Annotated in this window: 53 protein-coding genes and 9 pseudogenes; 14 read left to right on the top strand and 48 right to left on the bottom strand. The window is 69.7% G+C overall.

Features of this window, described 5'->3' with window-relative positions; genetic code table 11:
- Window positions 1-165: 165 nt before the first annotated feature.
- The gene (locus KBB57_RS12430; protein ID WP_290750590.1) at window positions 166-540 is read right to left on the bottom strand and encodes a hypothetical protein; all 375 of its coding nucleotides are present in this window, start codon (window positions 538-540) and stop codon (window positions 166-168) included.
- Between KBB57_RS12430 and KBB57_RS12425 the strand changes: the two are divergent.
- A pseudogene (locus KBB57_RS12425) lies at window positions 451-660 on the top strand (integrase core domain-containing protein); the annotation flags it as partial. The gene KBB57_RS12430 and the pseudogene KBB57_RS12425 overlap by 90 nt on opposite strands.
- A 408-nt stretch (window positions 661-1,068) precedes the next feature.
- Window positions 1,069-1,539 carry a MucR family transcriptional regulator gene (locus tag KBB57_RS12420; protein ID WP_290750539.1) on the top strand — a complete coding sequence of 157 codons (471 nt, stop codon included), beginning with the start codon at window positions 1,069-1,071 and terminating at the stop codon, window positions 1,537-1,539.
- Window positions 1,540-1,834: 295 nt separating this feature from the next.
- Here KBB57_RS12420 and istB (KBB57_RS12415) read toward each other — a convergent pair whose 3' ends face one another.
- The 5 genes from istB (KBB57_RS12415) to KBB57_RS12395 all read right to left on the bottom strand — a co-directional run bounded on the left by istB (KBB57_RS12415) (window position 1,835) and on the right by KBB57_RS12395 (window position 8,027).
- Window positions 1,835-2,668 carry an IS21-like element helper ATPase IstB gene (gene istB, locus KBB57_RS12415; RefSeq protein WP_290750536.1) on the bottom strand — a complete coding sequence of 278 codons (834 nt, stop codon included), beginning with the start codon at window positions 2,666-2,668 and terminating at the stop codon, window positions 1,835-1,837.
- The gene (istA, locus tag KBB57_RS12410) at window positions 2,665-4,161 is read right to left on the bottom strand and encodes an IS21 family transposase (RefSeq protein ID WP_290750585.1); all 1,497 of its coding nucleotides are present in this window, start codon (window positions 4,159-4,161) and stop codon (window positions 2,665-2,667) included. Before istA (KBB57_RS12410) ends, istB (KBB57_RS12415) begins: the two co-directional genes overlap by 4 nt.
- A 614-nt stretch (window positions 4,162-4,775) precedes the next feature.
- Window positions 4,776-5,156, bottom strand: coding sequence for a hypothetical protein (locus KBB57_RS12405; protein WP_290750534.1), 381 nt, complete (start codon window positions 5,154-5,156; stop codon window positions 4,776-4,778).
- Between the two features lie 115 nt (window positions 5,157-5,271).
- On the bottom strand, window positions 5,272-6,738 hold the full coding sequence (locus KBB57_RS12400; protein WP_290750531.1) for a hypothetical protein: 1,467 nt from the start codon (window positions 6,736-6,738) through the stop codon (window positions 5,272-5,274).
- Window positions 6,735-8,027 carry a hypothetical protein gene (locus KBB57_RS12395; protein ID WP_290750528.1) on the bottom strand — a complete coding sequence of 431 codons (1,293 nt, stop codon included), beginning with the start codon at window positions 8,025-8,027 and terminating at the stop codon, window positions 6,735-6,737. Before KBB57_RS12395 ends, KBB57_RS12400 begins: the two co-directional genes overlap by 4 nt.
- A gap of 440 nt (window positions 8,028-8,467) precedes the next feature.
- Here KBB57_RS12395 and KBB57_RS20125 point away from each other — a divergent pair.
- The 3 genes and pseudogenes from KBB57_RS20125 to KBB57_RS12385 form a co-directional block, all read left to right on the top strand.
- Window positions 8,468-8,962 (top strand): annotated as a pseudogene (locus KBB57_RS20125) (helix-turn-helix domain-containing protein); the annotation flags it as partial.
- A complete protein-coding gene (locus tag KBB57_RS12390) occupies window positions 8,875-9,147 on the top strand; it encodes a transposase (protein ID WP_290750525.1) in 273 nt (90 codons plus the stop codon). The pseudogene KBB57_RS20125 and the gene KBB57_RS12390, both read left to right, overlap by 88 nt.
- Before the next feature lie 11 nt (window positions 9,148-9,158).
- Window positions 9,159-10,025, top strand: a pseudogene (locus tag KBB57_RS12385) (IS3 family transposase); the annotation flags it as partial.
- Window positions 10,026-10,099: 74 nt separating this feature from the next.
- Here KBB57_RS12385 and KBB57_RS12380 read toward each other — a convergent pair.
- The 5 genes and pseudogenes from KBB57_RS12380 to KBB57_RS12360 all read right to left on the bottom strand — a co-directional run bounded on the left by KBB57_RS12380 (window position 10,100) and on the right by KBB57_RS12360 (window position 14,858).
- A pseudogene (locus tag KBB57_RS12380) lies at window positions 10,100-10,632 on the bottom strand (ATP-binding protein).
- 63 nt (window positions 10,633-10,695) lie between these two features.
- Window positions 10,696-11,493 carry an IS21-like element helper ATPase IstB gene (gene istB, locus KBB57_RS12375; RefSeq protein ID WP_290750523.1) on the bottom strand — a complete coding sequence of 266 codons (798 nt, stop codon included), beginning with the start codon at window positions 11,491-11,493 and terminating at the stop codon, window positions 10,696-10,698.
- Window positions 11,493-12,727: pseudogene (istA, locus tag KBB57_RS12370) on the bottom strand (IS21 family transposase). Before istA (KBB57_RS12370) ends, istB (KBB57_RS12375) begins: the two are co-directional and overlap by 1 nt.
- 95 nt (window positions 12,728-12,822) lie before the next feature.
- Entirely contained in the window at window positions 12,823-13,296 is a 474-nt protein-coding gene (locus KBB57_RS12365; RefSeq protein ID WP_290750522.1) for a transposase, read from the bottom strand.
- Window positions 13,290-14,858 (bottom strand): ATP-binding protein, encoded by a 1,569-nt coding sequence (locus KBB57_RS12360; RefSeq protein ID WP_290750520.1) that lies wholly within the window; start codon window positions 14,856-14,858, stop codon window positions 13,290-13,292. The genes KBB57_RS12365 and KBB57_RS12360 overlap by 7 nt, the downstream gene beginning before the upstream one ends.
- Window positions 14,859-14,957: 99 nt before the next feature.
- Between KBB57_RS12360 and KBB57_RS12355 the strand changes: the two are divergent.
- Window positions 14,958-15,041, top strand: a pseudogene (locus KBB57_RS12355) (ATP-binding protein); the annotation flags it as partial.
- Between the two features lie 132 nt (window positions 15,042-15,173).
- Here KBB57_RS12355 and KBB57_RS12350 read toward each other — a convergent pair.
- From KBB57_RS12350 to KBB57_RS12270, 17 genes are all read right to left on the bottom strand, one after another.
- Complete coding sequence (locus tag KBB57_RS12350) at window positions 15,174-16,730, bottom strand: ISL3 family transposase (protein ID WP_290750519.1); 1,557 nt, start codon at window positions 16,728-16,730, stop codon at window positions 15,174-15,176.
- 117 nt (window positions 16,731-16,847) lie between these two features.
- Window positions 16,848-18,404, bottom strand: a complete 1,557-nt coding sequence (locus KBB57_RS12345; RefSeq protein WP_290750516.1) for an ISL3 family transposase — start codon at window positions 18,402-18,404, stop codon at window positions 16,848-16,850.
- 304 nt (window positions 18,405-18,708) lie between these two features.
- Window positions 18,709-19,110, bottom strand: coding sequence for a hypothetical protein (locus tag KBB57_RS12340; RefSeq protein WP_290750515.1), 402 nt, complete (start codon window positions 19,108-19,110; stop codon window positions 18,709-18,711).
- Between the two features lie 107 nt (window positions 19,111-19,217).
- On the bottom strand, window positions 19,218-21,815 hold the full coding sequence (locus tag KBB57_RS12335) for a hypothetical protein (protein WP_290750513.1): 2,598 nt from the start codon (window positions 21,813-21,815) through the stop codon (window positions 19,218-19,220).
- The gene (locus KBB57_RS12330; RefSeq protein ID WP_290750511.1) at window positions 21,808-22,437 is read right to left on the bottom strand and encodes a MauE/DoxX family redox-associated membrane protein; all 630 of its coding nucleotides are present in this window, start codon (window positions 22,435-22,437) and stop codon (window positions 21,808-21,810) included. Before KBB57_RS12330 ends, KBB57_RS12335 begins: the two co-directional genes overlap by 8 nt.
- The gene (locus KBB57_RS12325; RefSeq protein ID WP_290750508.1) at window positions 22,434-24,500 is read right to left on the bottom strand and encodes a hypothetical protein; all 2,067 of its coding nucleotides are present in this window, start codon (window positions 24,498-24,500) and stop codon (window positions 22,434-22,436) included. Before KBB57_RS12325 ends, KBB57_RS12330 begins: the two co-directional genes overlap by 4 nt.
- Window positions 24,501-24,938: 438 nt before the next feature.
- Entirely contained in the window at window positions 24,939-25,691 is a 753-nt protein-coding gene (locus tag KBB57_RS12320) for a hypothetical protein (protein ID WP_290750506.1), read from the bottom strand.
- The gene (locus tag KBB57_RS12315; protein ID WP_290750503.1) at window positions 25,688-26,122 is read right to left on the bottom strand and encodes a hypothetical protein; all 435 of its coding nucleotides are present in this window, start codon (window positions 26,120-26,122) and stop codon (window positions 25,688-25,690) included. The genes KBB57_RS12320 and KBB57_RS12315 overlap by 4 nt, the downstream gene beginning before the upstream one ends.
- Window positions 26,122-27,177: a hypothetical protein gene (locus tag KBB57_RS12310; protein ID WP_290750500.1), complete on the bottom strand. Its 1,056-nt coding sequence runs from the start codon at window positions 27,175-27,177 to the stop codon at window positions 26,122-26,124. Before KBB57_RS12310 ends, KBB57_RS12315 begins: the two co-directional genes overlap by 1 nt.
- A gap of 269 nt (window positions 27,178-27,446) precedes the next feature.
- Entirely contained in the window at window positions 27,447-28,100 is a 654-nt protein-coding gene (locus tag KBB57_RS12305) for a hypothetical protein (RefSeq protein ID WP_290750496.1), read from the bottom strand.
- Window positions 28,101-28,196: 96 nt separating this feature from the next.
- Window positions 28,197-28,430 (bottom strand): hypothetical protein, encoded by a 234-nt coding sequence (locus tag KBB57_RS12300; RefSeq protein ID WP_290750494.1) that lies wholly within the window; start codon window positions 28,428-28,430, stop codon window positions 28,197-28,199.
- Between the two features lie 25 nt (window positions 28,431-28,455).
- On the bottom strand, window positions 28,456-29,139 hold the full coding sequence (locus KBB57_RS12295; protein ID WP_290750492.1) for a recombinase family protein: 684 nt from the start codon (window positions 29,137-29,139) through the stop codon (window positions 28,456-28,458).
- 152 nt (window positions 29,140-29,291) lie between these two features.
- Window positions 29,292-29,558 carry a P27 family phage terminase small subunit gene (locus KBB57_RS12290; protein ID WP_367272685.1) on the bottom strand — a complete coding sequence of 89 codons (267 nt, stop codon included), beginning with the start codon at window positions 29,556-29,558 and terminating at the stop codon, window positions 29,292-29,294.
- A 195-nt stretch (window positions 29,559-29,753) separates the two neighbouring features.
- Entirely contained in the window at window positions 29,754-30,026 is a 273-nt protein-coding gene (locus KBB57_RS12285) for a P27 family phage terminase small subunit (RefSeq protein ID WP_290750582.1), read from the bottom strand.
- A 152-nt stretch (window positions 30,027-30,178) separates the two neighbouring features.
- The gene (locus tag KBB57_RS12280) at window positions 30,179-30,475 is read right to left on the bottom strand and encodes a hypothetical protein (RefSeq protein ID WP_290750588.1); all 297 of its coding nucleotides are present in this window, start codon (window positions 30,473-30,475) and stop codon (window positions 30,179-30,181) included.
- The gene (locus KBB57_RS12275) at window positions 30,472-30,855 is read right to left on the bottom strand and encodes a hypothetical protein (RefSeq protein ID WP_290750489.1); all 384 of its coding nucleotides are present in this window, start codon (window positions 30,853-30,855) and stop codon (window positions 30,472-30,474) included. The genes KBB57_RS12280 and KBB57_RS12275 overlap by 4 nt, the downstream gene beginning before the upstream one ends.
- The gene (locus tag KBB57_RS12270) at window positions 30,842-31,405 is read right to left on the bottom strand and encodes a hypothetical protein (RefSeq protein ID WP_290750486.1); all 564 of its coding nucleotides are present in this window, start codon (window positions 31,403-31,405) and stop codon (window positions 30,842-30,844) included. Before KBB57_RS12270 ends, KBB57_RS12275 begins: the two co-directional genes overlap by 14 nt.
- 338 nt (window positions 31,406-31,743) lie before the next feature.
- Between KBB57_RS12270 and KBB57_RS12265 the strand changes: the two genes are divergently transcribed.
- From KBB57_RS12265 to KBB57_RS12255, 3 genes and pseudogenes are all read left to right on the top strand, one after another.
- Window positions 31,744-32,190 carry a DUF2924 domain-containing protein gene (locus KBB57_RS12265; RefSeq protein ID WP_290750483.1) on the top strand — a complete coding sequence of 149 codons (447 nt, stop codon included), beginning with the start codon at window positions 31,744-31,746 and terminating at the stop codon, window positions 32,188-32,190.
- Window positions 32,187-32,819 (top strand): annotated as a pseudogene (locus KBB57_RS12260) (recombinase family protein); the annotation flags it as partial. The gene KBB57_RS12265 and the pseudogene KBB57_RS12260, both read left to right, overlap by 4 nt.
- Window positions 32,762-33,859 (top strand): DNA cytosine methyltransferase, encoded by a 1,098-nt coding sequence (locus tag KBB57_RS12255; RefSeq protein WP_367272690.1) that lies wholly within the window; start codon window positions 32,762-32,764, stop codon window positions 33,857-33,859. The pseudogene KBB57_RS12260 and the gene KBB57_RS12255, both read left to right, overlap by 58 nt.
- Window positions 33,860-33,916: 57 nt before the next feature.
- On the opposite strand, the pseudogene KBB57_RS12250 reads toward KBB57_RS12255, so the two are convergent.
- The 14 genes and pseudogenes from KBB57_RS12250 to KBB57_RS12185 form a co-directional block, all read right to left on the bottom strand.
- Window positions 33,917-34,255, bottom strand: a pseudogene (locus tag KBB57_RS12250) (transglutaminase family protein); the annotation flags it as partial.
- A 15-nt stretch (window positions 34,256-34,270) separates the two neighbouring features.
- Window positions 34,271-35,221, bottom strand: a pseudogene (gene istA, locus KBB57_RS12245) (IS21 family transposase); the annotation flags it as partial.
- A 348-nt stretch (window positions 35,222-35,569) separates the two neighbouring features.
- Complete coding sequence (locus tag KBB57_RS12240; RefSeq protein WP_290750480.1) at window positions 35,570-35,872, bottom strand: hypothetical protein; 303 nt, start codon at window positions 35,870-35,872, stop codon at window positions 35,570-35,572.
- 201 nt (window positions 35,873-36,073) lie between these two features.
- On the bottom strand, window positions 36,074-37,087 hold the full coding sequence (locus KBB57_RS12235) for a hypothetical protein (RefSeq protein WP_290750478.1): 1,014 nt from the start codon (window positions 37,085-37,087) through the stop codon (window positions 36,074-36,076).
- Window positions 37,084-37,314: a hypothetical protein gene (locus KBB57_RS12230; RefSeq protein WP_290750476.1), complete on the bottom strand. Its 231-nt coding sequence runs from the start codon at window positions 37,312-37,314 to the stop codon at window positions 37,084-37,086. Before KBB57_RS12230 ends, KBB57_RS12235 begins: the two co-directional genes overlap by 4 nt.
- Before the next feature lie 213 nt (window positions 37,315-37,527).
- Entirely contained in the window at window positions 37,528-37,785 is a 258-nt protein-coding gene (locus KBB57_RS12225) for a hypothetical protein (protein ID WP_290750473.1), read from the bottom strand.
- 382 nt (window positions 37,786-38,167) lie between these two features.
- Window positions 38,168-41,209, bottom strand: a complete 3,042-nt coding sequence (locus KBB57_RS12220; RefSeq protein ID WP_290750469.1) for a primase-helicase family protein — start codon at window positions 41,207-41,209, stop codon at window positions 38,168-38,170.
- Between the two features lie 601 nt (window positions 41,210-41,810).
- Complete coding sequence (locus tag KBB57_RS12215) at window positions 41,811-42,077, bottom strand: hypothetical protein (protein ID WP_290750466.1); 267 nt, start codon at window positions 42,075-42,077, stop codon at window positions 41,811-41,813.
- Window positions 42,078-42,092: 15 nt separating this feature from the next.
- Window positions 42,093-42,518 carry a hypothetical protein gene (locus KBB57_RS12210; RefSeq protein ID WP_290750463.1) on the bottom strand — a complete coding sequence of 142 codons (426 nt, stop codon included), beginning with the start codon at window positions 42,516-42,518 and terminating at the stop codon, window positions 42,093-42,095.
- Window positions 42,515-42,961 carry a hypothetical protein gene (locus KBB57_RS12205; protein WP_290750460.1) on the bottom strand — a complete coding sequence of 149 codons (447 nt, stop codon included), beginning with the start codon at window positions 42,959-42,961 and terminating at the stop codon, window positions 42,515-42,517. Before KBB57_RS12205 ends, KBB57_RS12210 begins: the two co-directional genes overlap by 4 nt.
- Before the next feature lie 2 nt (window positions 42,962-42,963).
- Window positions 42,964-43,272 (bottom strand): hypothetical protein, encoded by a 309-nt coding sequence (locus KBB57_RS12200; protein ID WP_290750458.1) that lies wholly within the window; start codon window positions 43,270-43,272, stop codon window positions 42,964-42,966.
- Complete coding sequence (locus tag KBB57_RS12195) at window positions 43,269-43,898, bottom strand: hypothetical protein (RefSeq protein ID WP_290750456.1); 630 nt, start codon at window positions 43,896-43,898, stop codon at window positions 43,269-43,271. Before KBB57_RS12195 ends, KBB57_RS12200 begins: the two co-directional genes overlap by 4 nt.
- 8 nt (window positions 43,899-43,906) lie before the next feature.
- On the bottom strand, window positions 43,907-44,257 hold the full coding sequence (locus KBB57_RS12190; protein WP_290750453.1) for a hypothetical protein: 351 nt from the start codon (window positions 44,255-44,257) through the stop codon (window positions 43,907-43,909).
- A 408-nt stretch (window positions 44,258-44,665) separates the two neighbouring features.
- Entirely contained in the window at window positions 44,666-45,955 is a 1,290-nt protein-coding gene (locus KBB57_RS12185) for an integrase arm-type DNA-binding domain-containing protein (protein WP_290750450.1), read from the bottom strand.
- A gap of 249 nt (window positions 45,956-46,204) precedes the next feature.
- Between KBB57_RS12185 and KBB57_RS12180 the strand changes: the two genes are divergently transcribed.
- Window positions 46,205-46,816 carry an HAD family phosphatase gene (locus KBB57_RS12180; protein ID WP_290750447.1) on the top strand — a complete coding sequence of 204 codons (612 nt, stop codon included), beginning with the start codon at window positions 46,205-46,207 and terminating at the stop codon, window positions 46,814-46,816.
- A gap of 15 nt (window positions 46,817-46,831) precedes the next feature.
- Here the strand turns inward: KBB57_RS12180 and KBB57_RS12175 are convergent, their stop codons facing one another.
- The 6 genes from KBB57_RS12175 to KBB57_RS12150 form a co-directional block, all read right to left on the bottom strand.
- The gene (locus KBB57_RS12175) at window positions 46,832-47,365 is read right to left on the bottom strand and encodes a GNAT family N-acetyltransferase (RefSeq protein WP_290750445.1); all 534 of its coding nucleotides are present in this window, start codon (window positions 47,363-47,365) and stop codon (window positions 46,832-46,834) included.
- Window positions 47,366-47,426: 61 nt separating this feature from the next.
- On the bottom strand, window positions 47,427-47,741 hold the full coding sequence (locus KBB57_RS12170) for a DUF167 domain-containing protein (RefSeq protein WP_290750442.1): 315 nt from the start codon (window positions 47,739-47,741) through the stop codon (window positions 47,427-47,429).
- Window positions 47,738-48,697, bottom strand: coding sequence for a methyltetrahydrofolate cobalamin methyltransferase (locus tag KBB57_RS12165; RefSeq protein ID WP_290750440.1), 960 nt, complete (start codon window positions 48,695-48,697; stop codon window positions 47,738-47,740). The genes KBB57_RS12170 and KBB57_RS12165 overlap by 4 nt, the downstream gene beginning before the upstream one ends.
- Complete coding sequence (locus KBB57_RS12160) at window positions 48,694-49,356, bottom strand: HAD family phosphatase (protein WP_290750439.1); 663 nt, start codon at window positions 49,354-49,356, stop codon at window positions 48,694-48,696. The genes KBB57_RS12165 and KBB57_RS12160 overlap by 4 nt, the downstream gene beginning before the upstream one ends.
- Window positions 49,357-49,372: 16 nt before the next feature.
- A complete protein-coding gene (locus KBB57_RS12155) occupies window positions 49,373-50,287 on the bottom strand; it encodes a methylenetetrahydrofolate reductase (RefSeq protein ID WP_290750436.1) in 915 nt (304 codons plus the stop codon).
- Window positions 50,288-50,319: 32 nt separating this feature from the next.
- Window positions 50,320-50,628, bottom strand: coding sequence for a virulence factor (locus KBB57_RS12150; RefSeq protein WP_290750434.1), 309 nt, complete (start codon window positions 50,626-50,628; stop codon window positions 50,320-50,322).
- A gap of 106 nt (window positions 50,629-50,734) precedes the next feature.
- Here KBB57_RS12150 and metF point away from each other — a divergent pair, with 106 nt between their 5' ends.
- The 4 genes from metF (at window position 50,735) to KBB57_RS12130 (ending at window position 54,927) form a co-directional block, all read left to right on the top strand.
- Window positions 50,735-51,628 carry a methylenetetrahydrofolate reductase [NAD(P)H] gene (metF, locus tag KBB57_RS12145; RefSeq protein ID WP_290750432.1) on the top strand — a complete coding sequence of 298 codons (894 nt, stop codon included), beginning with the start codon at window positions 50,735-50,737 and terminating at the stop codon, window positions 51,626-51,628.
- Between the two features lie 471 nt (window positions 51,629-52,099).
- A complete protein-coding gene (locus tag KBB57_RS12140) occupies window positions 52,100-53,254 on the top strand; it encodes a Ppx/GppA phosphatase family protein (protein WP_290750430.1) in 1,155 nt (384 codons plus the stop codon).
- Window positions 53,251-54,027, top strand: a complete 777-nt coding sequence (locus tag KBB57_RS12135) for an RlmE family RNA methyltransferase (RefSeq protein ID WP_290750428.1) — start codon at window positions 53,251-53,253, stop codon at window positions 54,025-54,027. Before KBB57_RS12140 ends, KBB57_RS12135 begins: the two co-directional genes overlap by 4 nt.
- A 105-nt stretch (window positions 54,028-54,132) precedes the next feature.
- Window positions 54,133-54,927, top strand: a complete 795-nt coding sequence (locus KBB57_RS12130; protein ID WP_290750424.1) for a M48 family metalloprotease — start codon at window positions 54,133-54,135, stop codon at window positions 54,925-54,927.
- Window positions 54,928-55,327 lie beyond the last annotated feature (400 nt).

The following is a 55,327-nucleotide window of genomic DNA, read 5'->3' as shown; positions in this document are numbered from 1 at the left end:
CGTGTCGGCCCAGCGAAGATGGATAAGCGGACAGGCATCGGCAGAACGAAGAACGGTGCCAGCCCGAAGGCCGACCCCGTCCTGTGTGAATGTCGCCGAAGAAATCGAGCAGGGGACTCCCGTGAGGGAAGTCCCTGCGGCATTTCTACCACACCGCCTGCTGCCTCAGTCGCCCAGCGCCAGCTTCAGCCGCCGCGCCCGCCGCGCCTCGACCGTCTCCGGCGCACGCCCGCGCCGGGAGGCGAGCGCGCCGTCGAACGCGGCGTCGATGGCGGCGGCCTGTTCCGGCCCGCTGAGCGGCTCTGCGGGGGCTCCGGCGGCGTGGTGGGCTCGTAGGCGGTGGATGGCGGCGTCGACGCACGTCTGGGGCGTCTCCGGTGCGCTGGCGGGCCCTGCGGCTGGCTCTGGCGGCGTCTGGGGCCCGCGGGCCCGTCCGGCGCTCCTGCCGCCGCCTGGCGCGACAACGTCTTCGTCGAGCGCCTCTGGCGGATCATCAAGTACGAGGAGGTCTATCTGCGCGCCTACGTCGGCGTCGCTCAAGCCCGCGCTTCGATCGGCCGGTATCTGAGCTCCTACGAAAGGCCGCATTCACCGCTTGGCAGGAAAACTCCCGATCAGGCATACACTGACCTGGCGACGCCGATCCCGGCGGCAGCCTGAACTGGACGGCGAAGCCACTTATGAACGCCCCGGACGCTGTTCAGACAAACCGAGCCACCTCTCCCATCGAGCAGCCTCAGCGCCTCGTTGTGGGAGATGTGCTTCTGCGCCTGGCTCGCCAGGAGATACGGCCACAGCAGATGGGCGGTACCCATTGTCTCATCCTCTGTGGGAGCTTAGGCGACAGGCCGGTCGACAAGGCCGTGCAGGCGCCGTGAAGACGCCGGCCAATACGGTCTGCAGGATGCGCCTGTGTGAATGCGCTCAGAGGTCGGCTCGGCTCGACTCTTGTTGGCGGCGCAAGCGGTATTCGTTTGCGTCCGCATCTGAATGCCTTAGATGCAGGTATCCGCAACGTCACGACCAGCCGTAACTTCGCCTCGAAGCACTCCGAACCGAAAGAACCCGATGTCCGAAGATCAGACCATCAACCGATCGGAGATCCTCGCGCTTACGGCCGAGATCGTCACGGCGCATGTGTCGAACAACTCGACGCGCCCGGACGCCGTCCCGGAGCTCATCCAGGCGGTCTTCGACAAGCTTTCCGCGCTGGCCGTCGACGAGCCGGCCCCGGCCGAACTGACGCCCGCGGTCCCGATCAGGAAGTCGATCACCGACGAGTTCATCATCTGCCTCGAAGACGGCAAGAAGCTGAAGATGCTGAAGCGGCACCTGATGACCGCCTACGGCATGACACCGGAAGCGTACCGCGCGAAGTGGGGCCTGATGGCCGACTACCCGATGGTGGCCCCGGCCTATGCGAGGAAGCGGCAGGAACTCGCCGTGAAGATCGGGCTGGGACGCAAGCCGCGCGTCGTCGAGGCGGCGCCCGCCCCGGCGCCGAAGGCGAAGCGCTCGCGCGCGAAGGCCGTGGCCTGACGCTTTGCACCCGGCCTGCCTTCATTGGCAAGTCCTGGGCGCTTCAGACAGCCACCGAAGCCTCTCGTCTGTGTCGAAGAACCCGCGCTGATCCGCCGTCCGATACGGATCACTGCAACACGCCTACCCCTTATTTTACTCCCACGGGACAAGGGTGACGGAGAGTGTAGCGCGACAATCAGGATGATCTGAGCGCGACGATCTGGATGAGAGTCGATGGTGTCGCGGCGGAGGTGAGCATCGCGTCGTCGCAGACTGCGAGCAAGGGTTTTCGCGGGCTGACTGTCGCGGGGCGTCAATCAGCGGCGGTGTTGATTGTCGCGCGGGTGGGCGGTCGTCCCGGTCCCTTGCGGCGCTCGACGGCGGTGCGGCGCCGGTAACTCTCGACGTTGAGCTCCAGGATGGTGGCGTGGTGGACGAGGCGGTCGACCGCGGCGAGGGTCATGGCTGGGTCCGGGAAGATGCGGTTCCATTCCCCGAAGGGCTGGTTCGCGGTGATCAGGGTGGAGCGGCGCTCGTAGCGTGCGCTGATCAGCTCGAAGAGGACGCTGGTCTCGGCCTGGTCCTTGGTGACGTAGGCGAGGTCGTCGAGGATCAGCAGGTGGTACTTGTCGAGCTTGGCGATGGCGGCCTCGAGGGCGAGCTCGCGGCGGGCGACCTGGAGGCGCTGGACGAGGTCGGTGGTGCGGGTGAAGAGCACGCGCCATCCGTTCTCGATGAGGCCGAGGCCGATGGCGGCGGCGATGTGGCTTTTCCCGGCGCCGGGGGGGCCGAAGACGAGCAGGTTGTCGCCCTTCTCGAGCCAGCTGTCGCCGGCGACGAGCGCCATGACCTGGGCCCTGGAGAGCATGGGGACGGGATCGAAGTCGAAGGCGTCGAGGGTCTTGCCCGGCGGCAGGCGCGCCTCGGCGAGGTGGCGGGCGATGCGCCGCCGGGCGCGTTCGGCGAGCTCGTGCTCGGCGAGGGCGGCGAGGAAGCGGGCGGCGGGCCAGCCTTCCTTGTCGGCGCGCTCGGCGAAGCGCGGCCAGATGTGGGTGATCGCCGGCAGGCGCAGGTCGCCGAGCAGCAGGCCGAGGCGGGCGGCGTCGATCGGATCGGTGGCGTTCACGGGCGCGGTGTCGTCGGTCATGCCGCTTCTCCTCCCGCGAGCTCGCTGGCGGTTGAGGCGGTCAGCGCGTCGTAGAGGCTGAGGGGCGTCAGCGAGACCGTCACCCGGGGCAAGATGCCCGGATCGGGAGCGAAGCGGGCGTGCATCGCGTCGCGTTCGGGCAGGATGCCTTCGTCGAGGCTGGCGTCGATCAGCGCCGCGAGGTCGGCCTCGCAGCCGCGGTCGTGGGCGAGCGCGAGGGCATCGACGACGAGCCGGCAGGCGGCCTTCGCCGGCAGCGCGGCCATGGCGGCGTCGTAGAGCCGGCGATAGGCGTCGCGGGGGAAGAGCTGATCGCGGTAGACGAGGCCGGGCAGCGCCATGGGCTTGGCGCGCAGCGCGTGGATGACGTGTCGATAGTCGACGACGTGAGCGCGGCGGCGATCGCCGTAGCCGCGGCCGCGCGGCAGGGTCATCACGTGCGTCCCGCCGAGGAAGATCTCGAGCCGGTCGTCGTGGAGGCGCACGCGCAGCCGGTGGCCGATGAACCGCGAGGGCACGCTGTAGAAGACCCGCCGGAGCATGAAGCCGCCCGAGGAGGTGACGGTGACCATGACCTCCTCGCCGTCCTCGGCGCGGCGCTTTGGCAGCGGCTGGAGGGCGGCCCGCTCGGCGTCGATGCGCCGGCGGTTGCGGGCGTTGCGGCGGCCGACCAGGGCGTCGACGAAGCCGCGGTAGTCGGCGAGAGTGTCGAAGTCGCGGGAGCCGCGCAGCAGCAGGGCGTCCTCCAGAGCGCGCTTCAGGTGGCCATGGGCGGCCTCGATCGCACCGTTCTCGTGGGCGACGCCGCGGTTGTTGCGGCTGGCGGCCATGCCGTAGTGGTCGCAGAGCGTGGCGTAGCGGACGGTCCAGTCTTCGTCGACCTCCGGCGCGAGGTTGCGGAAGGCCGCCGAGAGACTGTCGCTGCGGTGCTCGCGCGGCGCGCCGCCGAGCGCCCAGAGCGCGTCCTGGAGACCCGCGGCGAGCGCCACGAAGCTCTCGCCGCCGAGCACGACATGGGCGTGCTCGAAGCCGCTGAAGGCGAGGCGGAAGTGATAGAGCCGGTGGGGCAGCGGCACGCCGGCGACGGTGACGCCAAGGTGGCCGAGGTCGGTGAAGTCCGACAGGCCGAGCCGCCCGGGCTCGTGGACCTGGCGGAAGATCACCTCGCGCTCGGGGCCGTGCAGCGCCCGCCACTGGCGGATGCGCCGCTCCAGCGTCCGCCGGATCCCGGCGCCGAGGTCGGGATGCCGGCGCAGCAGCTCCTCGAGCACGGCCACCGGACGCAGCCCCGGGCTCGCCTTGAGCATGGGGACGACCTCGGCGTCGAAGACTTCCGTCAGCGGATCGGGCCGCCGCCGCCCGCGCGGGCCACGCTTCTCCGAAGGCGGACGCGGGTCCTGCTCAATGCGGTAGCCGGTGGCCGGACTGAACCCGGCCCTGGCGGCGGCGACGGGTACCGGGGCGGTCGCGCGATAGGTCATGAAGAGCCTCATCTGGTGATCGGTCACGTGGCGGCCGGGCACGCGAGGCTCCTCCGAACTGGGAAAGCACCCGCATAGCCCTACCGGCTGCGATCACCACGCCGCCCCGCCCCAAGGCTGGCGCAGCGATGCTCGGGGGTCGGACCTACGGTCGGGCTACGCCCTACCTTCGGTCCGACCCCCGAGCATCGCTCTCACCCAGATTGTCGCCCCACTCGCACCCTGATCGACGCGCCGCAGCGGAGCAACGGGGACTGCGGTCGAGCATTCTCTGGCGCGTAAGCCATTGATATTATCAGATATGTCGTTCTCGCCCCGTGTTCAAATGCGTGGCGCCGGCTGCCTGACTCGGTTCACGAGCCAAGAGCCGGCGCCACGCGTGGAAGGGCTGCTCAGGCGGCGGGCATCGGGATGCCGTGGGCTACCGTAGCCGCGCCGACCTGAGCGAGCGCCTCGGGTTAGGGAGGCCCGGAGAGCGGCGTGTCGCTCGCCAGAGCGCGGAAGAAGGCAAGCATTCGGTCATCAAGCACGGACCATCTCTTCTGCCATTTCCGTGCCGGCATTGCGGAAGCCGTGCGGAACGCCTGTGAGCGGTCGTTGAATTCTCCCCGACTGTTGAGAGTTCGTCACTGGAGCTGGACACGGCGGTCGCCCGGTTTTCCCATGCTCGGGCTTTCGGGGTATGAAAGCCGATGCCGAGATAACACCGCCGTCCGAGCACCGCGTTCAAGCGCTAGGACGTCGAGGAGTACCACTCCGGTACGACGCTGCGTGCGCTGAGCAAGCGTCACGACATCTGCCGGCAGCTGATCCGGGTTTGGATCGAGAAACGCGAGACGGGCGCCTATGACGATGACGTCGAAGCCGTGGATCTCGTTCAGGTGCGCGACGCCCGCAACGACGCGCTGGAACGGCTCGTCGGCCGCCAGGCGCTCGAAATCGAGTTGCCTCAAAGGGGGCTGTGAAAACCCGGCCTTGCCGAGAAGCGTGCCTGGATCCGCGATCATCGGCCCGAAGGCGTCACCATCGAACGTCGGAGTTGGTGGAGGTCGCGCGCGATTCTGAACCGGAAGCCCGTCAGCAGTGGTTGATGCTTCAGCGGGAGCTTTGCCACGCCGCGGCTCAGGGACCAAAGATTTCGCCTCCGAGATCGACGGTGAAGGTGGCGAGGCACGTCGGTTCCGCCGGATCCGGCGCCGACGCCGGGGTCAACGAGCGTGTAGCCCCGTCGACCGGATCAATGAAATCGTAGCCGAAGTCGGTACTGAAGACCCTGGTGCACGGTCCGAGATCGATCCACCGGACCGTTCCGGCGGCGACCGGTCCGATCGGAACCTGCTGGAGGCCGTTGTTCAGAACGACGGTAAGATCGTAGACGGCAATCCACGTGTCGGCATTTATGTATCGTATCAGATAGTTGAGGAAGCGCTCGGGGGCCACTTCAAATTGGGCGTCGCACCCCACGCCGAACAGCTTCGTGATTCCTGTGATCTCTCTGGGCGACGGGGTGGCGAAAGCATCGGCGACGAAGAATTGCCAGTGGGCGTAGAGGCCGGAGAGACAGGCCTCGAGCGGGACGGTCACGACTCGCGCGGTTCCTGAAACCGAGACCATCGCAGCCTGGACTCCGTTCGACGTACGCAAGGTGACGGTGCCGTGGGTCAGCCATGGTCCGGAGCTGTGGCTGATGTTCCTGACGGAGAGCCGATAGAGGCGGCAGGGGTCCGGCCTGTCGTAGTACATTACCTTGTCGACAAGGCAGATCGCTCGCATCTCCGGGTACTTCGCTTTCCAGTCGCGAGAGAGGTTCTCCCGCACGGTATCGTAGAGGAGGCGGGTGTGGGCGGCGGCGAGTTCTGCGGCCAGCGCGTGATAGGTCTTCGACGAGCCGGGGACCAGTTCCCGACCGTGGAGGGACTGGTCGGAGTCCTTGTTCAGCGTCTCGTGGCAGTAGGCGAATCCCGCCGGCGGGATCCACGCGTTGCTGATGGCGCTGTACGGGCAGCCGGCGATGCCCCATTCCAGGCCGAAGTAACCGGTCATGAGCCCGGCGGGGAGAGACGAGGCCTGGCAGGTGGGAAAGAGCTGGGTCGCGAGCGGGGGCGACTGGCCGGCTGCGATGAAGAGCTCGACCCAGTTGCTGTGGGAATAGAAGTCCTGGAGCGCGTGCAGCAAGGCGCCAAACGCGCTCCGTGCCTGGGGCACGCCCAAAAGCTGGTCGTAGTCGGGCGGATAGTACGGCTGGATCGAATCCCGTATCGTGCCGTAGAAGGTCGACCAGGCGGCGTTCGCGCGGTCGCAGACCGCCTGCGGTCCGGGCGCGCTGTCGATGTGCCGGGAGCCGTCGAGCTGATGCAGGTCGCTGCCAATGTTGCCCGAGCCGAGCAACAAATTGCCGGTGAACTCCGAGAGAGCGTCGGTGGATACCCTCGTGCCAAGCCCCTGCCGCGTGATCTCCACGTGCGGGCCGGGCTTGAATGCCGCCGCGGTCCCGGCCGTCAGGGCGAGGCCGACCGAGACGGCCAGCAGGAATGATGAAATCGCAGCGAACGGCCTCGGCCGGGGCCTCGGAAGGAGGTTCCGGATCATGGGAAGGCCGCCGTCGCGGCGACCACCGGCTGCATGCTGTGATCGCGTGCGATAACCTGGCTGACCTCCGAGGGTCGTCCCTGGATCGCCAGGCCTCGGACGTCGATGTCGACGCTGAAGGCCCCTCCGGCGTCGGCCTTCGTATAGGCGACCGGAGAGGCTTCGTGGGGAAAGCCGTCGACGTTGCCGAGCGGGGGCACGAAGATGACCGCGACGGTTTCCCCGGCAGCGAAACCGCTCCCCGCGACCCGAACCTGGTTGGGTTGCGGCAGGGTCACGGTCAGTCCCCGCGTGACGGTCGCATCGATGCTGGTCGTCGGACCGAGGATGATCGAACCGCTCCACGGCGTTCCGCCGACGAGGTCGCTGGCCTTGAGCCCCCCGCCCGGACACTCGGGTTTGCAATGGAAGGCGACGCGGTACTGGCCGGGTGGCAGGTCGACGGTCGGGATGGTGATGTCGACCGCGCCGGACGCATCCGCCGTGGCCGACCAGATCGACGGTTCCGTCCAGCTCCGCATGAAATGGCCCGGTTGGGCCTTTAGGTTCACTGCGACCATCGCGCCGGCGGGGGCATTCCTGAGCGTCACCTGAAGCGGCGTCCCGCGGGTGATCGCTGGCGGGACAAATGCCACGGAGCGCTCTTCGTAGGCGAAGCAGCGCGAAGGGGCGCTCGTCGCGCCCGGGGTGAGGCAGATCTGCGATCTACCCGGGGTGCCGGCATAGGGGAGCACGACCGAAAAGCCATGACGGCTGCTGTATCCGGGCCAGAAACTGGCCACGCGGAAGTCGGGGATGTTCGCCATCGTCGTCACCGTCGATGGCGCATTCGGCCCCGATCCCCTGCCGAAGCCCAACTCGATGGGTGCGTCCGTCGAGAGGTCGAGGAACCAGCCCTCGAGCTTTAGGCCGGCTGCAACCGGCGTGATCATGAAGCCGCCGGCCATCGTTTCGAGGGCGGGCAGAAGCGCGATGCAGTCGAGCGCCGTGCTGCTGAAAGGCGACTGCGGCGGTTGGCCCGGCGGGACAGGCTGGAGCTGCCGGGCGGTCGCGCAGAACCGGTCGATGCCAGCGGGCGCGGAAAGCGGCATTGCTGCCTGGAAGAGGAAGGCGCCGTCGGCGGCATCCCATCCGATCGAGCGCGCCGGCGCCGTGCCGGCGGGGCAGGTGCCCGCCGCCCGGCAGCCCGCGAACGAGACCGTCGTGAGCAATCCGACGCCATATCCGCGTGCGTCGAGATCGACCGAAGCGGGCGTCAGGGTATAGCTGGCGACGCACCCCGAGACCACGGGGTCCTGTCCGGCTGGGATCGGGAGGCACGTCCGCTCGCGGGTTCCAGTCGTCGGTCCAATGGTGAAGGGCAGAGGGGCTAGGAAGATCGGCGTGTAGATGGGGACGAGTGGAGGAAGAACTACCGGCTGCGACAGCGCCGGTTGAACCAGACTCAACGTCAGAAGGATCGCTCCCGCCAACAAACGCGAGACCATTCGCTTGCCTTCCCACTTGGAGACCAAAGCGACAGGCGCAGCATGGAACACGAAAGCGTGATCGTCAAGGCGTCATGGCCCTGCTTGTAGGTAGCGTGTGATCTGTCCGGTTTAGGTAGCGCGTGAAGTGTCCGGTCCGCTAGGAAGCCCCGAGGGGTTGCGTTGGGGGCGATGATGGGCCGCGCACGGGCTCTTGAGGAGATCCGGATCATGCGCTTCGAGGAGGTTCTCGAGCGGTACAAGCGGGGAGTCTGACGCAGGCGGAGGCGGGGGAGATGCTCGGGATGTCGGAGCGGACGTTCCGCCGCTGGCAGGGGCGCTACCGCGAGGATGGGGTGGCGGGGCTGGCGGACGGGCGCGTGGGCAAGCCGTCGCCGCGGCGGGCCGACGAAGGCGAGCTCGCCCGGGCGCGGGCACTTTACGCCGAGATGTACGGCGGGTTCACCGCGAAGCATTTCCACGAGAAGCTGGTGGAGCGCCACGGCTACCGGCTCGGCTACACGGTGACGCGGCTGGCGCTGCAGGCGTCGGGGCAGCTGAAGCGCAGCACCCGGCGCGGGGCGCACCGGCGCATGGAGTGCGCCCCTAGGGTTGGACACGGAGGTCGCCTGATTTTCCCCCTGCTCGGGCTTTCGGAGTATGAGAGCCAATGCCGAGACAACACCGCCGCCACAGCACCGCGTTCAAGCGCCAGGTCGTCGAGGAGTACCACGCCGGTACGACGCTGCATGCGCTGAGCAAGCGTCACGACATCTGCCGGCAGCTGATCCGGGTCTGGATCGAGAAACACGAGGCGGGCGCCTATGACGATGACGCCGAGGCCGTGGATCTCATTCAGGAGCGCGACGCCCGAATCGCCGCGCTGGAGCGGCTCGTGGGCCGCCAGGCGCTCGAGATCGAGTTTCTAAAGGGGGCTGCGTAAAACGCGGCCTTGCCGAGAAGCGTGCCTGGATCCGCGATCACCGGCCCGAAGGCGTCACTGTCGAACGGGGGTGCGAGCTGATGGAGGTCGCGCGCTCCAGCTTCTATGCGGATCCGGCGCCGCGTCCCGCCGAAGGGGCGATCCTGGCTACGATCACGGCGATCCGCGAGAAATACCCCGCCTATGGGTATCGGCGCGTCGACGCCGAGCTGCGACATCGCGGCCTGGTGGTGAACGCCAAGAAGGTGCGCCGGCTCATGGCCGAGAACGGTCTGAATCCGAAACGGCGGCGGCGTTACGTCGTCACGACGGACAGCAACCATGACGGCCCGATCTTTCCTCACATCGCCCGAGGGTTCGAGGTCCACGGGCCCGACCAGCTCTGGGTCGCCGACATCACCTATGTCGCCATCGCGACCGGCTTCGTCTATCTGGCGGTCATCCTGGACGCCTGGTCGCGCCGGGTCGTGGGCTATGCCCTAGATCGCAAGATCGACGCCCGGCTCGCTACTGAGGCGCTGAAGGCAGCGATCGCCTTCAGGCGGCCGCTGCCGGGGTGCGTGTTTCACTCGGATCGCGGATCGCAACACGCGTCCGGACCGCACCGCGCCCTGCTTAAGCGTCACGGGTTCTTCGGGTCGATGAGCCGGCGCGGGAACCCCTACGACAATCCGCAGGCCGAGAGCTTCATGAAGACGCTCAAGGTCGAGGCGGCGTATCGCATGGAGTACGAGAGGTTCGAAGACGTCGCCGCCGACCTTCCGGCCTTCATCGAGGACGTCTACAACGAACGACGCCTGCACTCCGCGCTCGGCTACCTTAGCCCGGCGCGGTTCGAGGAGATCAACCGCCCCAGCGGGGTCAAACAGGTCGCCTGATCCTGTCCAACCCTAGGGGCGCACTCGAAGTGCCGAGGCAAAATTCCCCACCTCGGCGCCCGGTGATCAGCCGGTCAGCGATCCATCGCTCCGTTCTTCGGCGGCCGGCCGCGGCGTTTGGGTGGCGGTGGCGGCATGATGGCGGCGTGGGCCCGGGTGTGCTCCGGGATGAGATCGGCGTGAGCGCGGAGCCGGTAGCTCGCGCCCTCGATCTGGACGACGGCGTGACGCAGGAGCCGGTCGAGGAGCGCGGTGGCGACGACGGGGTCGCGAAGACCTCGCCCCACTCGGCGAAGCCGCGGTTGGAGGTGAGGATCATGGCGCCCTTTTCGTAGCGGGCGTTGACGAGCTGGAAGAAGAGGTTGGCGCCGCCGGAGGTGATCGGCAGGTAGCCGATCTCGTCGACGATGAGCAGGCTGGCGCGGCTGTAGAAGCGAAGCTTCTCGGTCAGCCGGCCCTCGCGTTCGGCGCGGCCGAGCGCCTCGATCAGCTCGGCGAGGGTGCAGCGGTGGACGGCCTTGCCGGCCTTCACCGCGGCGACGCCGAGGGCGGTGGCGAGATGATCGCGTACCGAGAGCGCAAGCAGAAAGTTGGGCCTATGCCGCATCCCGGGGCCTGTCCAGCGACATTCGGAGCTGGCCCGGGGGCGACATGAAGATCTGGCCCCCCTTCAGCTCGATGCGGTTTCAGTTTCGGGCGCCGCAGCGGGCTTCTGCAGAAGCCCGCTGCGGCGCTTTTCGCGGAGGCGGTAGCTGTCACCGCGGATGGTGATCACGTGGCTGTGGTGGAGCAGCCGATCGAGGATCGCGGTGGCGACCACCGCGTCGCCGAAGACGGCTCCCCACTCACCGACGGCGCGGTTCGAGGTGATCAGCATCGCGCCGCGCTCGTAGCGGCGACTGACCAACTGGAAGAACAGGTGCGCGGCGTCCGGCTCGAGCGGCAGGTAGCCGAGCTCGTCGACGATCAGGAGCTTCGGCTTGGCGAAGTGCGTCAGCCGCTCGTCGAGCCGGCCGTCGGCGTGCGCCTTCGCCAGGCTCGCCACCAGCGTCATCGCTCCGGTGAAGAGCACCGAGTAGCCGGCGACGATGGCTTCGCGGCCGAGCGCCACGGCCAAATGCGTCTTCCCGACCCCGGGCGGGCCGAGCAGGAGCAGCGCCTCGCCGTTGGCGATGAAGCGGCCGGTGGCGAGGTCGCGGACCTGCGCCTTGTCGATCGAGGGCTGGGCAGCGAAGTCGAAGCCTTCGAGGGTTCGCACGAACGGGAACTTCGCGAGGCCGAAGCTCATGTCGATGCGGCGCTGGTCCTTCCGGGCGATCTCGCGCGCACAGAAGAAGGCCAGCGCGTCGCGCAGCGTCAGCTCCGAGCGGGCGGCTTCGTCGAGGAGGCTGTCGAGCTGGTCGCGGACGGCGGTCAGCTTCAGCCGGGTCAGCATCCGGTCCAGCTCGTCTTTCGTCGGCGCGGCCATCACCAGGCGCCTCCCGCCACCGCTTCGTACTCGGCCAGTGGGCGCAGCAGCGCCGGCGCCTCCTGCCTCTCGGCGGACCACCTGACCACGCGGCCGTCGGCGCCGGCGACGCCGTCGAAGTGGGCGCGGTCGACGATGCGCCCGTGGCGGCCGCCACTGCGCTGGTGAGACGCCACCTCGACGCCGGCGTGGGTGATCCGCACGGTCTCGGCGGAGACCAGCACCCGCACCCGCTCGCCGATCAGCCGCCAGGGCGCCGAGTAGGCGTTGGTGTCGAGCTCCACCGCACAGTCCGCGCCGACCCGGCGGCTCAGCTCGCGCGCCGCCAGGAACGGCCCGCAGCACGGAAGCGGCTTCAGCATCGCCGCCTCGTTGCGCGTGAAGCGCAGCGCCGGCGCCTCGCCGGTGGCGCCGTGCACGCGCAGGTCGGCGATCTCCCGCGTCCAGAGCTCCAGATGCGCCTCCAGCGCCGCGAAGCTCTCGAAGGAGCGCCCCGCGATCGCGTTGCGCTTCACGTAGCCGACGCCGCGCTCGTCCTTGCCCTTGGTCCGCGGCCGGTACGGCGCGCAGGCCCGGACCTGGAAGCCCCAGTGGCGCGCGAAGGCATGGAGCTTCGGGTTGAGCACGACCTCGCGCGTCGCGACGTCGTGGCTCAGGATCAACGCCCGGGCGTTGTCCAGGAGCACCTCCGCCGCCACTCCGCCGAAGGCCGCGAAGGCGCTCTCCATCCCTTCGAACCAGTGCTCCTGGCGCTCGCCGAGGAAAGCCCGGACGTGGACGCGGCGCGAATAGCCGAGGGTCGCGACGAACAGCGACACCAGCCGCGGGGCGCCGTCGATCTCGACCCGCCGCTGGCCAAAGTCGATCTGCAACTGCTGTCCCGGCCGGTCTCGAAGCGCACCGTCGCCCGCGCCTCGGCACGCAGTTCCCGACGCAGATGCGCCACCGCCCGTTCGACGGTGCGCAGGCTCACCACGACGCCCTTCTCGGCCTCGAGCTCCTGACGCACCACGTCGGCATTGCCGCCATGACGACGGAACCTCTCCTCGATCCACGGCTCCAAGCCGTCCAGTCCCCGCGACCGTGCAGGCGGCGACGGCCGGCGCCACGAACCCTCCTTCAACCATCGCCGAACCGTCGTCCGCGAGCAGCCGAGCTCCGCCGCGATCCGGCGCGCGCCCCAGCCGAGCGCCTTCAGCCGCAGCATCGCCGCCACGTCGTCCGGCTCCTTCATCTCGTCCCTCCGCAGACCCTCAGTCCGCGGGAGCGTCTCCATCCTCGGCAGCGTCATCCAGCCCCTCCTATCAGCTCATCGAGGGGGCCAGATCCTCATGTCGCCTGAGGGCCAGTTTGGCGTGTCGCCTGACAGGGCCGATTGACCCGGCGCGTGGCGCGGAGGTCCGGCGGGACTGTATAGCGCTTGGCAATGATCATTTTGGCCTCCGCGACCTCCACCGGCCGGCCGTCGAGGTCGCGGAGGCCATAGGGTTCGCCGGTGCGCAGGACCCGGAAGATGCGGTTGACGAGACGGTTGGCAACAGCGCAGAGGGCCTGCTTGTGATGGTGGCCCTTCGTCGTCATCAGCCGCCAGTAGACTTCGGCGAGCTCGGGATCGATCCGCCGGGCGGTGTCGGCGGCCAGGATCAGGGCGCGCTTGATGCGGTCGTTGCCGGACTGGGAGATCTTCTGCCCCGGCCGCTCGGCGCCACCGGAGTCGGATCGGTTCGGGAACAGGCCGCAGAAGCCGCGCATGTGGCGTTCGGAGCGGAAGCGCTCGGAGGTGTGCAGCACGCCGATCAGCACCGGGGCGAGATGCGGGCCGATGCCGGGGATGGTGCGTAAGGCGTCGGAGGGGTGGATCTCGGCGTAGCGTAGAGCGCGGCAATGCGACGCTCGAGCCCGGCGATGGCGTCGAGATGAGCAACGAGGACTTCGATCTCAGTGACGAGTTCGGCCTGCAGTTCGACGAAGTCGATATGGCGGCCATGGAGCGCCAGGGCGTCGCGAGCCGCCCGCTTCAGGCCGTCGACCAGCGTTTCAACGAAGGGGCCGGAATGGGGATGATTGCCGCTGGCGTTCCGGGCGATGAAGCGGGCCAGGGTCGAGCGTCGGGCCTTCAGGACGGCATGTGGGTCGAACCATGACTTCAGGAGCGCCAGGGAGAGCCGGGTGCGCAGATCGGGCAGCACCGCCTCGAGGCTCGGGGAGGCCCAGCGGACGAGGTCGAGCAGGCGGCGCTTCGCGCCGGCGACCACGTCCTGAAAGCGGGCCCGCTGCTTGGTGAAACGTTGCAGGGCATGGCTCATCGGCGCCGGAATGTGGACTGGGTCCAGGCCGGGCCCGCCGAAGAGCGGCATGGCGGCAAGCAGGTGAGCGTCGGCGAAGTCGGTCTTGGCATGCTCGGAGAGATAGCGCCGCAGGGCGCGGACGCGCTGACCCTTGATGCGGATCACCTCGACACCGGCGTCGACGAGGCGGTGCGCGACCGGGAACCAGCTCATGCCGGTCGGCTCCATCAGGGCCTGGATCGTCGATCCGGGCTGCAGGCTCGCGGTGGCTTTCGCCACGAAGCCATCGAGCGAGGCGGGATCGAGGCGAAAGCGGATCGGCTTGCCGACCGGTCGTCCGTCGTCGAAGATCTGCGCGATCTGGTCGCCGCGGATGGCGAGGTCGATGCCGAGGGTGCGTCTTGTCATGGCGTGCTCCTTCTGCTTCGGAACCGCGCACCGACCGGCACAGACAGGTATGTCATTCGTAGCCGGCCAGTCTGTGCTGACCGCCACAATCGCGTTACACTTGCCCTCGTCGGCGCGGCCGGACCGGGCTGACAGCATCACGGTCACGAGACGATCCTCGGATCTCTCAGGGTCTTCGGAGCCCGAGCCGGCCTGGCTCGCGCCGACACCTTGACCGGTTCCCGGCATGCCGGGAACCGGGTCCGATCCGCGATCACCTCGTCGAAGCCAAGCGCTCCTTGCTCTTCCCCGTGGCATCGAATCCGGCGGCGCAATGGATACCTGGCTCTTTCCGGCGCCGGGCGGCCCGAGGAAGTGAAGGACCTCGGCGCGGGCGACGAAGTGAAGTTCGGCGAGCGCGAGGATGCGGTTGCGGTCGAGGGAGGGCTGGAAGGAGAAGTCGAAGCCCTCGAGCGTCTTCGGCGGATTAAGCCGCGCGGTCTTCAGCGCGACGGCGATGCGGCGGGTCTCGCGGTTGGCGTGCTCCTCGGCGAGAAGGCCGTCGATCGCCTCGAGGGCCGAGAGCTCGCCGCGCTCGAGGCGACGAAGCGTATGGTCGAGCGCCTCGAGGGCGCGAGGCATGCGCAGCCCGACCAGGCTGGCGCGGATGCGGTCGAGCAGCTCGGTCACGATAGGGCACCCCCGGCCAGGCGGCGCCCGACGGCGTCATAGAAGGCGAGCGGGCGACGTCCGACGCTCTGGTCGACGGGCTCGGCCGGCCGCGCCGGCACGGCCTTGCTGGATCGTCTCACGCATCATTGCGACATCGTCGAGACCGGCAACGAAAGCTGGCGCTTCAAAAACCGCGTCTGAAACCGCCACACCCGCCGACGTGCCTGATACGCCTGCGCCACCGGAAAGCTCCGGCGCATCAGGCACGTCTCCCCAACCCGCAGAGGGGTCCCTTTTCGGCTCTGACTCACATTCGGTGCAGTCCTCCATCAACTACGCTGCGCCAAGGAGCCGAGCGCGGAGGAGATCGAGCTTGGCTCGGCCGTACATCTGGCGCTTGACGAGCTTGAGCTTGGTGATGTGGCCCTCGGTCTGGCCGTTGGACCACGGCAGGGACAGAGCCGCGGTGACGGCAGGCTGATCGTCGCGCAGCCCGCGGGCGAACGAGGCCAACGGTCCGGACGACGCGTCGTCGAGCCAGGTGTCGAGGCCGGACGGGTCCCGCTTCCGGATCATCGCCTGGAACCGTTCGAGAAGGTGCCGGGCAGTGGCGAGGACCGGGACGGCGGCCTCGATGATCGCCACGGTGACCGCGTCCTCCTTGGTGAGATGGGGGCGCTTCTGGGTCAGCATCATCGCGATCTTTCGGGCCGCGGGGCACTTTCGGGGGCCGGAGGCTTGGGCAGCCTCCGTGCGTCGCCGACGCGTGGCCCACTCGGTGACGACCCGCAGGCTGCCGCCGAAGCCGGCGAGGCGGAGGCGCCGCCAGAGTTCGGCGCCGTTGCGGCATCCGCCGGACCAGGCTTCGTCGAGCTGGACGAGCCAGGGCTCGAGCGCGCTCGCGCGGACGCGGAAGACATCGTCGCGCTCGCCGCGAAGAATGCGTCGGACGGTCTGCCGGCCGCAGCCGGTTCGCCGGACGATTTCCTTGATCGAAACGCCCTCGCCGGCGAGCGCCCGGACGGCTGCGTTCATCTCCTCCCGGCGCAGGAAGCCCTCGTATTGCAGCCGCTCGGCCGAGGTCAGCAGCTCCGGGTTCACGGTGCCCGCGCCGAGCACACGGCGGATCTGCGTCATCGACCGCCGCACCCCGTCGAGGAAGGCCTGGCTCGCGTTCTCCATCAGGCGCCAGCGATCGGCGACCTGGACCACCTCCGGCGCCGCGCGGGCGACCGCCTGGCCATAGCCGCCCCCACGATCCCGCGACACGATCTCGACCTCAGGATGCGCCGCCAGCCAGGCCTCGACGGTGGCGGCCTCGCGGTCGGGAAGCACATCCACGACCTCGCGCCGCTCCAGGTCGCAGACGATGCTGCCGTAGCGGTGCCCGCGCTTCCACGCCCAGTCGTCGATGCCGATCACCCGCGACACCGGCCGCGCTGCCGGCGCCCGCGCCCGGACGGTCCGCAGCAGCGTGTCCTTGCTCACCGGCATCAGCAGGCGCCGCGCGAGCCCCTGGCCGGGGCGACCGCCGAGCGCCAGGCCGAGATGGTGGACGATGGTTTGCAGCCGCGCCGTGCGGCGGGCGTAGGGGGCGACGATGTCCTCGCCGAACCGCTCGGCGAAGATCACCCTGGGGCAGAGGTCGTTACAGCACCGGAACCGCCGCACGGTAAGGGAAATCCTGACCCGCCGGCCGTGCGCTGGGAGATCGGAGAGCAATCGAACGTAGCGGCTGTGGACCCGCCGCGAGAGCTTGCCGCAGCCTGGGCAGGCCGACCCGACATTCGGGGACCGCGCGATCGCCGCAACACAGACGTCATCGATCCGCACGTGCTCGATGATCAGTCCCGGCGGCAACAACGCCGCCGACGATCGGTTCCGACCCATCCCTCGCTCCCCCAAGCCTGAAGCCAGAGACTATCCGTCAAGCCGATCGCCTGCACCGAATGTGAGTCAGAGCCCCTTTTCGGCTCTAACTCACTTTCGGTGCAGCGCTGCGGTTGATCATGCCGCGCCGAGAAGCCGCGCTCTAAGGAGGTCGAGCTTTGCGCGGCCGTACATCTGGCGCTTGACGAGCTTGAGCTTGGTGATGTGCCCCTCGGTCTGGCCGTTGGACCACGGCAGGGACAGAGCCGCCGTGACGGCCGCCTGATCGTCCCGCAGCCCGCGGGCGAAGGAGGCCAACGGTCCGGACGGCGCGTCGTCGAGCCAGGTGTCGAGGCTGGACGGGTCCCGCTTCCGGACCATTACCTGGAACCGTTCGAGAAGCTGCCGGCTGGCAGCAAGGAGGGGGACGGCGGCCTCGATCACCGCCACGGTCACCGCATCCTCCTTGGTGAGATGCGCCCGCTTCTGGATCAGCATCATCGCGATCTTCCGGGCCGAGGGGCATTTTCGGGGACCGGAGGTATGCATGGCCTCCGCACGTCGGCGGCGCGTGGCCCACTCGGTGACGACGCGGAGGCTGCCGCCGAAGCCGGCGAGGCGGAGACGACGCCAGAGTTCGGCACCGTTGCGGCATCCGCCGGACCAGGCCTCGTCGAGCTGGACGAGCCAGGGCTCGAGCGAGCTCATGCGAACACGGAAGACGTCGTCGCGCTCGCCGCGCAGAATCCGCCGCACCGTCTGCCGGCTGCAGCCGGTCCGGAGGACGATCTGCTTGATCGGCACCCTTTCGTCCGCCAGCGCCCGGACAGCTGCATTCATCTCCTCGCGGCGCAGGAATCCCTCGTACTGCAGCCGCTCGGCCGAGGTCAGCAGTTCGGGACTCACGGTGCCCGCGTCGACCGCGCTGCGGATCGACGTCATCGACCGCCGCACCACATCGAGGAAGGCCTGGCTGGCGTTCGCCATCAGGTGCCAGCGGTCGGCCACCTGCACCACCTCCGGCGCCGCGCGGGCGACCGCTTGGCCGTAGCCGCCGCCGCGGTCCCGCGACACGATCTCGACCTCGGGGTGGTCCGCCATCCAGGTCTCGACGGTGGCGGCTTCGCGGTCGGGAAGCACGTCCACGATCTCGCGCCGCTCCAGGTCGCACACGATGCTGCCGTAGCGATGGCCGCGCTTCCACGCCCAGTCGTCGATGCCGATCACCCGCGACGCCGGCCGCGCCGCCGGCGCCCGCGCCCGGACGGTCCGCAGCAGCGTGTCCTTGCTCACCGGCATCAGCAGGCGCCGGGCCAGTCCTTGGCCGGGACGCCCGCCGAGCGCGAGGCCGAGATGATGGACGATGGTCTGCAGCCGCGCCGTGCGGCGGGCGTAGGGAGCGACGATGTCCTCGCCGAACCGCTCGGCGAAGATCTCCCGCGGGCAGAGGTCGTTGCCGCACCGGAACCGCCGCACCGTGAGCGCGATACAGACGCGCCGGCCGTGCGCGGGAAGATCGGAGAGGGACCGAACGTACCGGCTGTGCCCCCGCCGCGAGAGCTTGCCGCAGCCCGGGCAGGCCGACCCGACATCTCGCGACCGCGCGGCCGCCGCCACGCAACCCTCCTCTATACGCACGTTGTCGATGATCAATCCCGGCGGCAGCAACGCCGCCGACGATCGGCTCCCAACCATCCCTGCTCCCCTCAAGTTCGGAGCAGGACACTATCCGCCAGGCTGATCGGCTGCACCGAGATTGAGTCAGAGCCCCTTTTCCACGCCGACAGAGGGTCCCGATTGAGTGCTGGTTGACAACACAGGCATCGTTCGATGCTTTCGACACTATCTCACCGCCCCCGAGTTCACCGTCCCCCGAGCACCGCCTCCGAGCGACAGGAGGGGCACGGGCTTCGCCCTGGGATTCGACCTTCTTCTGTTCAGGGGAGGTCTGCGGCCGCGGCCCTCGCCGGAACGCGCCGCTCCTTCCTCCGCCAACCCCCTACCGGCGGTCCGGCCTCTCGAAGGAAAAGGCTTCCCGACCGCCCTTCTGCGGTCCCACGCCGGGCCAGCCGAGCATGATCGGGGCCAACGGTTCCAGCCGATCGGCCTGCGGCTCGAACGCATAGAAGCGCACACGCTGGTTCTCGAGCCTGACGCTCTCGACGAGCATCTCGTCGCCGACGAACAGCGCCGGCGTGACGTCGGTGTCCAGTCGGATCGGACCGTCGAGCTCGAGGTCGATCGCGAGCACCGCCTCCTCGGCGGGACGGAGCGGCTCGACGTAGCGGAGCTTCGGCGGGGCGTAAGCCACCCAATCGATCTTGATGTCGCGGATCCGTGGCAGGCGGGGCCGCAACACCGGTCGACGCGGTTCGGGAATGCTGTCGTCGGCGTCGGTCATGGCATGTCCTCCTCCGAAGGACGGCGCGGAATCATAGCACGGCGTGGCCGCAGCGAGCGATAGGACGAACAGGCGCGCCGCTGTCCGACCTGTTGTTCGCCCCAGCCTCATGGCTCGCGGACGACCTGCAAGACGTCGAACGCGATCCCGTTCCTGGCGTGGCCATCGGCCCTGATCAAGATCGCCCTAATGTCCGACGGGTCAAACCTCGGGCCCTCGGCGCGCAGGCATCGCGGCGGGAAGCGCAGCGTCGTCAGCATCGACTTCGTGGCGGTGAGGGCATGGTCGAAGGGGCGCGGCACCGGTCCGATGTCGTCGGAAGAGATCCACGCGACCGAGCCATGGCCATCCTCCACCCCAAGGTCGAACGCGACGCCCGCCGGGGGATTCCCGCCGCCGTCCGAAACCTCCGCGACCCGCAGCCAGATTTCGCGACCGCTGTTCGGGCCGAGGTCGAGCGGCTTGGCGAGGCCGCTGCGGAAGACGCCGGCCCCCTCAACGACCATTCCGTTCGACATACCCCAGAAGCTATCGGTGCGATAGCCACCGGCAGCGCCTTGCCAGAGCTCGTATTCCTCCACGGTCAGCGCCGCCGACTGCGATGTTGGCTGATCGAGGGTGTTCTTGACGATGCCGTTCGCCTGCTCGTGATCGTCCACCGTCATCTGCTCCTTCCATTCAAAGGAGAGATGCACATGCCTTGGGTCGAAGCCCGGGGGATGCTGCCGGTAGGTGAGATAGCCGGTCAGCGCATGATCGAGGAGGAAGCTGCGGTAGAATGCGATGCCGTATCCGGAAAGAATTCGCTCGTGGGCGCTTCTGTCGAGGATGTCAGGGGGGAGCCTCCCTTCCTCGTCGGTGACCCACTCTCTGTTGAAATAGTTGTGGCCGGCAAAGTCGACATATACTTGGCTCTTGAACGGCGCAGGGCGCAGCTGGTCGTAGAACCCGGCGCCGCCATTGTCCGTGACGTCGCCGTCGCCGGCCGGCAGGATCGTCATAAAGGCGTAGCCGTCGGGCTGATTTCCGAAGAAGTTCGTCGGTGCGAGCGAGAGGACGGCGCGAATGTCGACTCCAAGCGCGCGGTTCGCCTGGTTGCCGGCAACGACCACAGCCTCGCCGCCGCGCGAATGGCCGAAGAGCCCGACCCGGGTAAAGTCGATCCGCCCGCCGAAGATCGCGTCACCGCCGGTGTCGAGACCCTGGAAATGTGCCACGGCGCCCAACAGGAGATCCGCACGGGCGTCGATGTTGGCCGAGGTGAGGTTGACGCAGTTGGTAGCGTTGCAGTCGAGGGAGGCGGCGATCACCCCGAGGCGAGCCAGTTGTCGCTGCAGGAAGCGGTAGCCCTTGTGGTTCGGAATCGGCAACCACCCCGGCCCGGCGATTAGTCCGCCGGGGCAATCCTCCCGATTCCGGTCCGCGGGGTCATGGACGGTCGCATGGTTGCCATGGGCGAGGAACACGATCGGCGAGCGTCCCAGCTTGGCGAGCCGCTGGTTGAACGGCTGGCCAGTGCCGTCATCCTCTGCCGGATAGAAGACGCTGCCCCGCACGTCTACGCCGTCCGTGAAGTCGACCTCACTGACTGGGAAGAGGTCGAGGCCGGCGGGATCGGCACCGACCGGCGGCGCAACGCAGCGCGGATCGATCTGACGTGCGGTGGCGCCGACGCAACTGCCGACGATCTGTTGGACATAGACCGGACTGGTGCCGGCGATCGGCTTTGTGGCGACCACGGGCGGGCCGCCGTCGCCAATCTTGACGGCGTTCTGGTAGACCTTGATCCGGGCGCCCGCCGCCCATCCGGTCACCAGGATGGCGGTGTCCCCGGCCTGGATCGGGGCAACCTCGGGTGCCGGCATCTTCGAGCAGGCCTCGACGACGACGACCCCGGGTGGCGACGGCGGATTGAACGGGCACATGGTCTGCGCGACGAGGATCTTCTCTCCTTCGGCCGTCGCGGGCGAGGCCGGCACGAAGTGGAGGATCCCCCAGGTGCGGATCGGCCCGACAACCGTGCCGCCACGCTCGACCGTGAACCGAGCGCCGTTCACGAGCTTGTTCACCGCGATCCGCTCGGCACCGGCATAAACCGGGTCCACGCCAGGTGCCGGCACCGGGTTCGGCGGCGCGCCCGTCAACCATTCGACAGAGGGCGGGCTTGGCTCGCCGCAGAGCTCGGCCCAGGCCCGCACCCGCTGGGCGAGGCCGTAGTCGGGATTGACGTTGATGCCCTGCTGCGCCGTTGCACCATTCTGGCGTCCGACCTCGACGCCGTCGGCGGTGATCCAGGCGTTGCAGCCGGTCAGGAGATTGCCGACCCCGGTGCGCGAGCCGCACTCGAAGACCGGATCCGGCGAGATCTGCGGCCGCGGAAGCCCGGCCGGGTAGAGGTCGTGGAAGTCGATCACGGTTGCATTTGCCCAAGGACCAGGCACCCCGTCGACGATCTGCCTCGCCCTCAGAACCTGCCCGGCTTTCAGCGGTCCGACGGAGGTGAACGAGTAGCCGATCGGATCGGGGAAGCCGGCCTGCTGCGGCGGCATGGCGACACCGTCGATCTCGAGCTCGATCATGGCGTGCGGAACGAACCCGACCACGGTGACGACCGTGCCGCAGGCGAACGGCGGGACGATGCCTATGGCCGACAGGACTTCGCGGCTGTCATGGAGGTTCAGGCGGTCGATCGGGACCTCAGGCATGTCGCGCGCTCCTTCCGAAAATGACAGCCGGCTTTCCATCGATCTGCGGGGCGGCGCGCACGAGCCGCGTGGACGAATCGTAATGGTCGAAGGCCGCACAGGCGCAGGCTCCGTGCACCCCGGAGGCTACCCCGAGTGAGACGACCGCGAGGAAGAAGTTGCGCGCGATGGCCGCGGGAAGTCCGCCTCGCGCCAGCCCGACGCCGGAGCTCGAACCGGGCCGTTCGCCGCGAAGGGCGCCTAGGCAGCCGCATCCCCCTGCCGGAGCGGCCGCCGTACGATTTCCATGCGCACGACTTCCCTGCATCGCGTCGGCGACCAGCACGCCGATGAAGCCGACAAGCATGGCCAAGCTCACGAGGGCCGCGGGCCGAGCCTGCCAGCCACTCAGAAGCATCAGCCCGACGGCGGTCTCGACCGCGATGACCGCCCCGACCACGCTCCGCGGGCCGCGCGCCACCGCGCCACCACCGCGTCCGAAGAGGAGATTCCGAACCGTGCGCTTCGCGGCCCGCGGCGAGCGCAGCTTGGCGATCGCCGCGATCAGCCAGAAGATCCCGAGACCGAGCTGCATGAGGTAGAGAAGCTCGGTCCGCAGGGCGACGGAATCGACCGCGCTCATGGCCGTGTCTGCGTGCAGTCGATGGGCTGGCAGCCGATCCGGAACATCACGGTCTGGTACCACGACAGGAGGGCGCCCCAGCCGCCCCAGGCCGCGAATCCCGCGAGGCCGCATGTCTGGCCGCCCACAATCCCGGCGACGAGGGCGACGATCCAGCCGACTTTGACGATCCAGTCCAGGATGCAGTAGACGGTGAGTACAATGCCGCAGAGCGTCTGGCTCGCGCAGATGATCGTCCAGATCAGGAAGAGGATCAGCCCTACCACGGTGATCACGATCCCGATGATCCAGACGACGGGATAGCCGACGCAGACGCCGACGACGATGACGATCGAACCGACCAGGATCAGGATGATGCTGATGACCAGCAAGATGTCACAGGAAATCGACCCGGTTCGCGGGGGCGGGATCTGACCGCTACCGTTTCCGTCTGACGGAGTGTCGGGTGGCCCATCGACCGGGATCCCTCGCGACCCGGTCAAATTGCAGACCGGGAGACCGGCGTCCGGTGCGAAACGGGCCGTCGCGCCCACGCCGTATGCGCCCCCGGCCGTGAAATCGATCGCGCCGCCGGTGCTCCCGTTGCCGATCCAGCCGCTGTCGGTCCGCACCGTCCCCGGCCCATTGAGGATCGAGGCTTCGCGGCCGCCAGGCAGAGTGACCTTCCAGTCCCAGCCGGTCGGCGTCGGGGGCTGTGCAGGCGGCGGGGAAGGCCATTCGACGCGGCCGACAAGCTCACGGTGCGGGGCGGGCAGCTGGGTCGGGCCAAATTCGACGTGGACGCCAACCGGGCAGGGAAGGCATTCCTCGACCTGGACGACGCCCGACTGCCCGGTGTTGAACGCAAAAGCCGGCAGCGGCGGATTGCAGAGGAGGACACCTGCCTGATCGACGATCGTCACCGTGACCGTCGAGGCATAGTCGATCGGGCGGTGCTTGAGAAAGATCGGCCAGTCGAGCGGCATGTTGCCGGTGACGCTCGTCTGTCCGCTAAGGGCGCCGTTCACGTCCTTACCGCCATAGGAGAAGGTGGCGTAGGCGGTGTCGCCGACCTGCAGCGGCGGATTGAACCTGACGCTGTAGATCACGCGGCGGAAGTCCGTCTCGGGCCCGCTGGTTTCGCAGGGACCGACGGCGACCGAAACGCTGACCTGCGGGCAGCGGCTGCAGTTGACCCGGATCGTGCTCTGCACCGGCGGGCACTCACCGACGTCGATCCGGCGCAGCTCGACGATGTAGACCCCCACAGGATAGTCGTGCGTGACCTGCGGCGCCGCCACCGAGGCCGCCGGAGCGCCGGGAAACGCCAGCATGAAGTCCGCGCTCTGCGACCCGTCGCCGAAGTCCCACCGGAAAATTCCCTGGCCTGGCCCAGGCAGGCTGACCTGGGCATCGAGCGTGACGGTCGCTTGGGGAGGGGTTCCAAAGCAGGGACTGACGGTCGGATGGATGGTCGCCCGCACGCACTGCGGGCAGGGAAGTTCGACAGTCAGGCGATCGGAACAGCCACCCGGGCCGGACGGGTCGGCGGGGTCCACGCACTTCGCCACGAGCCCGATCTTGTCACTGCAAGCGACGAGGTCGACGAGATCGATCTGCTCGTCGATCGTCCCAGTCCTGGGGTTCACCATGCGGCTGACGGGCGCGATGACCGCCGGAAAGGTCTCGAAGGATATCAGGTCGCTCGGACAACCGAAGAGAGTCCCTTCGACCCGGAGGCGCGCCGGCACAAGGCTGCCGCGCTGCACGATCCCGCTCACGGCCGAGAGGACAATCTCGCAGCCCTTCAGCGCCTCGACCTTCGTATCGAAGCAGGCCGGGTTGCCCGCGCACCGTACCGTGACGGTGACCTGGTCGCCGACCTGCACCGCCGCGGTCAGCGGCACGTCGAACAGGAAGGTTTCGTTCGCGTCGACCGAGGCGGTAATCCCACCGGTGATCCCGGGGACGATCTCGACGACCGGGCAAAGGGTCGCCCTTCCTGCGACGCGCAGTCGCGTCGGCCCCACGCCGCCGAAGGGCGTGACCGCATTGATGCTGACGATGTTGATGCTGCACGGCATGGGCAAAACCCAATCGCGACGGGACCTCGGCCGTCAACAGGGCGGAAAGAAACTGACGAGAGCGCTACGCGGACAAAGGCTGGCGGCTATCAGAATGTAGAATACCTAAAACTGACGGCCGGTGACACGCACTGCACGATCCTACCACGAGGTGTCGCAGGCGTCTCGCCATTTTCATGCCCGGGCCGCCGCGCCACCATTTTTTCGCTCGCTAGGCCGGAGCGCGGCCGGCAGGCCATTCAAGCCGCGCATCGAGATCGAGACGATCGCCTGGTTCCCCGACCAAACCGAAGCATCGCCATGAGTTCGTGCTCCTCATGGCTTGAGGTGTCGTCTGCGATGGAAAGACCGACCCTCGGGCATCGTCGCCTGCCTGGCTCCACAGGAGGCTTGGCCCATTGCAATGCGGACGAAGGTCTAGGCCGAGGCGCGCGGCCTTCATGGCAACGAGCGCATCGGCGGAAGCCGGCAGCTTCCGATCTCGATCGCGATCATGAGGGCGGCCACGAGGCCGCCATAGACTGCGGAGGCCCAGCCGGTGCCGATGGAGAGGAAGGCGACGGCGAGTGCGGCACCGATCGCGATCGCCCATTTCAGCGCCCAGCCGATCAGTCCGACCAGTCGACACCAGGTCATCTCGCAAAGAAGCTTAGCAAGCAGGAGCGTCGCTAGTGCCACGATCGCCGTCGCCGGCAGGAGCGCGGCGACGAGCGGCGCGAGGAGCGGGATTGGTATCGAGGCGATCGCCAGAAGCATGGCGAGGACAGCGAACGCCGCGAGCAGGATCATGGCTTGGCAGAGCGCCTCGAGGACGCAGACGACCGCCAGGACAAGCCACTTCACTACCGAAACGACGATCATCACAATGGTCTTGAGGATGATGACGAGGATCTTGCAGATCGTCTCGACCAGCCATTCGACGACCGACTGAACGAGCCACTCGATGAAGGTCAGGATCACGGTGACGATCGCGCAGATCCACTTGTTGCAGCAGAGGCAGTACCAGATGCACTCCTGCGCGGCGCACCGCTGCTCCTGCTCCTCGCGCGACTTTTGGATGGGGACGCGAATTTCGGTTTCGATCGGTTGCCGGATTTCGGAGCATTCCTGTTCCAGCTTCCGGAGGAAGCGCTCGAGGGGCCGCTCGATCGAGTCGCGGAACCAGTCGCCGATTTCCGTGCAGCGGCTCATCGGCGCGGCACCGGCGTTTGCATCGACGCTCGCGCTCGCGCGAGGAGGCGCAGGAGCTCGAGGGCGAAAAAACCACGCGAGAGAAGCAGCGCCGCGGCCTTCGCCAGGAGCGCGGCGGCCAGGGCGGCGCCGAGCGCGCCTGCAATGGTGCCGATCCCGGCCTTTCCCACCGTGAAGGCCACCCAGGCGCGGAAGCCGAGTACGACCAGGGCCGCGAGCGCGGCCGGCTGGCAGCCACAGACACCGAGCAAGGCGCTCATCTGCTTCGCGGTCGCCCTCCGACGGCGCTCGGTGCCGAACGCCGGGCCGATCTCGACCACGGGATGCCGCCAGAACCACTCGGACGGGGTTCGCAGCAGCCGTGCCGCATCGCTCGGGGTCGCTATCGTCAGCGCGTAGTCCGGCTGGGCCGAGGTCTCGATCGCGGCCATCAGAACCACAGCCGAACAAAGAAGCGAGGCCTGGCGGGTCCGAACAGTTGTGCACGCGACTCTGCGGTGAGCTCGCCATAGGCTAGGTCATTGCGGCGGAAGGGAAGGAGGTTCTCGTCGATCGCGTTAATCCAGAGCACGACGCCGCCCATGGCGGCAGTGTTGAGGGAGTGCCCGATCTCATGGGTGCTGACCGAAGGGCTCCCAAAGGCAGCTGGAAGGATTGCCCGTGCCGCGGTGGGCCAGACCAAGAAGGTGAAATTACCTTGGGTGAAGCCGCCGGCGAACGTCGTGAGTCGGGTGATGAATCCCTCGGCCGATTCGACGACGCCGGTCGTGGGGTCGACAGTGACGGTCAGAGCCGGAAGACCGGGCAACGGCGGAGAGAAGCGCGACGCGATCGCGTTGAAGAGGAAGAGGACGAGACCGGGAAAGGTCCCGAGCCAGGCGAGCGGAAGGAGCCAGCCAGACCAGCCCAGGAATCCCTGGAACACTCGGTTGCCGGCCACGGGCACGACGGCCGCGAGCGAGATGAGCACGAAGGCCCAGAGAGCGACGCGCGGCGCCCAGACCGCATCGAAGGGCGTGAGCAGCATGAGCAGGGCGAAATTGCATCCCGCGTTGAGGCCGATCATCCACCCCCGTCCGAAGAACTCGGCCGCCGTAGCGGTGGTCGGCGTCGCGATGCCGCCCGGCGGTGTCAGGAGGGTCCTCGGCGGACGGGGAAAGGGGACGCCCGGGAAGGAGCCGCCGACGCCGGAGGTCGCGATCACATAGCCGAGAAGGAAGGCAAGGAAGCACGCGATGAAGATCGCGACCAGGACCAGCAGGATCGCGAGGATGACCCCGAGCCCAGCCAGGAGTGCTGCCAGCGCGGCGCCGAGCGCACCGAGCGCCGCGATGATCGGTGACAGAAGCGGCAGGATTGCGGAGAGCGGCAAGGCCGCAAGCGCGCCGATGAGGGTCGCGACTGGGATCCCCAAGGCGACGAAGCCGGGGACGGCAACAACGGCGGCAAGGAGCACCCCCACGGCCCAACCCAGGAAGATGAACATCGGTCCGACCAGCGCTTGGAATGGCGTGTCTTCTCAGGCTTGCGACGGCGGAAGGGCGTTTCGGCACCAGCGGGTCCGCATTGCGCGGCAAATCGGCTCGAGGCAACGCGATCGGCTCTGGCGCGGTCTGCTTGACGTTAACAGAACAGCGCGGAATTTCAACTTGCTCTAGCCGTGGCGGACCGTGGGGGACGCCTGCCGCGATGAGACCAAGGGGTGGCGGGTGGCAGACGCGCTCCTCCGCCGGTCGGTGTCGTGTCACCTCTCGATCAGGCTGGTCGGCGACGTTGGGTGCCGCGCTGGAAGCCGATGCCGATACAGCTGACGACGGCGCTCAAGGCGAGCGTGGTGGCGAGCGCCGCGGTCGAGCCGTAGAGGCCGAAGAAGGCCATGCCGGTTGCCTGCAGGATGCTGAGCGAAATGCGGGTGACGAAGGTCCAGCCCCCGAGCCCGGCGGCGTTGCCGCGCCAGCAGGTGAAGACCCCGCTGCGCTGGTCGGACGCCGAGTCCGCCGTCGCCGCCGAGGTCAGCCGCCAGCGGCGCATGCTGGTCGCGAGCGAGCCGGCAGCGAGCCCCGGCGTCGATACGGTGCCGACCGTCGAGTTCGACATGCCCTCGGTGGTGACGGTGGCGCCGGACGACGGCAGCCAGTTGGCCGGGCGCGCCAGCCCGAGATGCGGCTGCAGCGAGAAGTCGCGTCCGTTGGATCGCATGGCATCGAGCCAGGGCTGGCCGGCCCGGCTCCGAGCGTAGAGCGCGAGCGTGCCCGCGGCTGGGGCCGCCGGCGCGCTCGAGGCGGCCGACAGGATCGCCGGCTTCGGCAGCTCGACCCGGCCGCTGGTCCGGTCGATCAGGATGGCGTCGAGGTACGCCGTTGGCCCGGGCCGCCTTGGTGACCGCCGCCTCGATCCCCGCGCCGGCATGGTTCCAGAGCGCCGCCGGGGTGTTGACCGCGAGCAAGGGAGTGACGACGACGACCGATGCATCGGCGAGGTTACAAGGGCCAGCGTGGGCTGACGTCACAGCGCCCCTGAGCGGACGCTACAGACACGACTCCGTTGGCCGAGCCCAGACAGCGTCGTGCCCGGAATGGCCGTCAGCGACTCGCCCAGAGCCTCTGCCGGGCAAGGCGGCCTCGAACGGATTGCCAGGTTCTGCTCGAGCGTCGTCGGCAGGTCGAACAGCGGGAACACGAGCAGCTGCGCCGCCACCGCGAGCCCCGGTCCCACGGCGACGTTGGCGACCGTCCCCACGAGCCCCTCATCCGGGACTGGCCCATCACTCCTCCCTGAGCCCAAGCCGCTCAAGCAGGTTTGTCACGGTCGAGACGTGCCAGCGCCCGCCGCGGCGTGTGAGCATGCCGCGGGCGTTCAGCTCCGCCGCCACCGCGCGGAGGTCGGTCGCGCCGCCGGCGCGGATGTCGGCCAGCACCGGCGCGAGATCGCGGGCATGCGCGTCGGCGTTGCGGCTCACGGCCGCCCGGAGCGCCACGGCGCCCTTGCCGGCCCGAAGCAGCGCCGCCGCGCCGTTGGGGTTGCCGAGCCGGACCCCGCGGGCCTTCGCCGCCGCCAGCGCCGCCCGGGTCCGCTCCGAGATCGCAGCACGCTCGGCCTCGGCCACCAGCGCCATCACCCCGACGGTGAGGTCGTTCGCCCCCGGCATGTCCACCGCGACGAAACGCACGCCGCTGTCGGGCAGCGTCAGCAGGAACGCGGCGTTGCGGGAGAGCCGGTCGAGCCGGGCGATCGCCAGCGTCGCGCCGGTGACCTTGGCGAGGTGCAGCGCCCGGGCGAGCTCCGGCCGGTCGGGCTTCCGGCCGCTCTCCACCTCGGTGAAGCGGCCGAGCAGCGCGCCGCCCCGGCTCGCCACGAAGCCGTCGATCGCCTGCCGCTGCGCCGCGATCCCGAGCCCGCTCGCGCCCTGCCGCGCCGTCGAGACCCGCTCGTAGCCGACGATCCTCATCGCGCTTCGCCTCCACCCGTTCAGTCGCGCGCCTTTGGCGCGACCAGAGCTGCCAAACGTTCGTTGCGCAGGTCTGTACGGACGCTCTCGCCGGGGCGGAATGCAAGCCATTGTCCGCACGCGAGGTCCCCCGAGGCGCCAACCCGCGCGCCTCACCCCTCCAGCGCCGCCGCGCCGCCAAGGTCGCGGATCAGCGCCTCGAGCTCCGCGTCGCTGAGCTCCGTGACCGGACGCCCGTCGATGACGCCGGGACCCGACAGCGGCGCGGCTACGGCGACCCGCGCGCGCGAGGCCGGCGTCATGCCGAGCTCGACGAGGTAGCGGCCCATCAACTCCAGCTGCTTGTTGACGATCCCGAGCAGCGGCGATTGCTGCACGTGCCCGGAGGGCGTCTTGTAGAGGAGCGGCCCCTCGCGCATGCGGTCCTCCGCCTCGACCCAGCGGCCATAGGCAGTAGGCGGCGAGCGCCGCGCGGTCGATCGTGGTGAGCACGCCCATGCCGTGCAGCTCCGCCGCCACCCGCCGCCACTCCCGCGCCGCCGCGGCGGTCAGGTGCGCCGGGCAACGCGGCGGCGCCGCCTCCCGCGGCCGGGGACGCGGCGTCGTCGCCGGCCTCACCGCTGCCTCCCCTCGCGGCCGATCTGCGACGGCGCGGCCGCGGCGGGCGGATCGGGCGGATCCTCGCAGACGGTCACGATCTCGATCCGCAATGGCTCCGCCGACGCCGCGGTCTCGGCGACCGCGACCCGGCTGCGCGCCGCCGGCGTCATGCCGAGCTCGACCATGAACCGGCCCATCAGCTCGAGCTGCCGGTTGGCGACGCCGAGCCAGGGCGATTGCTGGACGTGGCCGTTCGGGGTGCGGTAGAGCGCCGGCCCCTCCTTCAGCTTCTCCTCCGCCTCGACCCCAGCGGCCCCAGGCCTGGCAGTAGGCGGCGAGCGCCGCGCGGTCGATCGTGGTCAGCACCCCCATGCGGTGCAGCGCGCCGGCGAGCCGCCGCCATTCCCGAGCCTGCTCCCGAACCATCCGCACCGCGCGCTCACGCAACTCGGCCGGATAGGGCTTCACCGTCCTCTTCGTCTCCATGGCTCCAATCTCTCAGACGTTGGAGCCTCCGGGAAACCCGGCGCGGTTCAGCCGAGCTGATCCAGCTCTGCTCCGGGAGCGCCTTGAGGAGGAGCTTGTGCAAGTTGAACGCCTGGCCGCTCACGGATTGGTCCGCGCCGTCGACCTTGATCCTGCCGCCGACGAGATCGACCAGAAGCCTCGGCTCGGTTCCCGGGTCAGAGAAAGCCTCGAGGCTCAGGCTCAGACCGGCGTCTTCCTCAAGCTTCAACGCATGGCCCGTCTCGACCAGCTTGATGTCGCTCGCGGCCGCAAACGCCCGCCGCGCCGTTTCCGCCGGACGCGGCGCGACAAACGTGATCCTGTTCCCACGCGCGTAGCCTCGGAGTTCCGCCGCTGTCGCGGGGCGTCCACGACCCGGCGCGCGAGGGTCAGGAAGGCCGCCGTCCGATCGGAGAGGTCGGGCAGGCGAGCGCGCCTCAGTTTGCTGACGCCGCCGATCTTCAGCCGCCCCTCACGCGCGACGAACGCCATGCGCGCCTGATGCAGCGGACGCCAGCAGCTCGTCGTCTCGCGTCCGTTCTCGATAACGGGGACGGTCACGATCGGCTTGCTGTGCGTGACGACAAACACGACCTCAGTCGTCGTCATGGTACGACGTCACGCGACACAGGTCGCCATGAAGGTCGGCCTCGAAAATCTCCGCCGCGGTCCGTCGAAACATCTCGACGGCCGCCTCGTCCAGCCGCGGCACGGCGTCGGCATCCCGGCCGAGCAGCTCCGCCACCGTCGAGCATCGCAGGAAAGCGATCCGGTCGGCCGCAACGTCGAAGATTGGGCGGTGGTCGAGATAGGCGACCAAGGCGACGTGCTTGGGATCCTGCAGAACCGGCTCCGTCCCTCGCGCAATCAGGTCGACGCCGTTTCGCCTTGCCTCGGCGATCAGAAGATCGAGCCCCGCGTCGCAGCCCACCTCGGCAAGGTGGTGAATGTCCACCACCAGGCCCTCCGGACACTCGGCTTCCGGGCCCATGAACAGCGCGCCGACGGCGTCACGCGCCAGCGTGGGCTCGCCTTGGAACACGGCGAAGTCGAAACCTGGCATCTGGCTTCGATGGCGTTCCAGGAGCCGGCGGAGAAGGATGAGATCGACGGTGCGAACAAACTTCGGGTTCACGAACTTCCTGAGATTTCGGGGCACGACAACTCGCTCCATGACTACGAAAACCCGCCCCGATAATCGGGCGCGGCCGGCAATCCGAAGGTCAAGGCGCCGCCCGGTGAGACGAAATGCGAGCGGCGTGAGTAGAAGTCCTGTGAAGCTTAACGCGCCAGGACCATGGTTATTCCCAACGCGATCAATCCGGGCCTCCTGACCCCTGCCGAACGCCGCGCCGAGACCTGCCGCCTGCTCGCGCTCGGCATGATCCGCCTCCGCGCCCGGCAGTCAAGCCAAGTATCTGCTGACGGCGGAGAGAGTTCGCTACACATCCCGCCCGACCGGAGCGGTCATGCGAAACGCCCCCGACGGAGAGTCGCATGACCGACCCGATCCCCGCCCGCCTCGCCGCGCTGAAGACCATGCCGATGCCGGAACTGAGGGCCGAGTGGCGCGCGCTGTTCGAGACCGAGCCGCCGCAGTTCAACCGCCGCGCCCTGGAGAACCGCCTCGCCTACCGCATCCAGGAGCTCGCCTATGGCGGGCTGAAGCCCGAGACGCGGAAGCGCCTCGAGGCGCTCGGCGACCTTTACGACGGCGACAACATCGCTACCCGGCGCATCCGCCACGACGCGCGGCCGGTCGTGGGCACCCGGCTGATCCGGGAGTATCAGGGGGTCGAGTACACCGTGACTGTGCTCGCCGACGGCTACGAATGGCAGGGCCGGCCCTACCGCTCGCTCTCCGCCATTGCCCGCGCCATCACCGGTACGCGGTGGAACGGGCTCACCTTTTTTGGCGTCAAACGCCACGCGAGCGCGGCATGACCAAGCCGGCCATCACCCGCAAGTTGCGCTGCGCGGTCTACACCCGCAAGTCCACCGAGGAGGGGCTCGAGCAGGAGTTCAACAGCCTGCACGCCCAGCGCGAGGCCTGCGAGGCCTACGTCGCCAGCCAGCGCTCCGAGGGCTGGGCGCTGATCCGCGAGCCCTACGACGACGGCGGCTTCTCCGGCGGAACGCTGGAGCGCCCCGCGCTGAAGCGGCTCCTTGCCGACATCGAGGAGGGGCTGATCGACGTCGTCGTGGTCTACAAGATCGACCGGCTTTCGCGCTCGCTGATGGACTTCTCGAAGCTGGTCGACGTGTTCGACCGGGTCGGCGTCACCTTCGTTTCGGTCACCCAGTCGTTCAACACCACGACCTCGATGGGGCGGCTGACGCTCAACATCCTGCTCTCCTTCGCCCAGTTCGAGCGCGAGGTCACCGCCGAGCGCATCCGGGACAAGATCAGGGCGTCGCGCGCTAAGGGCATCTTCATGGGTGGCAACGTCCCGCTCGGCTACGTCGTGAAGGACCGGAAGCTCGTGGTGTCCGAGCCCGACGCAGCGATTGTCCGATCGATCTTCGAGCGGTTCGTGCGGATCGGCTCGCCAACGACATCGATCCTCGCAAGGCGGAGAACTACCGCGCCAATCATGACGGCGGGCCGGAGCTGCTGGTTCCCGACGTCGCTGACGTGCGGCTTGGCGACCTGCCGGACGTCACCCCCGATCTGGTCTGGGCGTCGTTCCCGTGTCAGGATCTCTCGCTCGCCGGTCCCGGCGCGGGGCTCGCGGGAGCGCGCAGCGGGGCGTTCCGGCCGTTCTGGGAGTTGGTGCGCCAGCTGCGCCGCGCCGGACGCGCCCCCAAGCTCATCGCGCTGGAGAACGTCTGCGGGGCGCTGACGAGCAACGGCGGCCGCGACTTTCGGGCCATTGCCGAGGCCGTCTCCGATCTCGACTATCGCTTCGGCGCGCTCGTGGTCGACGCCGTCCACTTCCTGCCGCAGTCGCGGCCGCGCGTGTTCCTGATCGGGGTCAGGGGCGATCTCGGCATTCCCGCGGCGCTGACGGCCGATGGCCCGGGTGCCCTCTGGCATTCGCCCTTGCTGATCGCGGCGCAGCGGCGTCTGTCGACCGCGGCGGCGGAGGCCTGGCTTTGGTGGCGGCTGCCCTCGCCGGCGGCGCGAAACGTCAGCCTCGAGGCGCTCCTCGGGTCGGACCCGCCGGACGCGAGCTGGCGCTCGGCGGCCGGGGTCGAGGCGCTGCTGGCAATGATGAGCGTCGGCAATCGTGCCAAGGTGGCGGCGGCGCAGGCCATCGGCTGCCGGGTTGTCGGGACCGTCTATCGCCGCACCCGAAAAGACGCCCACGGCATGCGGCGTCAGCGGGCGGAGGCGCGCTTCGACGGCGTGGCCGGCTGCCTGCGCACGCCCGCGGGCGGATCGAGCCGGCAGACCGTGCTGGTCGTCGAAGGCGACAACGTCCGCGCGCGGCTGCTGTCCGCGCGCGAGGCGGCGACGCTGATGGGACTGCCCGAAACTTACGTCCTGCCGGCGCGATACAACGACGCCTACAAGCTCGCCGGCGACGGCGTCGCCGTGCCGGTCGTCAAGCACCTCGCCGAGAACATCCTCGATCCGATCCTGCACCCCTGTCTGACCCGGGTGGCCTGACAGACACCGCCTTCGGCGCGCGGCCGATTCAACAGAGACGAGAGTGCCGCGTTCGCATCAATCCTCGACGGAGCGCGTCCTGGCGTCTCCGTCGCCGACCTCTTCGGTGATGACCTGGAAGTCGACCAGCCGCGAACTGCCGAAGCTGGTGGTGATGGCGACGTCGGTCGCATCGCGCCCGGTCGCCATCAGGATGCGCCCGATCCTGGGTTTGTTGTGGCGGGCGTCGAAGGTGTACCAGTGTCCGCCGAGGTAGGCTTCGAACCAGCCGCTGAAGTCCATCGGGTTCGGATCAAGGGGCACCCCGATATCGCCCAGATATCCGGCGCAGTATCGTGCAGGAATGTTCATGCATCGGCACAGGGTGATTGCCAGATGCGCGAAGTCGCGACAGACGCCAGTGCGGTCGACGAAGCCGCCCGAGGAGGTGACGGTGACCATGACCTCCTCGCCGTCCTCGGCGCGGCGCTTTGGCAGCGGCTGGAGGGCGGCCCGCTCGGCGTCGATGCGCCGGCGGTTGCGGGCGTTGCGGCGGCCGACCAGGGCGTCGACGAAGCCGCGGTAGTCGGCGAGAGTGTCGAAGTCGCGGGAGCCGCGCAGCAGCAGGGCGTCCTCCAGAGCGCGCTTCAGGTGGCCATGGGCGGCCTCGATCGCACCGTTCTCGTGGGCGACGCCGCGGTTGTTGCGGCTGGCGGCCATGCCGTAGTGGTCGCAGAGCGTGGCGTAGCGGACGGTCCAGTCTTCGTCGACCTCCGGCGCGAGGTTGCGGAAGGCCGCCGAGAGACTGTCGCTGCGGTGCTCGCGCGGCGCGCCGCCGAGCGCCCAGAGCGCGTCCTGGAGACCCGCGGCGAGCGCCACGAAGCTCTCGCCGCCGAGCACGACATGGGCGTGCTCGAAGCCGCTGAAGGCGAGGCGGAAGTGATAGAGCCGGTGGGGCAGCGGCACGCCGGCGACGGTGACGCCAAGGTGGCCGAGGTCGGTGAAGTCCGACAGGCCGAGCCGCCCGGGCTCGTGGACCTGGCGGAAGATCACCTCGCGCTCGGGGCCGTGCAGCGCCCGCCACTGGCGGATGCGCCGCTCCAGCGTCCGCCGGATCCCGGCGCCGAGGTCGGGATGCCGGCGCAGCAGCTCCTCGAGCACGGCCACCGGACGCAGCCCCGGGCTCGCCTTGAGCATGGGGACGACCTCGGCGTCGAAGACTTCCGTCAGCGGATCGGGCCGCCGCCGCCCGCGCGGGCCACGCTTCTCCGAAGGCGGACGCGGGTCCTGCTCAATGCGGTAGCCGGTGGCCGGACTGAACCCGGCCCTGGCGGCGGCGACGGGTACCGGGGCGGTCGCGCGATAGGTCATGAAGAGCCTCATCTGGTGATCGGTCACGTGGCGGCCGGGCACGCGAGGCTCCTCCGAACTGGGAAAGCACCCGCATAGCCCTACCGGCTGCGATCACCACGCCGCCCCGCCCCAAGGCTGGCGCAGCGATGCTCGGGGGTCGGACCTACGGTCGGGCTACGCCCTACCTTCGGTCCGACCCCCGAGCATCGCTCTCACCCAGATTGTCGCCCCACTCGCACCCTGATCGACGCGCCGCAGGAGAGGATCCCGAGGGGCGCCTGCGCCTTCCGGTGACCCACCAGCCGCGATCGGCACGGCCCCGGCAACTCGTTGCCGGGGACAGCAGGCGGAAGCCTCGGCGGCCGGTGAAGACGGAGATCATCTCCGCCGCTCCTTTTCGGCGGCCAGCGCCTCAGCCCGGTTGGCGAAAACCCTCGCGGTGATCGCGTGCTCGCGCCGGGCGAACCGCGCCTGCCGCCAGGCGGCCCCGGCAAGCTCGCGCAAGTACGCGCTGTCGAACGCGTCGAGCAGCCCCCACCCCGGCTTCGGCGTCATCGCGCGGATCTCGGCTGCGGACAACCCGTCGAGGTTGGGCCCGTCGGTCACGGCGTCCGCCCGGTCGACCGGCAGAACGCCAACCACGACGCCCGCGTCCGCGCGGGCGAGACGATCCGTACGCATGTCGTTGCTCCCGCGGGGCAACCCGTTGGCCGCGAAGTAGACGGCGACAAAAGGCGCCTCTTTGCCCCCGCGGGGCAAAAGGCGGGCGTCGGCCGGCACATGTCACCGGAGCCACACCGCTGGCGGCGTTGCACGGCTCCGGGACGCTGAATTCACTGCAGGTTCAGCCGGCGCGCGACGGATCTGTGATCCGCTGCGGGTCTACGCGCCGCGCTCGAACAGCGTCAGCCGCTTGCCCCGGCGCGGCGTCCGCGGAGTCGGCGCCGGCGCGATGACGTCTACGGCTCCCCGCGCCTGCGCCGGGACCTCCTGCGCGACCTGGGCGGCCTTCTCCCGCGCCACCTGCGCCCTCCTGCGCGCGCCGCGGGCGGCGCTGGCGGCCTGCCTCCGGGCGGCGGCGATCTCGGGCGTGTCGGCGATGGGGATGGGGTCGAAGTCCTTCGGCGGGCGGCTGCGGCGGCGCTTCGGGGTGGCGGCGACCTCGACCTGGTCGGGATCTGCGACGACCCGCTCGACGCGATACTCGACCTGGCGCTCCCCCGACGACCTGGTGCGGGCGACGAAGTCATCGATCGCCTGGTCGACGATCGACGCGGCCGGCGCGGGTGAAGAAGCCCTCGTTGGTGCCGGCGCCGGCGATGTCATCCTGGTCGGCGATGTAGTCCTGTTTGTCGGCGGCACGCGGCGCAGACGCTCGGCGACGGGCAGGCGGGCAAACTCGACCTTCCCGTTCCTTGAGAGCCGCTGGTGCACCTTACCAACGCTGACCAGCCTCGCGCACAAGTAGGCCGGCACGTCGTCGGGCAGAACGTCGTTGCGCCGGTAGCTGCGCCCGAGCAGCGTGAACGCCCGGCGGACGACGAAGTCGATGCTGGTGAAGGCGGCCTCGGTCATCTTGTCGGGGCTGCATGATGCCGGTGTCCTCCAATTTCGCCGCCCCGGGGGCGGGCCCTGGGGCGGGCTGTGGGGCGCGTTGCGCGGCGTCCCGGGCGATGTGAGCCTGGACTCGGCCCAGGTGGCCCAGCGGTGCAGCGCGGCGGCCTGGCGGCGCTTGGACCAGGCGGCCCGCTGGCGCGCCTTGGCGACAAGCTCCCCGACGTGCTCGCCAGTGAACTCGTCGAAGAGGCCCGGCCCTGGACGCGGCGTCATCCTGCGGATCTCGGCCGCGGACAATCCGGCGAGCGCCTGGTCGTCGTCGGCGTAGATGATCGTCACGGCTTGACGCCCAGACGCCGGCATCGCTGGATCCATTCCGTCCGCGGGCTCCGACGCGCGGGCGGACGGTCGTACCAGCCGGTCGGGCGCTGGCGGTTGACGCGCTTGTCCCATAACTGCCCGCCGGGATATCTCCGCCGCCGGAGCGGCTCCGGGTCGGTCATCAAGTTAAGGATGAGTTCCTCGCGGGTAAGACCAAGGGGGTCGGGGAAGTCGTCGTCGTTCATGGCCGAATCATCGCGCGCGCGGCGACTCCCGTCAATCGGCACGAAATCGGGATCGTGGGAGCCGTTTACGCGCGATCAGGCGGGGCAAAGCCGGACCACCGGCGTGCCGCGAAGTCGGCCGGACCGCGATTGCCTGCCGATGCCAGCCCGGCGCCATGCGTTTTGCAGGCGCCGAACACGAAGCGCCCCCAGTGGGCAACGACCGGGGGATCGTCAACCTCGCTCCCTCGCCCGATCCTCCAGCAGCGTCAGGATCGTCTCGTCCCAGTGGACCTGGCCGAGTTCGCGCGTCACCCGCTCCTGCCATTCCGCCTGAACCCCGCGTCGAGGATCAGCTTCACCGCCCGGGCCGGGTGCGCCCGCGCCACGTCCTCGGCGGCGCTGGCCTCGGTACGGGCCGAACGCGAGATGCCGGCAGCCAGGCAGCGGCTCGCGGAGTCGGTCGGCGTAGAGGCCCTTCGGGTCGATCATTGGCGGCTCTCCTGGCTTCGGGCCGGGTGGGCCGGTTGGGCTGCCCCTGCACCACGATCCCCCACCATTTCCGCCGTCCAAAAAATGGTGGTGGTTCCTAACCGGCTTATTTTTTTTAATAATATCACCATACACACCATCTCCACCATTGAGAAGGAGGAAGGAAAGGGATATGCCTTTCTTTACAACCAGGCGTAGAGCGACAACGCCAGCCCGGCCTAAAGGTTGTAGAATCGGATCGGTGTTTTTAGTTCGTAGGAACAAAACACCATGCTGGAGCCGCATGGTGCTGCGGAGTTCAACCCGCGGGCGACTAAGAGGTTACCGGCTCGACCAACGCGAGAGTCTCCGTGGCGCTGGCGAAGGCCCCCGCCCGGTTTGCCTAGCCAAGCCATTCCCGACGCCCACCACGGCGCGTCGCCCACGCGGCCCGGCAGCGGTCAAGCGTCGCAAATCGCACCAGCCGCCCCCTGTCGTCGGTCCCGACGTCCCTGAGCATGACAGCGTCGCCCAGGGCGTCCTTGATCCTGCGAAAAAACCACTCGTAGGGTTGCGGGCGGGCCGTGCGCCGTCGGTTTGCGGCCTGGGCGTGCCAGCGCCTGTAGTGCTCGAAGACGTCCAGCTTCGCACCCTCGACCCGGTGCGCCTCCCACGCATCCCAGGGTGGCGCCTGGTCGCCTGCCTCCCCCCCGGCCCCGCGGGGACCGGAACCCGCGGCCGCGCGGGGGCCGTTCCCGGCGGGCTGCGCCGACCGCCAGAGCGACGCCTGTGCCGGTTCATCGGGAACGGCCCGCATCGGCCGCCAGCCGCTGGCGTCGTCGCGCGTCGGGCGCTCGCCGATCAGGCCGGAGTCGAGCACGTCGAGAAGCCAGGCGTCGACGTCCGTCGACGTCAGCGCCTTCTGCTCCGCTAGCCCGGCGGTGTCCGGGCGCTCCGATGTCGCATCGAACGCGCCGATGTCGAGCCGCAACAGGAAGCTCAGGAACGCGGCCTTCCCGTCGGCGCTTTCCGCCTCGGCGCGCAGCGCGTCGAAATAGGCCTTGTCGCCCCGGCGGGCGTTCGAGAACGACGGGACGAAAGCCCGCCGGTCCTGCTGCTCGATCTGCACGGCGCTCTGGTCGTTGGTGGCGATGATCACCTTGGTCCGGTTCGGCATCCAGACGGCGTCCTTGCCCTTCATCTCGATCTTGATCACCGGCTCGGTTATCCGGCCCTTCAGGGCCTGGGCCTGCCTGGGGTCGCCCGAGAACAGCGCCTCGTCGAGAAACGCAAAGGCTGCCGTCGCCAGGTGACCGGTGAACCGGCCCAGGAAGCTCTCGACGTCGAGCAAGTGCAGGCCATGCGCACCGAAGATATCGACCATCAACCTGCCGAAAACGCCCTTGCCGGTCCCGGGCTCGCCCAGCAGCACGACGGAGACCATGCCCGGGAGGCCGGGCTCCTGGACCCATCGGGCCAGAAGCCGCAGCAGGTAGCGGAACTCGGCGCGGTTTCCGCCGCAGATGACCTCGCGCAAGTGCCGAAGGGTGCGCCGGCATCCGGCGATCCCGGTGCGGTCGGTATCGACCGGCCAGCCGCGCCAGAGGTTCAGCACGCCCGCCGGCGTCGGCCCGTTGGCGATCATGTCGGTACCCTCAAGGTACTGCCGGCGCTTCGGGCTGCGGAACCACAGCGGGGCTACCTGGAGCCACATCTTGCCGATCTGTACCTGGACTGGCGCGAGCATGTCGAAGAACGCGCCCTTCTTCCGGGCGACCAGGAGTTCGCGCCCGTGCGACCGGCCGAACTCGGCGACGACGATGTCGGCGCCCAGGGCCAGCACGAAGTGCCGCTCGTTGATCCGGTCGAAGTGTTCGTCGAGTTCGCTGCGGGCCTGCTCGGTCCTCGCCTTGAACTCGTCCGCCGCGATCTTCCGCATCATCGCGCGCAGCACGGCGATCGTGGCCTTTCCGACGTGCGGCTTGAGCAGGCTGGCGGCCTGCTCCGCCCGGAGGGCCACGTCCTCTTTCGCGAGCCCGTGCCGGCCGGCGGCGCGGCACCACGCGGCGAACGCGGTCTTCACCTTCTCGTCGCTGCCCGCCGCCACCGGCGCGGCCCCTGCCGCCTCCGCGGCCTTCCAGAAGGCGTCGGGCGGCGGCCCCTTTGCGTCGTCGGGATGCAGCCTGTGCCTGGTCTGCGATCCGCTGTCGAAGACGAACGGCGTGCCGTCCGCATGCCAGCCGACGAAGGCGGCCCACGACGCGCTGTCACGGAAGGGCGCCTGGCAGCGGACGCGCCCGCCGCCCCGCGTCAGCCACAGGTCGGCGACGGCGACGGCGCCAGTCTTCGTCACGATCTTCGTGGCGAGGCGAAGCAGGGTGTCGGTCAGGATGAAGTCGGCTCCGCCGTCCCGGCGCTTCACCGCCTCATGCGCAATGCCGCGCTGGGTGCGGATGCGCTCGACGGATTCCAACTCGACCGGCAAGGTGAGCGCGGTGTCGAGGCGGATTCCGTCGCCGTCGCCGTCGGTATAAAGCTTCGTCCTGGCCACGGTCAGTCCCGGCCCGGACGTGGCGGGGCAGCCGTCGTAGACCAGCCGTTCCGCGCCGACGGCGGCACGATCCCAGATCGTCGTCGGCGTATGGCCGATGATGTCGCCGGCCTTCACGCCGTCGCCGCGATCGGCGCTCGCGCGGTTCGGGCGCATGCAGACGAGCCCGGCGTCGAGGGCGCGCATGAAGGCGTCCCGCGCGAACCGTTGAACATCTGCCGGATCCTCGACCTGGACGAAAATGTGAGTCGAGGCGCTGGCGAAGGGGACGTCGTCCACCAGCACGCGGCTCGACGTCGATGGGAGGATGATCTTTCCGGCCGCGGCGAAGCCCGGGATCACGGCCGCGACCTGGGCGATCCATTCATCGATTGTCCAGCTGGCCCATTCCGGAGGCGCGCCGGGCGGCACGTCGCGGTCGAACAGGATCCACGACGACGGCCGCATGTTCGCCTTCAACCGGCAGATCGCCGGCTGGCCGTCGACCGTGTGCCAGCCGGTCAGCTTGTCCTCGTCGGCGTCGGCATCGAGCCCGAGGGACTGCGCCATCCGCGCCAATGACAGGACGCGGAAGGCGCCTTTCGGCGCGTCGGCGGGATAGCCGAGAATCAGCGCCGCATCGACGTGCTGGCCGACGAGCCAGAGGAGCTTGGCGAGGGCGGCCTCGTCCGGGACGGGGACCACGATGGCGTGTCCCTCGACGAGCTTCGTCGCGCCGTCCTTCGTCACCGCGTCCTTCGTCAGGCGCGTGAACCGCTTGTTGAGCCGGCCCTGGTCGTTGACGACCAGCGTCACGGCGTCGGCGGGCCGGCCGCCTGTCCTGGGCTTCTGGTGGTAGGCCTCGACGATCGTGTCGAGCGTCGAGGCGCCCGCTTTCGGCTCAGGCGCGGCCATGGCGCGCTCCCGCCAGCCTGCCCCGTCGGGCTTGATCCCCGGAGTCCGGGGCGGTATTCTCAGCCAAGGACGGCCCTTTCGTAGCATGGGTGGCGCCGTCCTGTTCGGACCAGCGGCAGGTCGGTTCCCTTCCGGCCTGCCTGCCGATTATCACAGAACGCTCCACCAAGAGCCAGCGATCAGATCGCCTCTGGCGCGATTTGGCGTTCAACGCCAAAGTTGCCTCTGCCAAAAATCAAGTATTCTGCCCTTGACTAAAACCATCGTTGCTCGCCCTCAGGTTTTATTTTGTCAGGGGAAGACCGCCTGAAATACCAGATTTAGGTTAAACGAACGCCTGTTTGTCGCAGTACGGATCGGCGGGAAGACACTCAACTGCGGCGAAGCGAGTTTTTCGTGGACAGCCGGTCAGGCGCAGGGGCGGGCGGCTCCCCGGCCGGACGGTCCGGGCCTCTGTCCGCCCCGGTTTCCGCCATCGTAGCCCTCCAAATGACACCGGACGGGCGCCGCAGCGCAGGCCCGTCCGCGCGGCGCGTTGAACACGCCAGGCTATTTGCCGGCGGACGACGGATCCATTGTCCGTTACGGCTCGATACGGCAGTCACCACGCCGCCGCCCTGAGCGCCCTGTCGAGCGCATCGACCTGCGCGATCAGCCGGTCGATCTCCGCCAAAGCGTCGGCATGCTGGACGAACTTCGCGCCGCCGCCGAAGCCGACCAACGGCTCCCTGGTCGCGTCGAGCGCACGCCGGACGGCGCCGAGTCGGCTCCTGGCCGTCGCGGCGACCGCTGCGCTCGCCGTCCGGACGCCGGTCACGGCGGAGGTCGCGCCGTGGCCCTTGAGTGCGCTGACCTTCGGGCTGGTCATAGGCGGTGGACCGCCTCAACCCACGCCTCGCCGAGGGCCATCATGAAGTCGGCGGCCACGTGCTTGCTCGCTCTCGTCCAGGCCGGCGACAGTTTCCGCCCACGCCGCGAAGATGGCGCGGGGGCTGGTCTCGTCGCCGGCGTGCTGGGCGGCAAAGGTCAACAGGCTCCGGGCAAGATCGCTCACCTGGGCAGATGCCGCCTCCGAGAGCGTGTGATCGACGTCCGCGACCGTGCGCTCGTCGACGTCCGCGGCCTTGTGCTCGTCCCCGTCCCAGGCGGAGGCCTCCTCCCACGCCGCGAGGATGGCGCTGCGATCGGTCTCACCGGCGGCGTGCCGGGCGGCGGCGAAGGCCAGCAGGTCTTCGCATTCTTCGAGGATCCTGGCCTGGAGCCGGGCCTGGAGCCATGCCGGCATGTCGTCGGTCGAGTCGTTGGTCATGTCGTCTCCTTTGCCGCCCGTGCGGCGTTGCTGCGCGCAATCCATTCGCACGCCGTGGCGTCGTCGCCGGCGCGCAGCACCGTCCTCGGCGTGCCGGACGCCAGCAGGGCGACGATCTCCGCGCGCGTCGCCTCCTTGCGTGAGCGCGGCCTGACGGCGACGACGGTGTCGACCCGCAATGCCCCCTCGTCCGCGTCGAACGAGCAGCGCGCCATTCCCCGACCGCCGACCGGCACGAGCAGTTCGTCGCCGAAGCCGCCCTGCATTGCCGCGGCGACGATCCACCACAGCATCCGCTGTGCAAACGATCCGAACAACCCGGCGGAGGTGAGGCCCAGCCGTTCGAGGCTGCGCGCAACGGCGTGACGCGCGGCGTAGGTCACAGGCCGGCCGCGGATCGGGCCGCCGAGCAGTTCCCACGCGCTGTGGCAGACCGCCGCCATCGTCAGGGCGACGTGGACCGCGTCCGCGCCTGGCCGGTGGCGATGACGGTGACGGTGCACAGGACGCCTGCGCGGGGCTCGTAGAGATGTGCGAGCACGACCTCGCGCATGCCGGCGACCAACTGCCGCGCGAGGCGCTGCGCCCCGACCCCGGGCTTGCCCGGCAACCCGCGCCTGCTGCTTGCCGGGCGTGACGCCAGCCTGGCGAACCGCGCGGTCATTGCACCGATGTCCCTGTTGGCGAACCTGTGCGCGGTGTCCGCATCGAGGCGGACGCCCTCGGCGAGGCGGAACGGGGCGTGGGCGGTCATGCGTCACCCGGGGACGTTACGTCGGCGTTACGTAACGCCTTGACACGGTCGCGGTGGCGCTGTTGCCGCAGCGCGCCCGGGGAGACCAACTGCTCGACAACCGGCGGGTCCGCGGGTCCGGCGATCGCCTCGTAGCTCAAGGGCTCCATCATCGCCTCGACGGTCGGCAGGGCGGCGATGAAGGCCCGCGCCGCCTCGGACTCCAACGCGTCGACGGCGATACGCGTCAGCGCCTCGACGGTGGAGGTTTCGACCGCCAGGATGGCCGCCCGTTCCAACGCCTCTATCCTGGTCTGGGCCACCCGGCGCAGTTCGCTGCGGCGCTTGCCCACGGCGTTGTCATATCCGTTGTGACGCCAGCCAAGCGAGAGCCCGGGAGCGAACCTTGCCGGGATGCCGAGTTCCTGGCACCGGACCGCGATGGTCGCGCTGGCCTTCGCCACCACGGCCGCCGCCTCGCGCTGCGCCTCTTCCCAGACGGCGTCGTCGTCGAAGCTGAACTCACTCGCCAGGGTGTTTTCAAAGTCAGCGAGCAGTTCGGCCGAGCGCACGGCCGCCGCGGACTTCTGCACTTTCTCGCGGGCACGCAGGATCCGGCGGAGTTCCTCGCGCTCGGCCTTGGTCATTTGCGCGGTCATGGCGCCCCCCGACGCGCCGGTTCCTCGGCCGTGCTGCCGAAGCCCGGGCCGGCGAGGCGCTCGTCGAGCCAGGCGTCGAGCAGGTCGAGCGGGTAGACGACGGCCCGCGCGTTCAGCCTGAGATAAGCCGGGCCGCCGCCGCGGGTGCGCATGGCCGCGAGCGTCGAGGGCCGCATCGCGACGCCCCGCGCCCGGATCCGCGCCGCCGCGTCGGCCGCGTTCACCACGAGCCGCCCAGGCATGCGCTCGGCCGCCGCCTGCTGCTCCGTCCTCGCCAGGCCAGCCTTCCGCCCGCCCTGCGCCCGCCTGACCTGCCGGCCCGACTGGTCGTCACTCTCCGTTCGCATGGATAACGCCCTCCGCTCTTCGGTGATCGAAAGCGGATAGCACCAAAACGGTGGCAGTCAAGTGTAGAAAAGCCGGCCACGATAGCCGGTAGACGGCGACGTATGCGGTTAAATCCGGCTATTCTGACGAGACTATTTTCTGCCCTTGACATTGCCCCTGACATTGCCCTTGACTATTACCATAACGTTACGCGGAATTTATTGCGCTCGGACGTGTCAGCGATCTACCTTGCTCCCGCGGGGCAAGGTTCGTCTTTCAGGCGGCGTGGGCGTTAAAATGTGACGGCGACGAGCAGGTTGCGCCCGCGGCACGGCGGAGGGATGACACGGGGCGTGGCGTGGCTTGGCCAGGCAACGCTGTCGTGGACCGGCGGGAGGGCGGAGTTTCGGCTCCGCCCGTCCTTCGCCTTAGCCGGCCTGGGTGAGCGGGACGACGTTGCTGGCCTTCGGGTCGAGGATTTCCTGCAACGTCGAGTTCCATAAAGCCGCCGCCTTCCGCATCGCGGCGACTCTGCGGCTGACCTGATAGGTGCCGTGGACGCCGCCGCGCTTGTGCATCAGCCACAAATCGAATGCGGCCTCGTCGAGCGTTTCGGCGGCGTCGCCGGTCAGCGTCGCCGCGGTTCTCCGCAAATCGTGGATCTGCCAGCCGTGGACGCTCGCCGCCTTGTCGAGCCTCGCCTTAAATCCGGAGGTCATCCGGTCGACGCCCGGAAACGCCCTCGCGTCGGCGGGCTTGCCCTGCACGCGGTCGCGGAGGACCTCGGCGGCAAGCGCGGTCAGCGGAAGCACCCAGGCGTCGCGGGACTTGTTCCCTTCGATCGTCTCGTCGATCTTCAACGTCATCTTGTCGAGATCGACGTCGCCGACCTGCATGCCCAGCGTGATCGAAAGCCGCACGGGCTGGGCTAGGAGGAACCTGACGACCTGGCCCGCCTCACCGAGGTCGCCCGCGGCCGTCCAGATGCGCCGCACTTCCTCGGGCGACAGGCAGCGCGTTCTCTTTTCGCTGCCCGCCGGCGCTTTTAGGTGCATCAGCGGGTTGTCGTCGCGGACGCCCGTACCCACGGCGTGGCCGATGACGCGCCGCGCCGCGCCGTAAATGCGTTTCCGTGATTCCGGCGCGAGGTGGCCTACGGCGGCCTGCAGCGCCCTGCCGTGGGCGATGGTCACGTCGGCGACCTTCAGGCTGCCGAAGGCGATCTTGCCCGCGCCCTCGCCGATCTCGACCGCCAGCGCCCGTCGGACGTCGCCGGCCTCGCTTCCCGCACCGCGGCGGCTCGGCGCACGCTTCTGCGTCGGCAGGGCTCCGTCGGCATGCAGGGCGACGTAGCGATCCGCGACGACGCCGACGCTCACCGCGGCTGCCGCCAGGGCCGCCGCCTTCGCCTTGGCCGCTTCCTTCGCCGCCACCGGGTCGATCCCGGCCATGAAGGCGACCCGCTGTTTCTCGGCGGCGGCGCGCGCCTCGGCGGCGGTCATCGCCGCGGCGTCGCCGAGGACGACGGTCCTGCGGGTCACGGTTCCCGCGACGCGGTTGACATAGACGTAGGTCTTCGAGCCCGAGGCGTAGCACCTCAGGGCGAAGCCCTTGAGCAGGTCATCGCGGACGATCAACTCCCGCGCCCCCTCTGGCAGCTTCGCGGTCCTGGCGGTGGCGGCGCCGATCCTCGCGCGGATGGCGGCAGTGGCGGTCATGGCTTCGGGCTCCCGTAAATTCTGCGGTGACTCTGCGGTGACAAATCAAGGGTGAAATCGCCCCCGGGTCGGCACCGGTTGACGGCCGGAAAATAGGTCTTTATTGTCAAGGAAGCAATAGGTTATCGGTCGACTATCGATGCTATGAGCTTGAGTTCGTTGGGGCGTCCGGGCGGATTGCAAATCCGTGCACACCGGTTCGATTCCGGTCGTCGCCTCCAGCGGTCCCCCCGCCGAAGGAGCCTCCGCGTGAGCGGTCCCGCCGCGATCGTCTTCGATGTCGGCAACGTGCTGCTGCGCTGGGAGCCGCGGGCGCTGCTGCGGCGGCTGCTGCCCGACGAGGCGGCGGTCGACGCCTTCCTCGCCGACACCGACTTTCCAGCGTGGAACCTCGCCCAGGACGCCGGGCGGAGCTGGGCCGAGGGCGTCGCCGCCATCGCGGCCGGGCAGCCCCGCCATGCCGCGACCGCGGCGGCGTTCGACGCGCGCTGGATCGAGTCGATCACCGGCGAGGTCCCGGGGTCGGTCGCGCTCCTCGAGGCGCTCGACGCCGCGGGCCGGCCGCTCTACGCGATCACCAACTACTCCGCCGAGAAATGGGCCGAGACGCTGCCGCGCCACGCCTTCCTCGGCCGTTTCCGCGACGTCGTCGTCTCCGGGCGCGAGCGGATGACCAAGCCCGACCCGGCGATCTTCCGGCTGTTCCTTGAGCGCAACGGCCTCGCGGCGGCCGACTGCGTGTTCATCGACGATTCCGCCGCCAACGTCGCCGGGGCCCGCGCCGTCGGCATGGACGCGATCCATTTCGTCGATGCCCCGGCCCTCGCCGAGGCGCTGCGCACGCGGGGCCTGCTGCCGTGACGGCTCCGGGCCTCGCTACGGGTCCGGAGCGAGGTCGCGCTGCATGAAGGTGAGGAAGCCGGCCATCTCGGCGTCCGTCTCGTAGTAGGGGGCGATGCGGCGGAAGCCGAGGCTCGCATAGAGCGCCTTCGCCTCGTGCTGGAGCGCGCCGGTGTCGAGGCGCATCGCGCGGTAGCCCGCCGCCTCCGCCTCGGCGATCAGCCGCAGGCACAGGGCGCGGCCCAAGCCGCGGCCCTGCGCCTCGGGCGGCAGGAACATCCGCTTCATCTCGCAGACGCCGTCGCCGAGGTCGCGCAGGGCGACGCAGCCGGCCGGCGCCCCGTCGGCCAGCGCGAGCAGCAGCCGGCCGCGCGGCGGCGCGTAGGCGCCGGGCAGGCCGGCCAGCTCGGCCTCGAAGACGGCCGGGTCGAAGTAGCGGTCGATCAGGTGACGCCAGGCGGCGTGGCGCACCCATTGCCATTCGACGAAGCGGCGCATGAGGTCGCGCACGGCGTCGAGCGCCTGCGGGTCGGCGTCGCGGTCGAGGGAGAGGATCCGGGGCTCGGGCATGGGCGCGTCCTGCTGCGGGCGAGCCAAGCATAGCACGGGCCGGCGTCTCGTGGCGCCGGCCTCAGCCCTCCCGGGCCAGCGCGGCGAGGCGCGGGCCAAGGCCGGCGCCGGTCAGACGGACCCGCTTCACCCGGGCGCGCTCGCCGGCGACGAGCGCGACGTCGCGTTTCGGCAGGTCGAGCGCCTCGGCGAGGAAGGCGACGAGCGCGGCGTTGGCGGCGCCGTCCACCGGCGGGGCCGGCACCCGGATGCGCAGGCAGGGCCCGCCGGCCTCCGCGCGCACCCCCTCGACCCGCGCCGCCCCGCCCCGCGGCGTGAGCCGCACGGCCAGCTCGACGCCGCCGGGAACCTCGCGCCAGGGGAGGCCGGCGCTCACCCGCGCCGGCGGCGGCCCTCGCGGCGGCCGCGGGCGCCGTCGGCGGGGGCGCCGTCGTCGCCCTCGGCGGCGGGCGGCTTGTTGGCGCGGATCCACTCCGCGCCCCAGGGGTCGTTGTTCATCAGGAAGTTGGCGGCGCGGATCGCCTCCATCTCCTGCGGGCGGACCGGGTTCATGATGGCGCTGGTCATGCCGGAGGCGATCGCCATCGGCAGGAAGGCGGCGTTGATGCCGTGGCGGTTCGGCAGGCCGAAGGAGATGTTCGAGGCGCCGCAGGTGGTGTTGACGCCAAGCTCCTCGCGCAGCCGGCGTACGAGCGCGAAGACCTGGAGGCCCGCCGTGCCCATGGCGCCGATCGGCATGACCAGCGGGTCGACCACGATGTCGTGGGCCGGGATGCCGAAGTCGGCGGCGCGCTCGACGATCTTCTTCGCCACGGCGAAGCGGACGTCGGGGTCCTCGGAAATGCCGGTGTCGTCGTTGGAGATGGCGACGACGGGGACGTTGTACTTCTTGACCAGCGGCAGGACCAGCTCGAGGCGCTCCTCCTCGCCGGTGACCGAGTTGAGGAGCGGGCGGCCCTGCGCGGCCTCCAGCCCGTTCTTCAGCGCGCCGGGGACCGAGCTGTCGATGCAGAGCGGCACGTCCACGACCGCCTGGATGCGGGCGACCAGCTCGGGCATCAGCGTCGGCTCGACGAAGTTGTTGTCGGCGTAGCGCGGATCCTCGGCCATCTTGTTGGTGAAGACGGCGCCGGAGTTGACGTCGAGGACGGCGGCCCCGCAGGCGACCTGCTCGATGGCGTCGGCCTCGACGGTGGTGAAGTCGCCGGCCTCGAGCTCGGCGGCGAGCTTCTTGCGCCCGGTGGGGTTGATGCGCTCGCCGATGACGCAGAACGGCTGGTCGAAGCCGATGACGACGGTCTTCGACCGGGATTCGACGGTGGTTCGGGTCATGCGACTGTGGCCTTCAACGTGGCGAGGGCGGCCGCGAGGGCCGGGGCGGTGAAGTCGGGTATGGCGTGATGCGCGCCGGCCTGCAACAGCTCCGCCGCGGCGAGGCCGGTCGTCATGCCGAAGGTGAGCGCCCCGGCGGCGCGGGCGGCGCGGATGCCGGAGCGGCTGTCCTCGAAGGCGACCGAGCGCGAGGGCGTCGCCCCGAGCCGGCGCATCGCCTCGACGTAGGGCGCCGGATCGGGCTTCGGGCGGACGCATTCCTCGGCGACGACAAGCTCCGGCAGCCGGCCGTCGAGGCCCGCCGCCGCGAGCATGGCGAGCGCGTTGGCGCGCGGCGCGTTGGTGACGACCGCCGTGCGGGCGCCGTTCGCCCCGGCCCAGTCGAGGAGCGCGGCGACGCCGGAGACGGGCTCGACCCGCGCGCCCAGCCGCGCGCGGAACAGCGCCTCCTTGCGGTCGACGCGGGCATGGCCCTGCGGGTCGCCGGGAAAGAGCCAGCCGGCGATCTCGGCGTTGGGCTGGCCCATGATCCGCGCCTTGTAGTCCGCCATCGGGATCGGCGCGCGGCCGGCCTCCACGAGCACGTCGCAGAAGGCGGCGTGGTGCAGGTGGTCGCTGTCGACGAGCGTGCCGTCGAGGTCGAGGAGCAGCGCGATCATGGCTGCGGCGCGGCGGTCAGGCCCTGGCGCGGCGCGGGACCGAGGCCGAGGTGGCGTAGCCCGCCGCCGGGGCGATGCCGCCGAGCGGGAAGACATGCGCCGCCTCGACCTGGAACTCCGGGTTGGCCGCCTTCTCCGTGGCCAGCGCCGCCAGCACCTCGGTCGGCTCGAAGGGCGCGACGAGCTTCGTCAGGTCGGCCGCCCGCCGCTGCAGCACCCGCAGCGACGGCCCGACGCCGCAGGCCATGGCGAACTTGATCAGCGTCTGCAGCTTGGCCGGCCCGGCGACGCCGACATGGACGGGCAGCCCGATCCCCGCCTCGCGCAGCCGCCCCGCCCAGGCGATCACCGGGGCCGCCTCGAACACGAACTGCGTCACGATCGCCATCGCCGCGTCGGTCTCGGCCGCAAACCCCGCCTTGGCGCGCAGCGCCGCCATCGCGGTCGCCTCGCCGCCGGGGATGTCGGCGTTGCCCTCGGGGTGGCCGGCGACATGGATGCGCCGGAAGCCGCGGGCGTCGAAGAGCCCGGTCTCCAGCATCGCCATCGTCTCGGCGTAGGGCCCGCGCGCCACGTCGATCCCGCCGGCGATGGCGAGCGCCCCGGTCGCGCCGGCGTCGGCGTAGAGCGCCAGCCGCCGGTCGAGCGCCGCGCGGCTCTCCACCCCCCGCGCCGGCACGTGCGGCATCGGCTCGAAGCCCTCGTCGGCCAGCCGGCGGATCGTGGCGGCCATCTCGGCCTCGTCGGTCGCGCCGTCGATATGGGCGACGTAGACCCGGGTCCCCTGCGGCAGCAGCGCGCGGAAGTCCTCGACCTTGGCGGCGGTCCGCGGCATCACCTCGATCGAGAAGCCGGCGAGCAGCCCGGCGAGGTCGTGCTCCGGCTGCGCGGGCGCGGCCTGCCGGCGGACGAAGTTCAGGATGCTCGCCATCTCGGTCGCTCCAGCTCTCGGGGTCTTCGGCCTCAGCCCTCGCGGGCCGCCCGGCCGTCGTTCGCGATCAGCTCGCGAAGCGCATCCGGTGTATACAGCGCCTCCAGCCGCGCCGCTTCGCCGGAAGCGACATCTGCCGCTTCGCCATCGACACCGTAGGGCTCGCCCTTGCGCCATTCGGCGAGGTAGGCGTCGGCGTCGCGCGCGCCGACCCGCATGGCGCAGCGGTCGATCGCCTGCTCGAATCGCTCCGGCAGCTGCACCTTGGCGGCGCGCCGGCCGCTGCCGACGATCACCTGCGCCGGGATGTCGCGCCAGTAGACGATGGTCACATCGGGCATTGTCGGAAACTCCTCTCCCGCGTCCGCGAGATAATCGTTGCGGGACGGCCGTTCCAGCGGTATCGTCCCCCTCGCAAACTTCATTGTCGGTTCGGACCGGTGCACCATGACCAAGACCTCCAGGGCTCTCCCGAGCCTGTCGTTCGAATTCTTTCCCCCGCACACTCCTGAAGGCTCGCTCCGCCTCTGGCGCTCCGTCGAGCGTCTGGCGCCGCTCGGGCCGAAGTTCGTCTCCGTCACCTACGGGGCCGGCGGCACGACGCGCGACCGCACGATCGCGGCGATCCAGACCATCGTCGAGCGCGCGCGGCTCAACGTCGCGGGGCACCTGACCTGCGTCGGCGCCAGCCGCGAGGAGACGCTGGAGGTGGCGCGCAACTACGCCCGGCTCGGCGTGCGCCGCATCGTGGCGCTGCGCGGCGATCCGCCCAAGGGGGCGACCCGCTTCGAGCCGCACCCGGACGGCTTCGCCTCGGCGGCCGAGCTCGTCGCGGCGCTGCGCGCGGCCGGCGATTTCGACATCGCGGTCGCCGCCTATCCGGAGAAGCACCCCGAGGCCGCGAGCCTCGGCGCCGACATCGACAACCTCAAGCGCAAGGTCGACGCCGGCGCCTCCTCGGCGCTGACGCAGTTCTTCTTCGACGTCGAGGATTTCCTGCGCTTCCGCGACGCCTGCGCGGCGGCGGGGATTTCGGCGCCGATCCAGCCGGGCATCCTGCCGGTCGAGAACTTCGCCAAGATGACGAACTTCGCGGCGCGCTGCCAGGCGCGGGTGCCGGTCTGGATGCGCAAGGCCTTCGAGCGGGCGGAGACCGCGGAGGACGCCTATCTCCTCTCCGTCTCGATCGCCTGCGACCAGTGCGACGCGCTGATCGCCGAGGGCGTGGAGCATCTCCACCTCTACACGCTCAACAATCCCGACCTGACCTTCGACGTCGCCCAGGCGCTCGGCTACGCCGCGCAGCCGCTCGCCGTCGCGGCGGGGCAGGGCGTGGCGTGATCGCCTGACTGACTTCCCGCGGCTTCGGATTTCCCGAGCGGGAAGGTCTCTCCCGCGACGCCTGCCGGGTGACATGCGCATGTCGCCCGGCTCGACGTGGTGCGGCACGGGCGGGGGCGGCGGAACCTCGAAGTGAGTTGAGCGGCGCCGCGAAATGCGGCGCTGCCAACGATGCAATGATTTTCACCGTTCATACTCAAAATATTTCGAAATATATTTGCGCGCAAGTTGGGTTCACGCTGTAAGACGTGCGCCAGCTTTTGTGGGTCAACACTTTGGCCCTTCATTCGGAAGGCCGGCGCGGCCCGCTCGGCCATCTCACGGACACGCCGACCCCCGCAACGGCCCCGCCGTCCCGGGACCTTTGCATTTATTTCGCGCACGCACCCTTCCGGTTGCTATGGCTGCGCCCATCATGTAACCTTTCCTTAACGCTGCGGGAATCCCCGCACACACGGCATCGACAGAGATATGGCGCAGGACTCGCACGAGGCTGCGCAGGAAACCATCGAGGTGGCGCTGCCGCGCCATGACCGGCGGCCTGCGCAGGCTGAACCGGAGCTGTTTGCGGCCCTCGATCTGGGCACGAACAGCTGTCGAATGCTCATCGCCACCCCCGACGGCGGGCATTTCCGCGTCGTCGACGCCTTCGCGAAATCCGTCCGCCTCGGCGTCGGGCTGGAGCGCACCGGCCATCTCTCGCGCGGCGCCATCGCCCGCACCCTCCAGGCCCTCGACATCTGCGCCGACAAGCTGCGCCGCTATGGCGTCAGCAACGCCCGGCTCGTCGCCACCGAGGCCTGCCGGCGCGCCAAGAACGGCAACTACTTCCTCGCCATGGTCGCCCGCGAGACCGGGCTGCGGCTCGAGGTGATCCGCCCCGAGGAGGAGGCGCGCCTCGCGGTGATCTCCTGCGCGCCGCTGGTCGCGCCGGAGAGCGAGCAGGTCCTCGTCTTCGACATCGGCGGCGGCTCGACCGAGCTGGTCTGGATCGACCTCGCGGAGGTCGATCCCGAGGAACGCGCGCAGGCGATCGTCAACCTCGAGCTGAAGGGCCGCGCCTCGCGGTCGGGCGCGGCGCGGGTCGTCGACTTCATCTCGGTGCCGCTCGGCGTGGCGACGCTGCACGACCGCTTCGCCGACGTCGAGGACGACGCGGCGCGCTTCGCGCTGATGTCGTGGTATTTCGAGGAGCAGCTCGGCGAGTTCGGCCCCTACGCCGAGCCGCCGGAATGCGCCGCGGGCGCGTTCCAGATGATCGGCACCTCGGGCACGGTCACCACCGTCGGCGCCGCCCATCTCGGCCTGCGTCGCTACGACCGGCGCAAGGTCGATGGCATGACGCTCTCGACCCAGGCGATCGACGCGGTGATCCAGCGCTTCCTGCGCCTCGGCCCGGACGGAAGGCGCAACGACGCCGGCCTCGGGCGCGACCGCTGCGAGCTGATCATGTCGGGGGCGGCGATCCTTCAGACCTTGCTGCGCGTCTGGCCGACCGACGCGATCCGCGTCGCCGATCGCGGCCTGCGCGAGGGGATGCTGTTCCAGATGATGAGCGCCAAGGGCGTCTTCGTCGCCCAGCCGACGCATCCCGGTCCCGCCGACGCGCCTCCGGCGCTGTCGTGACGCCCCCGGGCGGGGCGGGAGCCGGCGGGGCGGGTTCGGGAGGCGCAGGGTCCGGGCGCGGCCGGCGCGCGCTGCGGGTCCGGGTCAAGACCGCCAAGGGCCGCAAGCTCAGCTCGACCCGCTGGCTGGAGCGCCAGCTCAACGACCCTTACGTGCAGCGCGCCCGCGCCGAGGGCTATCGCGGCCGCGCCGCCTACAAGCTGATCGAGATCGACGACAAGCATCGCCTGCTGAAGCCGGGCGCCCGGGTGGTGGATCTCGGCGCCGCGCCGGGCGGCTGGACGCAGGTCGCGGTGGCGCGGACCAACGCCCTCGGCCAGCGCCCGGACCGCCCCGTGGGGCGGGTGATCGGGCTCGATCTCCAGGCGATCGAGGCGATCCAGGGGGCGGAGCTGCGCGAGATGGACTTCCTCGCCGAGGACGCCGAGGCGGCGACGCTCGCCTGGCTCGGCGAGCCGGCCGACGTGGTGCTCTCCGACATGGCCGCGGCGGCGTCGGGGCATCCGCATACCGACTACCTGCGGATCGTGGGGCTCTGCGAGGCGGCGGCCGACTTCGCCGCGGCGGCGTTGCGGCCCGGCGGCGCCTTCGTCGCCAAGGTGCTCGGCGGCGGCGCCGACCCGGCGCTGGTGGCGCGGCTCCAGCGGGAATACGCCAGGGTCGTCCACGTGAAGCCGCCGGCGAGCCGCAAGGACTCGTCGGAGAAATACGTGGTCGCGACCGGCTTCCGCGGCGCCGTCCACAGGCCGCCTCACGAAGAATCAATAACTTAGCGAATTTTCACGCGTGAACAGCCCCGCGTTCTCACGGCTGCGTCACTGGACAACCGGGCTCCGGGCCCCGACATTCGCGGTCGAGATCCGGCCCGGAGCCCGACCATGAAGAGCCCTCTCGTCGCCGCGCTGGCCGCCGCCGTGCTCGCGGGCTGCGGCCCGACCTACGAGATCGCGCAGGGGGGCGGGGCGGCCCCCGCCCCGCAGGCCCCGCTCCCCGCCGCCCGCCGCAGCGTCGCCGCCGGGGCCGCCGACTACCGCGCCGCCTCGATCCGCATCGAGCGCGAGGCCCAGCTGATGTGCCGCGACGCCCAGCCGAACGCCCCGTCGAAATACTGCGACTACCAGTTCCGCCTCGTCGACGATCCCCGCATCGGCCCGAACGCCTTCCAGACCATGGGCCCGGACGGCCGCCCGGTGGTGGTGATGACCACCCAGCTCGTCGCGGTGACCGACAACGCCGACGAGATCGCCTTCATCCTCGGCCACGAGGCCGGCCACCACATCGCCAACCACATCGCCAAGAGCCAGACCCAGGCCATGACCGGCGCCCTCGTCCTCGGCACGCTGGCGACCCTCGGCAACGCCTCGCCCGAGGTGGTGAACGACATGATGAACGTCGGCGCGAGCCTCGGCGGCCGCGCCTACAGCCAGAGCTACGAGCTCGAGGCCGACGTCCTCGGCGCCTACATCGCCGCCCGCGCCGGCTACGACCCCGAGCGCGGCTCCAAGGTCTTCGCCCGCCCCGCCCTCGCCGCCGGCGGCGGCATGCTCTCCACCCACCCGGCCTCGGCGCAGCGCCAGACCACCGTGGCGCAGACCTCGGCCGAGATTCGCCGCCAGCAGGCCGCCGGCCAGACCCCGAGCCCCTCCAAGGCCGCCCACGGCGCCTGGTTCTGAGGCCCCGCCGCAACGAAACCACCCGAAGCCACGGCCGGGCGGCGGAAACGGCCCGCTTTCGCGCGTTTTCCGCATGAATCCGGCCTGCGCGAAGAATCTGCCGCGACCCGGCTTTTTGTCTCTTGCGCCCCCGGAGGCCGCCCCCTAAATAGCGCTCCACCGCAGCGGACGGGTCGCAAGACGAAACGCCGGGGCGGGGCAAATCGGGAAGCAAGGCGGTCCGGATCGCTTCACAAGAGAAGCGGGAAGGGCAGTCGTCGCGCCTCGGTTTGGGCTCTTTGAAGTTTGATATCGATTGAAGGGATATGTGGGCGGTCTGGGTCGTTGATCGACGTTGGATTGTTTGCATATCGGCCCGTTAGGCGAGAGCCGATGATACGGGTGTCAGCTTCACCGTTTG

It is taken from the genome of Amaricoccus sp. (genome assembly GCF_017993425.1).
In the GTDB taxonomy this organism is placed as follows: Bacteria; Pseudomonadota; Alphaproteobacteria; order Rhodobacterales; family Rhodobacteraceae; genus Amaricoccus.
Note: the sequence above shows the minus strand (reverse complement) of the source record. Positions and strands in the feature narration are given on the sequence as shown.

Bases quoted from the DNA above. Each gene is read 5' to 3' on its own strand.
- KBB57_RS12420 (WP_290750539.1), top strand. From the start codon at position 1,069: ATGTCCGAAGATCAGACCATCAACCGATCGGAGATCCTCGCGCTTACG.
- istB (WP_290750536.1), bottom strand. From the start codon at position 2,668: ATGACCGACGACACCGCGCCCGTGAACGCCACCGATCCGATCGACGCC.
- istA (WP_290750585.1), bottom strand. From the start codon at position 4,161: ATGAGGCTCTTCATGACCTATCGCGCGACCGCCCCGGTACCCGTCGCC.
- KBB57_RS12405 (WP_290750534.1), bottom strand. From the start codon at position 5,156: ATGATCGCGGATCCAGGCACGCTTCTCGGCAAGGCCGGGTTTTCACAG.
- KBB57_RS12400 (WP_290750531.1), bottom strand. From the start codon at position 6,738: ATGATCCGGAACCTCCTTCCGAGGCCCCGGCCGAGGCCGTTCGCTGCG.
- KBB57_RS12390 (WP_290750525.1), top strand. From the start codon at position 8,875: ATGCCGAGACAACACCGCCGCCACAGCACCGCGTTCAAGCGCCAGGTC.
- istB (WP_290750523.1), bottom strand. From the start codon at position 11,493: ATGGCCGCGCCGACGAAAGACGAGCTGGACCGGATGCTGACCCGGCTG.
- KBB57_RS12350 (WP_290750519.1), bottom strand. From the start codon at position 16,730: ATGGGTCGGAACCGATCGTCGGCGGCGTTGTTGCCGCCGGGACTGATC.
- KBB57_RS12345 (WP_290750516.1), bottom strand. From the start codon at position 18,404: ATGGTTGGGAGCCGATCGTCGGCGGCGTTGCTGCCGCCGGGATTGATC.
- KBB57_RS12340 (WP_290750515.1), bottom strand. From the start codon at position 19,110: ATGACCGACGCCGACGACAGCATTCCCGAACCGCGTCGACCGGTGTTG.
- KBB57_RS12335 (WP_290750513.1), bottom strand. From the start codon at position 21,815: ATGCCTGAGGTCCCGATCGACCGCCTGAACCTCCATGACAGCCGCGAA.
- KBB57_RS12330 (WP_290750511.1), bottom strand. From the start codon at position 22,437: ATGAGCGCGGTCGATTCCGTCGCCCTGCGGACCGAGCTTCTCTACCTC.
- KBB57_RS12325 (WP_290750508.1), bottom strand. From the start codon at position 24,500: ATGCCGTGCAGCATCAACATCGTCAGCATCAATGCGGTCACGCCCTTC.
- KBB57_RS12320 (WP_290750506.1), bottom strand. From the start codon at position 25,691: ATGAGCCGCTGCACGGAAATCGGCGACTGGTTCCGCGACTCGATCGAG.
- KBB57_RS12315 (WP_290750503.1), bottom strand. From the start codon at position 26,122: ATGGCCGCGATCGAGACCTCGGCCCAGCCGGACTACGCGCTGACGATA.
- KBB57_RS12310 (WP_290750500.1), bottom strand. From the start codon at position 27,177: ATGTTCATCTTCCTGGGTTGGGCCGTGGGGGTGCTCCTTGCCGCCGTT.
- KBB57_RS12305 (WP_290750496.1), bottom strand. From the start codon at position 28,100: ATGCCGGCGCGGGGATCGAGGCGGCGGTCACCAAGGCGGCCCGGGCCA.
- KBB57_RS12295 (WP_290750492.1), bottom strand. From the start codon at position 29,139: ATGAGGATCGTCGGCTACGAGCGGGTCTCGACGGCGCGGCAGGGCGCG.
- KBB57_RS12290 (WP_367272685.1), bottom strand. From the start codon at position 29,558: ATGCGCGAGGGGCCGCTCCTCTACAAGACGCCCTCCGGGCACGTGCAG.
- KBB57_RS12275 (WP_290750489.1), bottom strand. From the start codon at position 30,855: ATGACGACGACTGAGGTCGTGTTTGTCGTCACGCACAGCAAGCCGATC.
- KBB57_RS12265 (WP_290750483.1), top strand. From the start codon at position 31,744: ATGACCGACCCGATCCCCGCCCGCCTCGCCGCGCTGAAGACCATGCCG.
- KBB57_RS12240 (WP_290750480.1), bottom strand. From the start codon at position 35,872: ATGCGTACGGATCGTCTCGCCCGCGCGGACGCGGGCGTCGTGGTTGGC.
- KBB57_RS12230 (WP_290750476.1), bottom strand. From the start codon at position 37,314: ATGAACGACGACGACTTCCCCGACCCCCTTGGTCTTACCCGCGAGGAA.
- KBB57_RS12225 (WP_290750473.1), bottom strand. From the start codon at position 37,785: ATGATCGACCCGAAGGGCCTCTACGCCGACCGACTCCGCGAGCCGCTG.
- KBB57_RS12220 (WP_290750469.1), bottom strand. From the start codon at position 41,209: ATGGCCGCGCCTGAGCCGAAAGCGGGCGCCTCGACGCTCGACACGATC.
- KBB57_RS12215 (WP_290750466.1), bottom strand. From the start codon at position 42,077: ATGACCAGCCCGAAGGTCAGCGCACTCAAGGGCCACGGCGCGACCTCC.
- KBB57_RS12210 (WP_290750463.1), bottom strand. From the start codon at position 42,518: ATGACCAACGACTCGACCGACGACATGCCGGCATGGCTCCAGGCCCGG.
- KBB57_RS12205 (WP_290750460.1), bottom strand. From the start codon at position 42,961: ATGGCGGCGGTCTGCCACAGCGCGTGGGAACTGCTCGGCGGCCCGATC.
- KBB57_RS12200 (WP_290750458.1), bottom strand. From the start codon at position 43,272: ATGACCGCCCACGCCCCGTTCCGCCTCGCCGAGGGCGTCCGCCTCGAT.
- KBB57_RS12195 (WP_290750456.1), bottom strand. From the start codon at position 43,898: ATGACCAAGGCCGAGCGCGAGGAACTCCGCCGGATCCTGCGTGCCCGC.
- KBB57_RS12190 (WP_290750453.1), bottom strand. From the start codon at position 44,257: ATGCGAACGGAGAGTGACGACCAGTCGGGCCGGCAGGTCAGGCGGGCG.
- KBB57_RS12185 (WP_290750450.1), bottom strand. From the start codon at position 45,955: ATGACCGCCACTGCCGCCATCCGCGCGAGGATCGGCGCCGCCACCGCC.
- KBB57_RS12175 (WP_290750445.1), bottom strand. From the start codon at position 47,365: ATGCCCGAGCCCCGGATCCTCTCCCTCGACCGCGACGCCGACCCGCAG.
- KBB57_RS12165 (WP_290750440.1), bottom strand. From the start codon at position 48,697: ATGACCCGAACCACCGTCGAATCCCGGTCGAAGACCGTCGTCATCGGC.
- KBB57_RS12160 (WP_290750439.1), bottom strand. From the start codon at position 49,356: ATGATCGCGCTGCTCCTCGACCTCGACGGCACGCTCGTCGACAGCGAC.
- KBB57_RS12155 (WP_290750436.1), bottom strand. From the start codon at position 50,287: ATGGCGAGCATCCTGAACTTCGTCCGCCGGCAGGCCGCGCCCGCGCAG.
- KBB57_RS12150 (WP_290750434.1), bottom strand. From the start codon at position 50,628: ATGCCCGATGTGACCATCGTCTACTGGCGCGACATCCCGGCGCAGGTG.
- metF (WP_290750432.1), top strand. From the start codon at position 50,735: ATGACCAAGACCTCCAGGGCTCTCCCGAGCCTGTCGTTCGAATTCTTT.
- KBB57_RS12140 (WP_290750430.1), top strand. From the start codon at position 52,100: ATGGCGCAGGACTCGCACGAGGCTGCGCAGGAAACCATCGAGGTGGCG.
- KBB57_RS12130 (WP_290750424.1), top strand. From the start codon at position 54,133: ATGAAGAGCCCTCTCGTCGCCGCGCTGGCCGCCGCCGTGCTCGCGGGC.